A 55792-nucleotide genomic window follows, 5' to 3' on the forward strand; every position below is an offset into this window, starting at 1 on the left:
CAACAAGATTGATCGGGAGGCGAAGCGGCGCGGCCTGTGCCGATGCGAGAGCCGTAAAAAGGCGAGAAAAACCAAGTCCCCCCTCCCCTTGCGGGAGGGGGTTAGGGGGAGGGGGTTCGCGCCGCGAGAGCCGGCCTTCACTTCACGCTCCCCTCGGTCAGCCCCGCCACCAGCCACCGCTGGGCCAGGAGGGCAATGAGGTAGATCGGCGCGATCCCGGCCAGCGAGGCCGCGGCCATCTGGCCGAAATTCACTAGCCGGTCGCCCTGGAACAGCGAGATGCCGACGGTCAGCGTCCGAGTCTCGTCGGCGAAGGTGAAGACCGAGGCGAACAGGAACTCGTTGTAGCCGAGGATGACGACGATGATCGCCGTCGCCGCGATGCCGGGGGCGACCAGCGGCGCGATCACCCGGACGAGGGTCAGGAGCGGCCCGGCGCCGTCGATCGCCGCCGCGTCCTCGATCTCGCGCGGGATGCGGCGCAGGAACGGGATCAAGAGCCACAGCGCCACCGGCACGTTGGTCAGGCCGTAGACCAGCGCAAGGCCGATCACGCTGTTCAGCAGGCCCGTCGCCTTCAGCAGGAAGAAGAACGGAATCGCGGCCACGATCGGGGGCGCCACGAAGCTGCCGAAGGCGATCGAGATCAGCCGCTCCCCCGCCTTGTCCAGGCGCAGGCAGGCATACGCCGCCGGCAGGGCGATCAGGATGGTGACGGCGCCGCCCAGCACCGCGGTCAGCACCGAATTGACGATGAAGCGGGTCAGCGCCGTGGCGCCGAAGGCGGCCGGCCAGTTGGCCAGCGTCGGCGCCTCCGGCAGGAAGCTTCCGGACAGCACCTGGTCCGGCGACTTGAACGAGACCGACAGCAGATAGGCCAGCGGCAGCAGGAACGCGGCCGCGACCAGCACGGCGACCAGGTCGATCCAGGACCAGCGATGCGGCGCCTGCGGCCGCGCGGGGTTAGCCCGCATTTCCCACCCCCCTTGTGCCCTGCGCCGTCACCAGAGGCCGGCAGGGAAGGAGAGCGGCGCAGCGCGATGCGGCGCATCGGGCAAGCCGCTCGACGCACCCTGCCGGCCTCTGGTGACGGCCCGGAGGGTCGCCTTGCGGCGGCCGCCTGCGGGGGCGGGCCGCTCGATCGTATGGCCCGATACGCTCTTCGCGGCCCGCCCCCGCATCCGACTCGCCGGAAGGCGACGCAGGGCGCAAGGAGGGTGGGAAATGCGGGCTGACGGCGATGGTCATGAGTAGCGCGCCTCCAGCCGCTTCGCCGCGCGCGAGGCCGGCCAGATCACCAGGCTGACGAAGCCGACGAACACCAACGTCGCGGCGGCGGCGCGGCCGACATCGAACTGCTCGAAGGCCAGGCGCCAGATCTGGAAGCCGCTGGTCGTGGTGTCGAAGCCCGGGCCCCCGAAGGTCAGCACATAGACCAGGTCGAACAGCTTGAACGCCATCACCAGGCGCAGCAGGAACACGGCGGCCAGGGTTGGCACCAACAACGGCAGGGTGATGTGACGGAAGCGCTGCCAGGCCGTGGCGCCGTCCAGCCGCGCCGCTTCCATCACCTCCTCCGACAGCCCCTTGATCGCGGCAAAGCACAGCAGCGCCACGAAGGGCGTCCACTGCCAGGCGTCCGCGACGACGATGGCGACGGCGGCCCAGCCGGAGGAGCCGAGGAAGCTCATCGGCGCATCGGTCAGCCCGGCGGCGCGCAGCCAGCCGTTCAAGAGGCCACCATCGGCGGCGAAGATCAGCTTCCAGGCGACGCCGACCATCACCGGCGGGGTCATCAGCGGCAGGAGGGTCAGGCTGGTGAGCACCCTGCCGGCCTTCACCAGCCGGTGGAACAGCAGGGCAAGCGCCAGGCCCAGAACCAGCTCGATCCCGGCCATCGGGAAGGCGAAGGCGGCGCTGCGCCACAGCGAGGCGAGGAAGGCCGGGTCGCCGAGCATCCGGGTGAAATTGGCGATCCCGGCCCAGTCGCGCAGCGGCTTGCCAAGCGTGCTCTTGCTGAGCGAGAGGGCCACCAGCGCCATCAGCGGGTACAACGTCGTCAGCACCAGCGTCACCACCAGCGGCGAGGCCAGGGACGCGGTCCCCAGCCGCCATCGCCGGCGCCGCGCCGGCGCCTCCACCGTGTCGATGCTCTCCGCCAGGGCCATCACGAACCGATGATCGAGGTCCACTGCTCATGCGCGGCCGCGATCGCCTCCTCGGGCGACTTCCGGTCGGCCAGCACCAGCGCCAGCTCGTCGGCCAGCACCTGCATCAGCTGTGGCGATTCCGGGCCGTTCGGCCAGGGCAGGCCGTTCTCCAGCGCCCCGGCCAGCGCGGTCTGCACCTTCGGCGCGAAGGCCTTGTATTCCGGCGCGTTCAGGGTCGAGGTGCGATCCGGGTCGATGCCGCTGCCAGTGGTCAACAGCAGCCCCAGCCCGGTCTTGGCGCTGGTGGCGAACTTGATGAACTCCCAGGCGTGCTCCTGCTTCTCGGAGCCCGAGGAGATGGCGAAGGCGAAGCCGGAGTTCAGCGCCAGCCGGCTGGTCTTGTTGGCGCCGCCGACCGGGATGCGCACGGCGTCCCATCTGTCGACGATCTTCGATCCCTTCGGGTCCTGGGCGTAGACGCCGAGGTCACTCCAGAACTCGATCATCGCGACCTTGCCGGACAGGAAGGCCGGGAGGCCTTCCTCGAACCGGGTCTCCAGCGGCGTCGGCAGGGCCGAAGGCGCGGCGTCCTTCAGCGCCTTGGCCGCCTCGACCGCCGCGCTCTCGTCGAGGGCGGAGGAGCCGTCCTCCTTCAGGTAGCGGCCGCCGAACCCGGCCAGGCGGTTGGTGTAGGACGCGCCGATGATGATCGGCGCCTTGCCGCCCAGCACCGCGGCGCCGTAGATGCCGTTGGCTTTCTCGGCCTCGGTGATCGCCTTCGACCGCTCCAGATACTCGTCCCAGGTGGTCGGCGCCTTCAGCCCGTGCCGGCCGAAGATCTCGGTGTTGTAGAACAGCAGGTGGCTGTCGCCGTCATAGGGCAGGCCCCAGCGCTTGCCGTCGGCCAGCGTGTAGGGATCGTAGATCGAGCGCAGATAGTCGTCCGGCTGGATCTCGGCCTTATCGCGCTCGATCCATTCGGTGACGTCGACGATGATGCCGTCATTCGCCAGCGCGCCGACGCCGGTGTACCAGTAGTCGATCACGTCGAAATTGTTGGTGCCGGACTGCACGTCCAGCGTCGCCTTGGCCTGCAGCTGGTCGTAGGGCACGGCGGTGACGTTGATCTTGCCGCCGGTCGCCTTCTCCCAGGCCTCGGCCAGGTAGCGCCCGGCAACGACATGCGGCTGGATGATCATCAGGTTCAGGCTCTGCCCGTCGAAGCGCTTCGCCTGGGCGAAGGCCCGGCTGAAGGGCGTAAGGCCGAGCCCGAGCGCGCCGGCGGATGCCCCGGCCAGGAAGCGGCGGCGGCCGATCGGAAATGCGGACAGGCTGCCGCGGTTCTGCGGTGAGGTCATGGCGGGGATCCTGGGTGGACGGGCCGGCGCGGGGCCGGCCGGTCGTTGCTCAGCCGGCGTAGAGCGGGAAGCGGCGGGCGATGGTGTCGCCGGTGAACTTCGCAATCCAGCCGTCGCTGTTCTCGAACAGGCGGATGGCGGTGAAGCGTGGCGCCGGGCCCATGTCGAACCAATGGGTGGTGCCGGCCGGTACGCTGATCAGGTCGTCCTTGGTGCACACCACCTTGAACACCCGGCCGGCCTTGCGCAGGTAGAAGGCGCCGGAGCCCTCGACGAAGAACCGGACCTCGTCCTCGCTGTGGGTGTGCTCGTCCAGGAACTTCTCGCGGAAGGCCTCGCGCTGCGGGTGGTCCGGCTGCATCCGCACCACGTCGACCGATCTGTAGCCGCACTCGGCCTGCAGCCGGTCGATCTCCGGCTTGTAGGCCGCAATCACCGCGTCCTGGTCGGCGTCGGCCGCCAGTGGCGCGCTCGCCTCCCAGCGCTCGAACCGCACGCCGATGGCGTTCAGCTCGCGCGCGATCGCAGTGCCGTCCTCGGTGTCGACCAGCAGCGCCGCGGGGTTGGTCTCGTCATAGACATAGAGCCGGGTCATGGCTGCAGCCTCCGTCGCTCGAATTCGAATCCCAGCAGGACTTCCAGCGCCTCGGCCGGGGTGCGGCCCCAGGCATAGAGCCCGTGGCCGGCCAGGAGATAGCCGGGGATGGCGGGGGCGCCGCCCAGGCGCGCCAGCACCTGCGGCCCCAGCACCGCCATGTCCTGAGAATTGGCGAAGATCGGGATGTCGAGCGCGACCTCATGGGTCTTCACGCCTGCCAGCGCCTTCTGCAGCTCGAAGCCCTGGATCCGCACCGCGCCCTTGGGCGCATCGACCAGCGACAGCAGCGTCGCCGCCGGGCTGTGCACGTGGTAGATCGCGCCGATCTCCGGGAACGCCCGGTACAAATCGACATGCAGCGGCGCCTCGGCCGAGGCGCGCGGATGCGCCGGGTCGGAAAGCGACACGGTGATGATGTCGTCGCGCGTCAGCCGCGCCTTGTCGGTGCCGGTGGCGGTGATGGCGATGCCGTCGGCGTCGATCCGGGCCGAGAAGTTGCCGCTGGTGGCGGGCACCCAGCCGCGGCCGCCGGCGAAGGCGGCGCCGTCGAGCACGGCCTGGATCGCCGCCTCCTGCTCCGCCGGCTTCTGCGGCAGGCGGGCGACGGGCGAGATGGGAAGGATGTCGGGTGTCGGGGCCATGATCGATCCGGGGCGAGGCGGCGGTCGTGTATTTCGCGATGCCGCTTGAGGAATTTTCGTTAAATCCCCCTTGCCGCAAGCGTCCAGACCTTATATGCGCGCCGACCGGTGTCAATTTCAATTTGAATAACATAATTTCGAGTTGAATGAACGGCCCTGAACTCGGGTCCGGCCGGTGCGGTTGACCTTCCATCTGCTGGAAGCCCCATCTCGCTGGGACGGAGCAGAGGGAGCAGGGAATGGCGCACGCCCACCACGACCATTCGGCGCATCACCATCACGGGGCCATGCCAACGGCGCCGGCCGGCACCATCTACACCTGCCCGATGCACCCGCAGATCCGGCAGCAGGGGCCGGGCACCTGCCCGATCTGCGGTATGGCGCTGGAGCCGGAGCGGGTGACGGCCGAGGCCGGCGCGAACCCGGAGCTCGCCGACATGCGGCGGCGCTTCTGGATCGGCCTCGCCCTGACCATCCCGGTCGTGCTGCTGGAGATGGGCGACCATTGGTTCGGCATCGGCCATGCGATCGGCGCCCGCACCGCGGTCTGGATCCAGCTGGTCCTGGCGACGCCGGTGGTGCTCTGGGCCGGCTGGCCGTTCCTGGTCCGCGGCTGGCAGTCGGTGGTCCGGCGCAGCCTCAACATGTTCACGCTGATCGCGCTTGGCACCGGCGCCGCCTGGCTCTACAGCCTGGTCGCGGCCCTCGTCCCCGGGGTGTTCCCGGGAGGTTTCCGCGGCATGGATGGCGCCGTGGCGGTCTATTTCGAGCCGGCGGCGGTGATCACCGTGCTGGTGCTGCTGGGCCAGGTGCTGGAGCTGCGGGCGCGCGAGCGCACCGGCGGCGCCATCCGCGCCCTGCTCGACCTGGCGCCCAAGCTGGCCCGCCGTGTGCGAGACAACGGATCGGACGAGGAGATCCCGCTCGAGCACGTCCATGTCGGCGACCGGCTGCGCGTCCGGCCCGGCGACAAGGTGCCGGTCGACGGGACGGTCGAGGAAGGCCGCAGTTCGGTCGACGAGAGCATGATCACCGGCGAGCCGATCCCGGTGGAGAAGGGTTCGGGCGACACCGTGATCGGCGGCACCATCAACGGCACCGGCGGCTTCGTGCTGCGGGCCCAGCGGGTGGGCAGCGAGACGGTGCTGGCCCGCATCGTCGAGATGGTCGGCCAGGCCCAGCGCAGCCGGGCGCCGATCCAGCGCCTGGCGGACCGGGTCTCCGGCTGGTTCGTACCGCTGGTGGTGGCGGTCGCGGTGCTGGCTTTCGCCGCCTGGGCGGCCTGGGGACCGTCGCCGGCTTTGGCCTACGGCCTGGTCGCCGCGGTCTCGGTCGTGATCATCGCCTGCCCCTGTGCCCTCGGCCTGGCCACGCCGATGTCGATCATGGTCGGGGTCGGCCGCGGCGCCCGGCTCGGCGTGCTGATCAAGGACGCCGAGGCCCTGGAGCGGTTCGAGACGGTCGACACGCTGGTGGTCGACAAGACCGGCACTCTGACCGAAGGCAAGCCGCGCCTGGTCCGGATCGTCCCGGCGCCGGGCCAGGACGAGGCCGGGCTGCTGCGCCTGGCCGCGGGGCTGGAGCGCGGCAGCGAGCATCCGTTGGCCGCCGCCATCCTGGCCGGCGCCGCCGAGCGCGGGCTGGAGGTGCCGGCGGCCGGGGAGTTCCGCTCGCTGACCGGCAAGGGTGTCGCCGCGCGGATCGAGGAACGGGAGGTCGCGCTCGGCAACGCCGCCCTGCTGGAAGAGCTCGGCGTCGCGGCCGGTCCGCTGGCGGACGAGGCGGAGGCGCTGCGGCGCGACGGCGCCACCGTCATGCATCTGGTCGTGGAGGGCGCGGTCGCCGGGCTGATCGCCGTGGCCGACCCGGTCAAGGAGACGACGCCGGCCGCCATCGCGGCGCTGCGCGCGGCCGGGCTGCGCGTCGTCATGCTGACGGGCGACAACCGGACCACGGCCGCGGCGGTGGCCGGCCGGCTCGGCATCGAGGAGGTCGAGGCCGAGGTGCTGCCGGAGGACAAGGGCGCGGTCATCCGCCGGCTGAAAGGCGAGGGCCGGGTGGTGGCCATGGCCGGCGACGGGGTGAACGACGCCCCGGCCCTGGCCGAGGCCGATGTCGGCATCGCCATGGGCACCGGCACCGACGTGGCGATCCAGAGCGCGCATGTCACCCTGGTGAAGGGCGACCTCGCCGCCATCGCCCGGGCGCGGTCGCTCAGCGCCGCGACCATGCGCAACATCCGCCAGAACCTGTTCTTCGCCTTCGTCTACAACGCGGTCGGCGTGCCGGTCGCGGCCGGGGTGCTGTTCCCGGCTCTCGGACTGCTGCTGAGCCCGGAGATCGCGGCCGCGGCCATGGCGCTCAGCTCCGTTTCGGTGATCGCCAACGCGCTGCGGCTGCGCGCGGTGCGGCTCGACGGCTGAGTTGGAGCGACAGCACCGGCGTGCAAGACCGGCCCGGCCCCGACCGGTAGCGTCCCGGCATGGACACCGCCGTCGCCGATCTGCCGGGGCTGTGGCGGCCGCTGGCGGCGCTGCTGCTGGCGTCCGCGATGGTGATGGGCAGCCCGGGCCCGTCGACGATCAGCCTCACCGCGGTCGGCGCCTCCTTCGGCATCCGCCGGTCGCTGCCCTATGCCGCGGGGCTGATCGCCGGGACGGTCGTGGTGCTGCTGGCGGTGGCGGCCGGGGTGGTGGCGCTCGTGACCTCGATCCCGCATGGCGCTCTCGCGCTCGGCCTGCTGTCCGCCGCCTACATCCTGTACCTGGCCTACAAGATCGCCACAGCCCCGCCGCTCGACGCCCGAAGCGGGGCGGTGGCCGCGCCCGGTTTCCTCGGCGGCTTTCTCCTCGCCGTCGCCAATCCCAAGGCCTATGTCGCGATCGCCGCGGTCTTCGCCGGCACGACCGTTGCCCGGGACCCGGGCCTGGACGCCGCGGTGAAGACGGCGCTGCTCGGCGGCATGATCGTGCTGATCCACCTGTGCTGGCTGCTGGCGGGCGTGTCGCTGTCCCGTTGGCTGCGTGATCCGGTCAGCGCACGCATCATCAACCTGGCCATGGCCGCCGCCTTGGTGGCGGTGACGGCGGCTGCCTTCGTCTAACGACGCGGGTCCAGCAGGTCCCGCAGCCCGTCGCCGAACAGGTTGAAGCCCAGCACCGAGAAAGTGATGGCGAGGCCGGGGAACAGCGACAGCCAGATGTTGACGCCCAGGAAGTTGCGGCCGTCGCTCATCATCGCGCCCCATTCCGGCGTCGGCGGCTGGGCGCCGAGGCCGAGGAAGCTGAGGCTGGCGGCCGTCAGCACCACGGTGCCGGCGGTCAGCGTCGCCTGCACGATGATCGGCCCCAGCGCGTTGCGCAGGATGTGCTGGAACAGGATGCGCCACAGCCCGGCGCCCAGCGCCCGCGCAGCCTCGGTATACTCCACCTGCTTCAGCCCCAGGGCCAGGTTGCGGGACAGGCGGCCATAGACCGGGATCGAGAAGATGGCGATGCCGATCATCAGGTTGACCAGGCTGGTGCCGAGAATGCTGACGATCAGGATCGACAGCACGATGCCCGGGAAGGCGAACAGGATGTCCATGAACCAGATGATCGCCTGGTCGACCCGCCCGCCCGAATAGCCGGCCAGCAGGCCGAGCGGCACGCCGACCGCCAGCGCGATGCCGACGCCCAGCACGATCTCCAGCAGCGACAGCCGGGCGCCGTAGACGATGCGGGAATAGAGGTCGCGGCCGTACTGGTCGGTGCCGAAGAAATGCTCGGCCGAGGGCGGCCGCAAGGCCATGGCCAGCGACTGCTGGGTCGGATCATGGGTGGCCAGCAGCGGCGCCAGCAGGCCGGCCAGCACCAGCAGCAGCACCATGGCGCCGCCGATCGTCAGGCTGCGGTGCCGGCGCAGGATGCGGCCCAGGCGCCTGGCCCGGGAAATCGGCGCTGGAAGATCGTCGCTGTCGGCGAGGCTGGTCATGGTCCTAGTCGAAGCGGATGCGGGGATTGATGGCGGCGATCAGCAGGTCGGCCAGGAAGTTCACCACCACCACCGAGGTCACGGTCAGCAGGGTGACGCCCTGGATGATCGGATAGTCGCGGTAGCGCACGGCGTCGACCAGCAGGCGGCCGATGCCGGGCCAGTTGAACACGGATTCGGTGACCACCGCGCCGCCCAGCAGGCCGCCGAAATTCAGCCCGACGATGGTGACGATCGGGATCAGCGCGTTGCGCAGCGCGTGCTTGCGGTAGATCACCCGCGGCCCCAGCCCCTTGGCGCGGGCGGTGCGGATGTAGTCCTGGCCGATCACCTCCAGCATGCTCGACCGGGTCATCCGCGCGATCAGCGCGGCCGGCAGCAGGCCGAGGGCGACGGCCGGCATGACGTAGTTCAGCCAGCCGCCGGCGCCCAGCAGCGGCAGCCAGCGCAGCTGCACCGCGAACAGGTTCATCATCATCAGCGCCAGCCAGAAATTGGCCACCGAGGCGCCGCCGATCGCCGCGATCATCACCGCCTGGTCGGGCCAGGCGTTGCGGTAGACCGCGGCCAGCATCCCCGCGGCCACCCCGATCAGGATGGCGGCGGCGTAGCTGACCACGGCCAGCGACAGGGTGTAGGGGAAGCGCTCGCCGACCTCGTCGATCACCGGCTTCTTCGACTTGATCGACTCGCCGAAATCGCCCTGCGCGGCGCGGCTCAGGAACAGCCCGTATTGCAGCAGGAAGGGTTGGTCGAGGCCCAGCCGGGTGCGCATGCCGTCGACCGCGTCCTGCGTCGCCTGCGGTCCGGCCATGATCCGCGCCGGGTCGCCCGGCAGCATTCGCACCGCGCCGAAGATCAGGAACGACACGCCGAGCAGGATCAGCGGCAGCGCGATCAGCTTGCGGGTCAGGTAGGCCTTCATCGTGCGACCGCGTTGGAAGGCAAAAGCAAATGAGTCCCCCCTCCCCTAGCCCCCTCCCGCAAGGGGAGGGAGGACTCGAAGGGAGCGAGGGAGGGGGGCAGCTTCATCCTTTGACTCAAGCCTTCGTCGCCCGCTCCGGGACGATCGCGCCGCCGGGCTGCAGCCAGACGCCCTTGACCTCGGCACGGGCGGCGGCGAGGTCGTTCGGGTAGTACAGCAGCACATGCGCCGCATCCTGGACGATGAGGCGCTGCGCCTTGGCGTAGAGCGTCTTGCGCTCGGAATCGTCGGTCGACGATCCGGCCTTGTCGAGCAGGCCGTCCAGTTCGGTATTGCTGTAGAAGCCGAGATTGGCGCTCTTCGGCGACCAGCTGTCGGTGTGGTACAGCGGCTTCAGCTGCAGGTCGGCGTCGAAGGTGCCGGTCGACCAGGAGGCGATGACCGCGTGCACGCCCTGCGCCGCCTTCTCCTCCGGCGTGCCGAAAGCGGCGGCGGTCCACACCCCGCTCTCCATCCGCTGGATGTTCAGCGTGATCCCAGCCTGGGCCCACATGCCCTGCAGGATCTCGGCGATGTTCGCCTCCGGCTCCTGCACCGCGACGTTGATGGTGATGCCGTCGGAATGGCCGGCCTCGGCCAGCAGCGCCTTGGCCTTGGCGACGTCGAGGCCATAGCCCTCGACCGTCGGGTCATAGCCGAACACGGCCGGCGACAGCGGCGAGGTCGCCGGCAGGCCGAAGCCGTACAGCAGGTTGCTGACCAGCCCGGCCCGGTCGGTGGCCAGGTTCAGCGCTTGGCGGACGCGAACGTCGTCCAAGGGCGCCAGCTTGACGTTCAGCGACACCCAGAACACCGAGGTCGGGTTGCCCTGGAGCAGAGTCAGCTCCGGGTTCGCCTTGATCGGCGCGGCGAAGACCGGCGGCAGCGGCACGACGACATCGGCGTCGCCGGTCTGCACCGCCATGTTCATGACCGCGGCTTCCTGGGTCCAGATCCACTTCAGGGTCTTGGTCGGCGCCTTCTCGCCCCAGTAGTCGGCATTGGCCTCTTCCAGCACGTACTCGCCCGACTTGTACTCGGCCAGCCTGTACGGCCCGGTACCGACCGCGGCGCGGCCCAGCGTCCCGGCCTTGTCGGCCTTCGGGCTGACGATCGAGGCCGAGGCCACGGCCATCAGCTTGAGGAAGGCGGGGTAGGGACGCTTCAGGGTGAAGCGGATGGTTTCGGCGCCGGTCGCCTTGACCTCGGCCAGGATGGCGCGGAAGCGACCGCTGGCGGCCAGGCCGCGCTTCTCGTCCATGTGCCGGGCGAAGCTGGCGATCACGGCATCGGCGTTGCAGGGTTCGCCGTCGTGGAACTTGACGCCCTGGCGGAGGGTGAAGGTCCAGACCGTGCCGGTCGCGTCGCCTTCCCACTTGGTCGCCAGGACGGGCACCAGCTCCATCTTGTCGTTGTAGCCGGTCAGGCCCTCATACATCGGCTCCAGCAGCGCCGAGGTGTAGGTCGCGGTCTGGTCCGCCGGATCCATGCTGCGCGGCGCCTCGCTCTGCAGGATCACGATCTGCGAGGCGTCGGCGGCGAAGGCGCCGCGGCCGCGCAGCAGCGCCAGGACGCCGAGCGACCCACCCAGGGCCAGCGCGCCGCGCCGGTCGATCATAAGGGTCATGTCCGTCTCCCATTGGTGGAATCGATCCGGATGTCCCGGTGACTTTGTTAGATAAGTGAAGCCTTCGGCTTGATTAAATTAAATTTCTAAACTAACTGTCAAGTCGAACTCACCGGACGCCGAGGCAGATGGCCAACCCGTCGAAACGCTCCCTGCTCGAAGCCGTGGCCGACCACGGACCGCTCAGCCGGTCCGAGCTCGCGCTCCGCACCGGGCTCAGCAAGGCGGCGATCACGGGGCTGAGCCGGGAGCTGATCCGGGACGGGGCGCTGGAGGAGAGCGAGACGACGCCGTCGCGCCAGGGCCGGCCGTCGATCCTGCTGCGGCTGAACCCGACCCATGGCTACTTCATCGGCGCCTCGATCGTGGAGGAGCCGGTGACGCTGGTGCTGACCGACTTCCATGGCGCGGTGCTGGGCCAGTGCACGGCCCCCTGGTCGAACGACCCGCAGGCGATCGCCGGCACCATCCGCGACTCGATCCCGCATCTCCTGGATGGGGCCGGCATCCCGGCCGACCGGCTGCGCGGCATCGGTGTCGCCCTGTCCGGCCTGGTCAACCACGACCAGGACCGCTGCCTGCACTCCGCCAATCTCGGGTGGATCGACCTGCCGGTGGCGGCAGTGGTGGAGCAGGCGACTGGCGTGCCGGCTTTCCTGGAGAACGACGCCAACGCCGTCGCCACCGGCGAGCGGCTGTACGGGCTGGCGCGCGACTACCGCACCTTCGCCACCGTCACCTTCGGCGACAGCATCGGCTGCGCCCACTATGTCGACGGCGCGCTCTATCGCGGCCATGGCGGCGGCGCCGGCGAGATCGCGCATTGCACGATCGAACCCGGCGGCCTGCCGTGCCGCTGCGGCAAGCGTGGCTGCCTCGACACCGTGGCGCCGCGCCAGGCGATCCTGGCCCAGGCGCGCGGCCTCGGCGTCTCGACGATGGCAGAGGTCGAGGCGCTGGCGGCGCAGGGCCATGCCGACGCCATCGCCATCCTGCACCGGGCCGGCGCGGCCCTGGGCTTGGCCATCGCCCATGTGATCCAGGTCAACGACCCGGAATTCGTGCTGATCGTCGATGTCGAAGGCGCGATGGGCCCGCTGTTCCGCACCGTCACCCGGCAGGCGATCGAGGCCAATGTCCTGCCGCGCCTCGCCGCCTCGACCACCATCCGCTTCCACCACGCGACCCGCGCCCTGTGGGCCCGCGGCGCCGCCAGCATCGCCGCCCACCGCTTCCTGACCCGCGCCGAAGAAGGCTGAAGACATGGCATCTCCCCCGCGCGTCGCCCCCCTTCGCATCGCGGTGGGCGGCATCCACACCGAATGCAGCACCTACAGCCCGGTCCTGGCGACCGAGGCGGATTTCCGGGTGGTGCGCGGTGACGCCCTGCTCGCCGACCCGTCCTTCGCGATGCTGCGCGACTACGACGCCGCCTTCCTGCCGACCCTGCACGCCCGGGCCATTCCCGGCGGCCCGGTCGCCCGCGCCACCTATGAATCGTTCAAGGCCGAGTTCCTCGACCGGCTGAAGGCGCTCGGCCCGATCGACGGCCTGTACCTCGCCATGCACGGCGCCATGAATGTCGAGGGCATGGAGGATGCGGAGGGCGACTGGATCACCGCCGCCCGCGCCGCGGTGGGGCCGGACTGCCCGATCACCGCCAGCTACGACCTGCACGGCAATGTCAGCCAGCGCATCATCGACGCGCTCGACATGTTCTCGACCTACCGCACCGCGCCCCACATCGACGTGGAGGAGACCAAGCGCCGCGCCTGCAGCATGCTGATGCGCCGCCTGACCGAGGGCGTGCGCCCGCTGCTGCTGTGGGTCCCGGTGCCGGTGCTGTGGCCGGGCGAGCGCACCAGCACGGTGGACGAGCCGGCGAAGTCGCTCTACGCGCAGCTGCCCGTGGTGGACGCCGTCGACGGCATCCTCGATGCCTCGATGATGGTCGGCTATGTCTGGGCCGACGAGCCGCGGGCGACTGCCGCGATCATCATGACCGGCACCGACCCGGCGGCGATGGAGCGCGAGGGCACGCGCCTGGCCCAGGCCTATTGGGATGCGCGCGACGACTTCGTCTTCGGCAGCCGCACCGGCACGGTGGATGAGTGCGTCGGCTGGGCCGTCGGCTCGGCGACCCGGCCGGTGATCCTGGCCGATTCCGGCGACAACCCGACCGGCGGCGGCGTCGGCGACCGGGCCGACCTGCTGCGGGCGCTGCTGGCGCGGGACGCGCGGGACGTGCTGATCGCCGGCATCGCCGACCGCCCGGCCACCGAGTCCTGCTTCGCTGCGGGGGTCGGTGCCCGGCTGCGCCTGAGCATCGGCGCGACCCTCGATACCAAGGGCAGCACGCCTGTCGAGGCGGAGGCTGAAGTGCTGGTCCTCGACGCCGGTGACAATCCCGCCGACCGGCAGGCGCTGGTCCGCATCGGCGGCATCCGGGTGGTGCTGACCGCTCGCCGCCGGCCGTTCCACAATATCGCCGACTTCACCCGCCTGGGCGTGCATCCGGCCGAGGTGGCGATCCTGGTGGTCAAGTCCGGCTACCTGTCGCCGGAGCTGGCGCCGATCGCCAACCCGAATCTGATGGCGCTGTCGCCCGGCGTGGTCGACCAGGATGTCGAGCACCTGCCGCGCCACCGCACCACCCGCCCGACCTTCCCCTTCGACCGCGACTTCGACTGGCGCCCCCGCCCCGTCTGGTCCGCCCGCTCCCTCAAGGCCCTCGGCCAGTGAATCCCGCAGCGAAAGACCCGTCCATGACCACCCCCCTGATCGAGATCTGCGTTGAAGGCCTGGACGGGTTTCTGGCGGCCCAGGAGGGCGAGGCCGACCGGGTCGAGCTCTGCGCCAGCCTGATCGAGGGCGGGCTGACCCCCAGCATCGGCACCATCCTGGAGGTGAAGGCCCGCGCCCGCATCCCGTTCCACGTCATCATCCGGCCGCGCGGCGGCGACTTCCTGTACAGCGACACCGAATTCGCCAGCATGCTGGCCGATGTGAAGGCGCTGCGGGAGCTCGGCGTGCCCGGCATCGTCGTCGGCTGCCTGACCCCGGACGGCCGGATCGACGAAGACCGGACGGCGCAGCTGGTGCGCGCGGCGCGGCCGATGAAGGTCACCTGCCACCGCGCCTTCGACATGACCCGCGATCCGGAAGAGGCGCTGGAGGCGCTGATCCGCTGCGGCGTCGACCGGGTGCTGACCTCGGGCCAGCGGCCGGACGCCATGGCCGGCCTTGCCATCCTGAAGCGGGCGGTCGAGCAGGCCGGCGACCGCATCGTCATCATGGGCTGCGGCGACCTGGACGAGGCCAACATCGCCGAGATCCGGCGCGCCACCGGCTTGACGGAGCTGCATTTCGCGGCGCCGCGCAGCGAGCCGAGCGGCATGGTCTACCGCAACCCGGAGATCGGCATGGGCGGCACCGAGCTGGAGCGCGAATACACCAACACCGTCACCGATCCGGAGCGGGTGCGCGCCACCATCCGCGCCGCGCGCGCCTGATGGCGGCGACCGGGCCAGACGCCGACACGATCCTGTCGGTGACCGACCTCAGGACCTGGTTCGACACCGAGGACGGGCCGATCCGCTCGGTCGACGGGGTGACCTTCCACATCCGCCGCGGCGAGACCCTGGCGCTGGTCGGCGAATCCGGCTCGGGCAAGAGCGTCACCAGCCTGTCGCTGATGCGGCTGATCCCGACCCCGCCCGGCCGCATCGCCGGCGGCGAGATGCTGTTCACCGACGGCCAGGGCCGCCGGCACGACCTTACCCGCCTGTCGGAAGCCGAGATGCGCCGCATCCGCGGCAACGACATCGCCATGGTGTTCCAGGAGCCGATGACGTCGCTGAACCCGGTCTACCCGGTCGGCGACCAGATCGCCGAGGCGGTGGCGCTGCACCAGGGCCTGGGCCGGCGCGCGGCGATGGACACCGCGGCGCAGATGCTGGAGCTGGTCGGCATCCCCGCCGCCCGCCGGCGCCTCAAGGACTATCCGCACCAGATGTCGGGCGGCATGCGCCAGCGGGTGATGATCGCCATGGCGCTGTGCTGCCGCCCGGCGCTGCTGATCGCCGATGAGCCGACCACGGCGCTCGACGTCACCATCCAGGCCCAGATCCTGGATCTGATGCGCCGGCTGCAGGCCGAGATCGGCATGTCGATCCTGTTCATCACTCACAATCTCGGCGTGGTGGCCGAGATGGCCGACCGCGTCGCCGTGATGTATGGCGGAAGGGTGGTCGAGGAGGCCGGCGTGGTCGAGATCTTCAAGTCGCCGCGCCACCCCTACACCATCGGCCTCCTGAACAGCGTGCCGCACACCGACTACGCGGCGCTGGATCGCGGCGAGGCGCGGCGGCTGGAGGCGATCCCCGGCAACGTGCCGAGCCCGCGCAAGCTGCCGCCCGGCTGCACCTTCGCGCCGCGCTGCCGCCACGCGGTCGAGGCCTGCGCCGCCGCCGTGCCGCCGCTGGCCGACACCGGCGGCGGGCACATGTCGCGCTGCCTCCGCTGGAGCGAGCTGGCATGAGCGCCGTCGTGGCTGATCGCCTCAGCACCATCGCCCTGCCGACGCCGGGCGAGACGCTGCTCGAGGTCGACGGGCTGCGCACCTGGTTCCCGGTCGGCGGCGGGCTGTTCGGCGGCAAGAGCCAGCATGTCCGCGCGGTCGAGGATGTGTCCTTCAGCCTGAGGCGGGGCGAGGTGGTCGGGCTGGTCGGCGAATCCGGCTCGGGCAAGACCACGGTCGGCCGGTCGATCCTGCGCCTGGCCGAGCCGACGGCGGGGGCGGTGCGCTTCGCCGGCACCGACATCCTCAAGCTCTCACGCGCGGCCTTCCAGGCCTATCGGCGCGAGATGCAGATCGTCTTCCAGGACCCCTATGCCAGCCTGAATCCGCGGATGACCGTGGGCGAGATCGTCGGCGAGGCGCTGACCATCCACGGCCTGTCCCGCGGCCGGCAACGGCCGGAGCGGATCGCCGAACTGCTGCGCCGGGTGGGCCTGCGGCCGGACGCGATCGCCCGCTACCCGCACGAATTCTCCGGCGGCCAGCGCCAGCGCATCGGCATCGCCCGGGCGCTCGCGGTCGAGCCCAGCTTCATCGTGGCGGACGAGCCGGTCTCGGCCCTCGACGTCTCGATCCAGGCCCAGGTGGTGAACCTTATCCAGGACCTGCAGCGCGACCTGGGCCTGACCATGCTGTTCATCGCCCACGACCTGTCGGTGGTCGAGTATCTCTGCGACCGCGTGATCGTGATGTATCTCGGACGGATCATGGAATCGGCGCCGGCCCGGTCGCTCTACACCGCGCCGCGCCACCCCTACACAAGGGCGCTGCTCTCCGCCGCGCCGGTACCGGACCCGACGGTGCGGCGCGAACGCATCCTGCTGCAGGGCGACATCCCCAGCCCGATCAGCCCGCCCGGCGGCTGCGTCTTCCGCACCCGCTGCCCGCATGCTCTGCCGGACTGCGCGACTGCGGTGCCGCCGCTGCGCGAGGTCGCGCCGGGACACGTCAAGGCCTGCATCCGGGACGATCTGTAGCCCGCGCCATTTGAACACGGTCCGCACCGTACTAGATTCGCCTCAGCGAAGCGGCGAAAGGGCGGTTGATGAACCGCAACACGGCGGAGCGTTGGGGTCGGGTCAGCATTGCCCTGCACTGGACGATCGCGGCCCTGATCCTGCTGGTGCAGGTTCCGGCCGGCCTGACGATGAACCGGGTCGGGCCGGGTCTGCTGCAGAACATCCTCTACGACACGCACAAGATGACCGGGCTGACCATGTTCGCGCTGGCGGTCGTCCGGCTTCTCTGGCGCTGGGCCAATCCGGTCCCCGTGCTGCCCGCGGACCTGCCGCCCTGGCAGGCCGCGGTGGCGCGCCTGACGCATGGGCTGCTGTACCTGCTGATCCTGGCGATGCCGGTCAGCGGCTTCCTCTACACGGCCATGGACGGGTTTCCGGTGCCGCTGTTCTACCTGGCCAATCTCGCGGAGCTGGTGCCGGTGAACAAGCCGGCCGCGGCGGTGGCCAAGGCGGTGCACCTCAACCTGATCTGGGTCCTGCTCGCCGTCGTCGTGCTGCATGTCGCCGCGGCGCTGCACCACCACCTGGTCCGCCGCGACGGAATCCTGCGGCGCATGCTGTCCTCGAAGGCGCGCCTGCCGGCCGGCGAGGCGCGATCCTGAACGGCCGTCGTCCTCTCCGTCTCGCCACCTGGATGTGCCTCCTGGGCGTTGGGGCGGCCCTGGCCGCCGCAGCCGCAGCCCTGGCTGGGGCCAGCCCGGTCGCCGTGCCCTTCCTGGTCGCGACGGTCCTGGCCTATGCCGGCGTCTCGGCCGTGATCGTCCTGACGATCGAAGGCCGGCACCCCCATCCGCGGTTCGGCGCGGCCAATCTGACGACGCTGATGCGACTGGGCATCGCGGCGATCTTCGCCGGCGTCGTCGTGGAAGGGCTGCTCGACCGCAGCCGGATCTCGGCCGGTGTCGCCTGGACCTGTGCCGCCCTGCTGCTGGTCGCGCTGGTGCTGGATGGGGTCGACGGCCTGCTGGCCCGCCGGCAGGCCCTGGCGTCGCGGTTCGGGGCGCGGTTCGACATGGAGGTCGACGCGCTGACGATCCTGCTCCTCTCGATCCTGGCGATCCTGCTGGGAAAGGCGGGCGGCTGGGTCGCGCTGATCGGCCTGATGCGCTACGCCTTCGTGGCCGCGGCCCTCATCCGGCCGGCCCTGGCCGCGCCGCTGCCGCCGTCGCTGCGCCGGAAGGCCGTCTGCGTCGTCCAATACGCCGCGCTGCTGGTCATGCTGCTGCCGATTGCGCACCCCCCGGCGACGACAGCCGTCGCAGCGGTCGCGCTCGCGGCCCTGGCCTGGTCCTTCGCCGTCGACATCGGATGGCTATTGCGGCGCGGCGTGCGGCCGGCGACCTGATCAGAGGGTCGCCAGAAGATCCACATGCCCGACCAGACAGCGCCCGTCCGCCGCCCGGGCTTGGCGGAAGGCCAGCCAGTCTTCGACCTCCGCCCTGGCGATGCCGCCCCATCCGGCGGCCACTTCGGCAATCCCGGGCAGGAGCGCGGCGACCAGTTCGGCGTCGCCCGGGCCGAGGCGCCACGGGCTCTCTTCGACCCGGACCCTGAAGCCCTGGGACTGCAAGGCCGCGGCCAGGGCCTTCGCCCCATCGGGACCCAGCGCCGGACCGAACCCTTTGTCGGTCCGCTGGTGGGCGTTCAGGGCCGCGACCATCGCCCCGTCGCCGGGATGCGCCGGATCGAAGGACAGCCGCCCGTCATAGGACAGCGTGGCATAGAGCGGGCATCGGTGGGCCGCCAGCGCATCCGCCAGGCGCTCGATCCACGCCTCGGACACCAGATCCAGCAGCGCCGACGCGGTGACCAGCGAGGCCCCCTCGACCGGCGGGTCCTCGCGGGCCAGCTCGCAAAGGGTCGTCTCACCGCCGGTTCTCCGTCCGCCCTCGCGCAGCACCGCCGCGTCATGATCGACCAGCCGCCAACGGACGGAGGGGAAGAGATGGGGCTGCAGCGCCCGGACCGTCGATCCGGTGCCGCAGCCCAGATCGACGATCAGCCCGCCGGCCCCGACGAGGGCCGCGGCGGCGCTGCGCAGTGCGGGGTTTCGGGCGGCGTGGTCCGCAGGCTCGCGCAGGTCGAGCCAGGCGATCGGGAAGGACAAGGGGCGGCGGCCCTCGCCGTGCTCAGCCCCCGCTCTGGCTCCACGGCCCATGATGCTGGCCCTCGGCGTCGATGCGGCCGAAGCCGTGGGCGCCGAAGAAGTCGCGCTGGCCCTGGGTCAGGTCGGCGGTCGAGCGCGGCTGGCGCAGCGCCAGCCAGCGCGAGGTCGCGGCCGACAGGGCCGGCACCGCATGGCCGTGGCGGAAGGCCTCGGCCACCACCTCCGGCAGCGCACCGGCGGCGCCCTCGAACAGCGGCGTCAGGCCCGGGGCCAGCACCAGGGATTCGATGTCCGGCGTCTGGTCGTAGGCCGAGGCGATGCGGTCCAAGAGGGTCGAGCGGATGATGCAGCCGGCGCGCCAGATCCGGGCGACCTCGGCCAGCGGCAGCTTCCAGCCATATTCGCGCGAGGCCGCCGACATGATGGCGAAGCCCTCGGTGTAGGCCAGGATCTTGCCGGCCAAGAGGGCCTTCTCCAGCAGGTCGATCGCCGCCTCGCGGCTGCCGCCCAGCGTCAGCTTCTGCGCCGCGCCCGGAAAGCGCTCCGACAGGGTCTTGCGCAGGGCGCGCTCGGCCGAGACGCCGCGCGCCTCCACAGCCGCGGTGATCGAGGAGGCGGGGGCGCCGAGCGCCAGCGCCTCGATCGCCGACCAGCGGCCGGTGCCCTTCTGGCCGGCGCTGTCGACGATGACGTCGACCAGCGGCTTGCCGGTCTTGGGATCGGTGGTCTTCAGCACCGTGGCGGTGATGTCAACGAGGTAGGAGGACAGCGGGCCCTTCGACCAGCGCCCGAACACGTCGCCGATCTCGGCCGGGGTCAGGCCCAGGCCGCGGCGCAGCAGGCCGTAGACCTCGCCGATCATCTGCATGTCGGCATATTCGATGCCGTTGTGGATGGTCTTGACGAAATGGCCGGCGCCGTCGGTGCCCAGCAAGGCGCAGCACGGCGTGCCCTCGAACTTGGCGGCGATGGCGTCGAAGATCTTCTCGACCCGGCCGTAGACCTCGGGCTTGCCGCCGACCATGATCGACGGGCCGTGGCGCGCCCCTTCCTCGCCGCCCGACACGCCGACGCCGAGATAGGCGAGGCCCGCCTTGTCCATGGCGCTCTCGCGCCGCACCGTGTCGTGGAAATTGGCGTTGCCGGCGTCGATCAGGGCGTCGCCCTTGTCCAGCAGCGGCTGCAGCCGGGCGGCGGTCTCGTCGACGGCGGCGCCGGCCTGCACCATCAGCAGGATGGCGCGGGGTTTACGCACCGCCGCCACCAGCTCCTCCGGCGTATGACAGGGGACCAGGCGGTCGGCCAGCGGGCCGGCCAGGGCCATCGCCTCGTCGGTCCTCTCGGTGCTGCGGTTGTAGAGCGCGACCCGGAAGCCCTTCTCCGCCATGTTGAAGGCGAGGTTCCGGCCCATGACGGCCAAGCCGACGACTGCGATATCCGCGCCGCTCATCTGATGCCTCTTCTCTGTCCGCTGATGACCAGACGGCCGATCGATGAGGCTATCGATAGTAGCCGATGACGTGCTTGTCCATGCCGGCGGCTAGGTTGTCAGACAAGATGCCGGCGCAGCGCCGTGACCACGTCGTCGCGGGCCTCGCGGGCGCGGGACAGCAGGCGGGTCTGGGCCAGGAAGCCGTGCGGCATGTCGGGATAGACCTTGAGGCTGTGCGGCGCGTCGATCCGGGTCAGCCGCTGGTCCAGGGCGAGCGTGTCGTCGAGCAGCGGGTCCAGCGCGGCGGCGAGCAGCAGCAGCGGCGGCAGCCCGCCGAGATCGGCGGTCAGCGGCGCCGCCTGGGGATCGTTGCGCAGCGCCGGGTCGGGCAGGTACTGGGCCCAGAACCAGTCCAGCTTGGCGGTCGACAGGCCATAGCGGCCGTCGCCGAAATCGCGGTGCGACGGCGTGCCGTGGTCGGCCGACAGCATGCCGTAGACGATCGCGCCGAAGCGCGGCAGCGGCTCGCCCAGGTCGCGCAGCCGCAGCAGCGTGGCCAGCGCCAAGTTGCCGCCGGCGGAATCGCCGCCGATGCCGATCCGCCCGGCATCGATGCCCAGCGCCGCCGCGTTGGCGCGCAGCCAGCGCAACACGCCGACCGTCTGGTCGCGTGCGGTCGGGAACTTGTGCTCGGGCGCCAGGGCGTAGTCGAGGCCGACCACCACCACCCGGGCGTCGCGCGCCACCTCGCGTTTCCAGCGGTCCAGCGAGTCGATGCCGCCCAGGGCGAAGCCGCCGCCATGGGCGTGCAGATAGGCCGGCAGCGGCCCGGCTGCGTTGTCCGGATAGTACAGCCGCACCCGCACCGGCACCGGCAGGTCGAGGACATGCTCCTCGACCCGGGCCAGCGGCGGGGCGTCCTGGTTCAGGAAGGCCTGCAGGGTCAGGGCGTGGCCGCGGGCCACCACCACCGGCGTCGCCAGCACATCGGCCTGGACGATGCCGCTCTCGCGCAGCAGCGCCTGGGCGGCGATGAATTCGGGGGCGAGGCCCGGCGGGGTCAGGGCATCCGGCATGTCGTGACCTCGATCGTCAGCGGGGCAGGGGGCGCCGGACGAAGGCCCGGACCCGATCCAGCAGGCGTGGCCCGGCCGGCCGCGTCCGGCGCGGCGGCTCGGCTCGCTCTTCGGGCCCTTCGGGCAACCTGCTCTCCAGCGTGTGGATCAGCCAACCGATCGTGTCCATGGGCCCTCCGCTCCGAAAGAGGTCAGAAATTCTCGACCCAGGGCCGCAGCTCGATCTCCCAGCTCCAGGCGCTGCGCGGCTGGCGCAGCAGGTCGAGATAGCTCTGGGCGATGGCGTCGGGGTCGAGAGTGCTGTCCGGCTTGGCGGGCGGGTCCTCGCGCCCGGCCTCGCGGATCTGGCCGTCGATCACGACATGGGCGACATGGATGCCCTGCGGCGCCAGCTCCCGCGCCATGCTCTGGGCCAGGCCGCGCAGCGCGAACTTGCCCATGGCGAAGGGGGCGGAGCGGGCATAGCCCTTGACGCTGGCCGAGGCGCCGGTGAACAGGATGGCGCCGCGGCCCTTCGCCAGCATCCGCCGGGCCGCCTGCTGCCCGACCAGGAAGCCGCCGAAGGCCGACACCGCCAGCACCCGCTGCACCTCGGCCGGGTTCAAATCGGCCAGAGGGCCGCGCAGCCGGGCGCTGGCGTTGTAGACCACCACGTCCGGATCGCCGCCGAAGCGCTGCTGCACCGCGTCGAACAGCCCGGCCACCGCCTGGGCGTCCGACGCGTCGGCGGCGAAGGCAGCGGCGCCGGTCTCCTCCAGCAGCGGCTTCAGCTTGTCGGTATTGCGCGCGGCGACGGCGACGCGCATGCCCTGGCGGCTCAGCAGCCGGGTCAGCGAGGCGCTGAGCCCGCTGCCGGTGCCGACGATCAGGGCGGTCTTGTAGCTCTCGCGGCTCATGGCTGTCCTCAGGACCGGGTTGGCTGCGCCGGGTGCGCCCCTGTCCTATCATGTCGTCGGCAGGTTCCCCAGCCGCAAGGCGTGCGTCAGCCCGGCCGGCGGATCGCGCCATAGGCGCCGCGCCAGTACAGCAGCGGATCGGTGCCGGGTGCGCCCCGGGCGTCGCCGGCTCCGTGCAGCGCCTGCACCCGGCCGATCAGGATATCGTGGGAGTGGCGCTGGATCCGTTCCTCCAGCGTGCAGTCGAAGGCGACCAGCGCATCGGCCAGGATCGGCGCGCCGCTGGCCAGCCGGATCCAGCGGGCGCCGGCGAAGCGCGCCTCGCCCTTCTCGCCGTTGCGGCCGGCGAAGCGGTCGGCGATCGGCTGCTGCGACGCCGCCAGCACGTTGATGCCGAAATGCGCGTGCCGCACCAAAAGCGGCCAGGCCGAGGCCGAGCGGTTGACGCAGACCAGAACGGTCGGCGGGTCGGCCGACAGCGACACCACCGAGGTCGCGGTCAGGCCGTTGCGCTCCGCCCCCAGCCCGGCGGTGACGATGCTGACCGCCCCGGCCAGGTGGCGCATGGCGCCGCGGAAGGCGTCGTTGGTCACCGGCGGCCGCGGCTCCTCCAGCGGCTCCAGGCCGGCGGCGGCGAAGGCGAGAAGGCTGTCGAGGCTCATTTCTTCGCCAGCTCCGCCAGCACCGGGTCGTTGAACGAGCGGTCGAGCACGGTGCCTGCGTCCAGCTGGGTCTGGATCAGCCCGGCGCGGAGATAGAGGTCGATGGTCTTCTGCTCGTCCGCCACCACGGCGCCGTCGATCGCCACCGGCCGCACGGCCTGGCGCGACAGGTACTGCAGCGCCACCTCCTGCGGCAGGCCGACCAGCTTGCTCCAGATCTCGGCATAGGCCGGATAGTTGCTGGTGCCCCAGTTGCGGGCCTTCGCCAGCCGGCCGACGAAATCCTGCAGCGCCGCGCGCTTGGCCTCGATCGCATCCGGCCGGGCGACCAGGAAGCTCAGGCCCGGCGTGATGCCGATGCCGGTGACGACGCGACGGGCGCCCTCCTGCAGCTCCAACTGCGAGGTATAGGGCTCCCAGGTCGACCAGCCGTCGATGGCGCCGCTTGACAGGGCGGCCTTGGCCTCGGCCGGCAGCAGGAAGACGATGGTGACCGCGTCCGGCTGCAGCCCGGCCTGCTCCAGCGCCGCCAGGATCAGCTGGTGGCCGATCGAGCCGCGGCCGGTGCCGACGGTCTTGCCGACCAGGTCCTGCAGGCCCTGCACCGGCGAGTCCTTGGGCACGACGATGGCCAGGCCGTCCTGCTTCGACCGGATCGCCGCGATCGCCTTCACCGGCACCCCCGCGGCGGCGGCGAAGGTGAAGGGCGCGTCGCCGACGCTGCCGGCATCGATGGCGTCGGCGTTCAGCGCCTCCAGCAGCGGGGCTGCGGCCGGGAACTCGCTCCATTCGACCCGATAGGGCAGGTCGGACAGCACGCCGGCCGCCTCCATCACCGACCGGGCGTTGCCCTTCTGGTCGCCGACCCGCAGCACGGTCTCGGCGCTGGCCGCGCCGGTGACCGCCAGGGCCAGGGCGAGCCCGGCCAGGATGCTCTTCATCATGGAGCCTCGTCTCACTCGGCCGCCGTCGCATTGGCCCGGGCACGCTCGGCGACCAGCTTGCGGGTCAGCGGGATCAGCTCGCGGCCATAGTCGATGGCGTCGTCCAGCGGGTCGAAGCCGCGGATCAGGAAGGTGGTGACGCCGAGGTCGTAATAGTCCAGCAGCGCGTCGGCCACCTGCTCCGGCGTGCCGACCAGGGCGGTCGAGTTGCCCTTGGCGCCGGTCAGGGCGGCGATGCCGGTCCACAGCCGCTTGTCCAGCCGCGGGCCCTGTGCGGCCGCGGCCAGCAGGCGTTGCGACCCGGAATTGGCGGGCTCGGCGGTGCGTTTGTAGCCGGTCTTGTCCTGCACCGCGCGCGCCTGCTCCAGGATCGCATCGGCGCGGGCCCAGGCCTTTTCCTCGGTCTCGGCCAGGATCGGCCGCAGCGACAGGCTGAAGCGCGGCTGCCGCCCGTGCTTCGCCGCCGCGGCCCGCACCCGTCCGGTCAGCTCGCGCACCTGGGCGTGGGTCTCGCCCCACAGCGCATAGATGTCGGCATGCCGGCCGGCCACCGCGATGGCGGCGTCCGAGGCGCCGCCGAAATAGACCGGGATGTGCGGCGGCCGCACCGACTTGACGGTCGAGAAGCCGCGCTCGAAGCGGTAATGCGGGCCCTCATGGTCGAAGGGCGTGTCGCTGGTCCAGATCCTGCGCAGGATGCCGAGATACTCGTCGGTGCGGGCGTAGCGCTCGTCCTTGGTCAGGAAGTCGCCGTCCTGGCGCAGCTCGGCGTCGTCGCCGCCGGTGATGATGTGCACGGCGACGCGGCCGCCGGTCAGCTGGTCCAGCGTCGCGAACTGCCGCGCCGCCAGCGTCGGGGCGGTGAAGCCGGGCCGGTGGGCGATCATCACGCCCAGCGTCTCGGTCACCGACGCGGCATGGCCGGCGATCAGGATGCTTTCCGGCGAGGTCGAGTGAAAGGCGACCAGGGCGCGGTCGAAGCCGGCGGCCTCGTGCGCCCGGGCGACGGTCTCGATATAGGGCACGTCGATCACCGGCCCGCTGGCGGGGCGGGTCTCGGAGAAGTCGCGGGTGCCGATGTAACCGATGAATTCGACGCTCATGGCGAAATCCTCGAAGCGATGTCAAAGACCCAGGGCGAGGCGCCCCGCGGCGAGGCGAATGGAGTCGTCCTGCGGCGTGTGGATGCGGGCGCACAGCACGTCGCGGTAATGCCGCTCCAGCGGGTTGGCGCGGGCCAGGCCGGGATTGCCGGTCAGCCGCACCGCGGCCTCGACCGCGGCGATGGCGTTGCCGGTGACGGTCAGCTTGACGATGCCGCTCTCATTCGGCGTCGGGGGCCGGCCGTCGTCGACGTCGCGGGCGGCGCTGGCGAGCAGGCGGGCGTTGACGGCCAGCCGGGCCTCGATCTCGCCAACCGCGTCCTGCATCCGCGGCAGGGTGGACAAGGGCGCGCCGAGATTGGCCGGGGCCCGGGTCTTCAGGAAGCTCACGAACCAGTCGCGGGCGGCCCGGGCGATGCCGTCATAGAGCGCGCCGATCAGCACCGCGCCCCAGGCCGACTTCACCGGCTCCGGCATGCGCCAGGTCTCGGGCGGGCGCAGGTCGACCGAGTGATCCAGCGGCACCGCCACGTCCTGCAGGATCACGTCGTGGCTGTTGGTGGCGCGCATGCCGAGCTGGTCCCAGCTCTCGACAACCTGGATTCCGGGCGCCGATGCGGGCACCAGGATGGTGCCGATGCGCGGCTCGGCCTCGTCGGTCACGGCCCAGACCGCCAGCCAGGACAGGACCGGGATGCCGGTCGAGAAGATCTTGTGGCCGGAGACGCGCCAGCCCTCCGGTGTGCGCCGTGCCACCGTCGCCGGCAGCCCACCGCGGGCCGGGGTGCCCAACTCCGGCTCGACCCGCAGCGCGTTGATCAGCGACACGCCGGCGGCGGCCTCGCGGCCCAGCCGCTCGGCCAGATGCGCCGGCCAGCCGCGCTCCTCCATCGAGGCGTGCTGCAGATACTGCATCGACAGCACCAGCGCGGTGGACGGCTCGCCCCGGGCGACGCCGCCGATCACCGTGGCCGCGTCCTGCAGCCCGCCGCCCAGCCCGCCGAAGCGCCGCGGCGTGACCAGGGCCAGCAGCCCGGCCTCGGCCAGCCGGTCGAAATTGGCGAAGGGGAAGGCGCCGCTGCGGTCGTGCTCCGCCGCCGTCCGGGCGAACTCCGCGGCCAGGACGGCCACGGTCTCCGCCAGGGTCGGCGGCGCCCCGGCACTATGCAGGGGGACGCTGCGCAGCGGCTGGTCGGACCGGGCCAAGACCATGGCCTCAGGCCCCGGCCGGGGCGGGAACCGCATGGCCGGCAGGCACGGGCCGGCCGGCGGGGCGATGGGCGGCCGGGGCAGCCTCGCCCTCGAACTCGTCGACGCCGAGATCGGCCAGCAGCTTGGCCCGCAGGCGGATGAAGCCGGGGTCGCCGTGGCGGCGCGGCCGGTCCAGCGCGACCGGGATGTCGGTGGCGATCCGGCCCTCGGCCAGCACCAGAACCCGGTCGGCCAGCAAGAGGGCCTCGTCGACGTCGTGGGTGACCAGCAGCACCGCCGGGCGGTGCGCCTGCCACAGCGACCCGACCAGCCCCTGCATCTTCATCCGGGTCAGGGCGTCCAGCGCCGCGAAGGGCTCGTCCAGCAGCAAGAGGCGCGGCTCGCGCACCAGCGCCCGGGCCAGGGCCGTGCGCTGGGCCTCGCCGCCCGACAGGGTCAGCGGCCAGGCGTCGATCCGGTGCGACAGCCCGACCTCCTGCAGCGCCGCGACGGCACGGTCGCGCGCATCCGATCCCTTCAGGCCCAGCGCGACGTTGCGCCAGACGCTCTTCCACGGCAGCAGCCGCGGCTCCTGGAACACCACGGTGCGCTCCGACGGCACGGTGACGGTGCCGGCCGGGGCGGGGTCCAGCCCCGCCAGGGTGCGCAGCAGCGTCGACTTGCCGGAGCCGCTGCGGCCCAAGAGAGCGACGAAGGCGCCGTCGGCGATGTCGAGGTCGAGATGGTCGAGGATGTTCGGGCCGCCGAAGGACCGGGTCAGGCCGCGGATGCGGACCACGTCGGGACGAACGGCGGCGTCTTCGGTGTCGGCCCGGTGGCGGGCGGCGGAGAGGGGCACGGGGCGCATCCTTTACGAAGCTCAGGCCTTCACGAAGCTGGGGCGCCAGCGCAGCACGCTGCGCTCGATCCCGCGGACGAGCTGGTCGGCGCCGAGGCCGAGCAGGGCGTAGACGATCAGGCCGACGAAGATGATGTCGGTGCGCAGGAAGTCGCGCGCGGTCATCACCAGGTAGCCGATGCCGCTGGAGGCGTTGATCTGCTCGCCGATCACCAGGCTGAGCCAGGCGGAGCCGAGCGAGTAGCGCAGGCCGACCAGGGCGGAGGGCAGGGCGCCCGGCAGGATCACCTGCCGGATCAGCTCGCGCTGCGACAGGCCGAACACGCTGGCGGCCTCGACCAGCTTGGCGTCGACGCCGCGGATGCCGGCGAACAGCGTCAGGTAGATCGGGAAGGCGGAGCCGAGCGCGACCAGCGCGATCTTCGGCGTCTCGCCGATGCCGAACCACAGGATGAACAGCGGCACCAGCGCCAGGAAGGGCAGGGTGCGCAGCATCTGCATGGTGGCGTCGACCAGATCCTCGCCGCGCCGCGACAGCCCGGCGACCAGCGCCAGCGCGGCGCCGGTGGTGACGCCGATGGCGAGGCCGGCGCTGACCCGGCCAAGCGAGACCAGCAGGTGCTGCAGCAGCTCGCCCGAGGCCAGCAGCGTCCAGAAGGTGGCGATGATGGTCGCCGGCGAGGCGATCGACCGGGCCGGGATCAGCCCGGCGGAGGAGCCGGCCTGCCACAGCAGGATGATCACCAGCGGCGGGATGAACCGGCGGAACCGCTCGATCCGGAAGCCGCCGGCAGGCTGGGTCAGCGAAAGGATGGCCAAGACGATGTCCTGTTGCCGGATGCGGAAGGGGCGACAGCGGGTGCCGCTGGTCTGTAGATCATGACCGACGATAATTCTGAGTCAATGTGATTCTGAAATTAATAGCTTAATAAACATGTAATTCTTCAAGAAGCTGATCCGACTGGATTCTCCGGCGGATCCTCACGGCGCAGCCGGCCGGCCGAGCCGCAGCCGCATGGCAGCGATGCCGGATAATTGCACATCGGTAATTTGTTTTGACGTTGCTTTGGCCGGTATGACAATGGCCTTCCACGATCAGCCGCAGCCTGCCGATCAGGGATCGGCCCCGGAGTCGACATGACCAGCCTCAACGGCCGCGTGGCCGAGCACGACATCGATACCCTGTTCCTGCGGCGCTGGTCGCCGCGCGCCTTCACCGAGGAGGCGATTCCGGAATCGGAGCTGCTGCGCTTCTTCGAGGCGGCGCGCTGGGCGCCTTCGGCCTACAACTCACAGCCCTGGCACTTCATCTACGCCCGCCGCGGCACGGCGCGCTGGCCGGTCTTCCTCGACATCCTGAACGAATGGAACCGTGGCTGGGCGCAGCATGCTGCGGCGCTGGTCATCGTCACGTCGAAGACGAAATTCGACCAGCCCGGCAAGGGCGAGACCCCGCTTCTCACCCACTCCTTCGACGCCGGCGCCGCCTGGTCGAACTTCGCGCTGCAGGCCCTGCTGTCCGGCTGGCACACCCACGGCATGTCCGGCTTCGATCGCGACAAGGCGCACAGCCTGCTGGGCCTGCCGGCGGAGTATGGGGCCGACGCGGCCATCGCCATCGGCCGGCTCGGCGACAAGGCGGTCCTGCCGGAGAAGCTGCAGGAGCGTGAAGTGCCCAGCGGCCGCAAGCCCCTGGGCAGCATCGTCTCGGAAGGAGCGTTCCGGGGCGAGTAAGGGTTGGCCGCTGCGCCGGCCCGTCCCCGTTCCTGTCATTGCCGGGCCTGGCCCGGCAATCCAGTCTTTGTCGACAGTCTCTGGATGCCCGGGTCAAGCCCGGGCATGACAAAACCAAATTAACGTAATAATAATGTTCAAAATTTCAGTTTGACTCATATAGATTTGTATATTCACCTGATCCACATCGAAGTTCGGCATTGCCGCGTCCCACGCCCACCGCAAGGATCGCCCGTGCCCATCATCCTGTCGCGCCGCTCGCTGCTGGCCGGCGGCGCCGGTGTCCTGGCGCTCGCCGTGCCCGGCCTCTCCCGTGCCGAGGCCGGCGTCACCCTGCGCGCCGCCAAGTACAAGGGCCGTGAGGACAACCTGCTGCGCGCCGCCGGCCAGCTCGAAACGCCCTACACGCTGACCTTTGGCGAATTCGCCTCCGGCAACGTCATCGTCGAGGCGATGAATGCCGGCGCCATCGATGTCGGGTCGATGAGCGAGATCCCGCCGGTCTTCGCCGCCGCCTCCGGCGCCCGGATCAAAGCGGTCGCGATCATCGCCGACGACGTCAACAACCAGGTCGTCCTGGTGCCGAAGGACAGCCCGATCCGCACGCCTTCCGATCTCGCCGGCAAGCGCGTCGGCTATGTCCGCGCCACCACCACCCAATACTATCTGGCCCGGATCCTGAAGGCGGCCGGCCTGTCCTTTGCCGACGTCACCGGCGTGCCGCTGACCCCGGCCGACGGCCGCGCCGCCTTCGACCAGGGCGCCATCGACGCCTGGGCGATCTACGGCTATTCCGTGCCGATCACCATCGCCGCCTCCGGCGCCCGGGTGCTGGTCACCGCCAACGGCTATCTCTCCGGCAACTACGTCTACGCCGCCCGGGCCGAGGCGCTGGACGACCCGGCACTGTCGGCCGCGATCGGCGACTACCTGCTGCGCATCAAGCGGGCCTGGGCCTGGCAGCAGGCCCATCTCGAGGATTGGGCGACGGTCTTCAGCGAGGCGATCGGCGTGCCGCGCGACATCGTGCTGGGCCAGCTGCGCAACGCCAGCCAGCCCAACGACCTGAAGCCGGTGACTGACGACGCCGTCGCCTCGGTCCAGGCCGTCGCCGACACCTTCATCGAGCTCGGCCTGGTGCCTGGTCCGATCGATGTCGGCCCTTTGTTCGACCGCCGCTACGGCGACCTGCTGGCCAAGAGCGCCTGACCCCTCGCGAGGACCGATCCCATGAGCCAAGCCACCGTCGCCACCCGGGCCCGGGACTTCTTCACCCTGCCGCAGCACGGCTCGCTGGAGGCGGAGCGGCTGCACCGCAAGCAGCGCCTGGCCGCCGCCTTTCGCATCTTTGCTCGCCGAGGCTTCGACCAGGGCCTGGCCGGCCACATCACGGCGCGGGATCCGAAGCTGACCGACCATTTCTGGGTCAACCCGCTGGGCAAGCATTTCGGCCGGATCCGCGTCTCCGACCTGCAACTGGTCAATGAGCACGGCGAGATCGTCGAGGGCAGTCAGCCGATCAACGAGGCCGCCTTCGTCATCCACGCCGCGATCCACAAGGCACGGCCGGACGTGGTGGCCGCCGCCCACACCCATTCGACCTACGGCAAGGCCTGGTCGACGCTCGGCCGGCTGCTCGACCCGATCACCCAGGATTCCTGCAGCTTCTACGGCGACCACGGGCTCTATGGCGAGTTCCACGGCGTGGTGCTGGAGGCGGAGGAGGGCGAGCGCATCGTCCGGGCGCTGGGCAACAGGAAGGCCGTGATCCTGCAGAATCACGGCTTCCTCACCGCCGGCCCGTCGGTCGAAGCGGCCGTGTGGTGGTACATCGCCATGGACAATGCAGCCCACGCCCAGCTGCTGGCCGAGGCCGCGGGCAAGCCGATCGTGCTGGACCCCGAGACCGCGAAGCTCACCTACGACCGGGTCGGCGGCCCGACCGGCGGGGCGCTCAGCTTCAAGCCGCTGTGGGACTGGATCGTCGCGGCCGAGCCCGACCTGCTGGATTGATGCCGATGCGAAAGACCATAGGCCGCCGCGACGTGTCGCGCCTCGCCCTTGCCCTGCCGCTGGCGGCGCTGGCCCGCCCGGGCCGGGCCCAGACAACGGCGCTGCAGGTCGGCGACCAGCTGTTCGGCAATCGCTCGGTGGTCGAGGTCTCGGGCCAGGCCGAGGGCCTGCCCTATGCCATCGACTGGAAGCAGTTCCCGGCCGCCCAGCCGCTGCTGGAGGCGCTGAACGCCGGGGCGCTCGATGTCGGCATGATGGGCGACCTGTCCTTCTTCACGGTCTTCGCCGCCGGGGCGCCGCTGCGCGCCATCGGCGCCTACCGTTCCGACCCGGCGACCCAGGCGATCCTGGTGCGCGAGGACTCGCCGATCCGGGGCGTGCAGGACCTGAAGGGCCGGCGGCTGGCCGGCACCCGCGCCGGCTGGGGCCAGTTCCTGATCCTGGCGACGCTGCAGCGGGCCGGCATCGACCCGTCGGAGGTCGAGATCGTGCTGCTGCCGCCGCCGGAGGCGCGCTCGGCGCTGGCGGCCGGGGCGATCGACGCCTGGGCGGTGTGGGAGCCCTATGTCTCGACCGAGATCCTGGAGCGCGGCGCCCGGGTGGTGGCGGACGGGCGCGGCCTGTCGCCGACCGTCACCTTCGTCGCCGCCCATGTCGACGCGATCGCAGCCAAGCGCGCGGCGCTGCAGGACTTCCTCGGCCGCCTCGCCGCCGGCCGCGCCTGGGTCCGCGCCCATCCGGCCGAATACGCCCGCTACTATGCCGGGCTGTCGAAGATCCCGGAACCGGTGGTGCAGCGCTCGACCGAGCAGCAGCAGGCCGGTTTCATCGCCCTCGACGATGCGGTGGTGGCGGAGCTGCAGCGCGCCGCCGACCTGACGGTGGAGTTCGGCATCCTGCGCGACCGGGTCGACGTCGCGTCCACCATCGACCGCAGCTTCACCGCGGTCTGATCCTCTCCGTCGGGGGGCGGGGGAGGGGAGAAGGGCCCGGCCGGGGGGAACCGGCCGGGCCCTTCCATGCGTTTCTCACCCCTGTGATGCGGTCCAGACGTTGTCCCGCACCGTGATCGCCTCGGGGATCAGGCCAAGCCGGTGGAAGCGGTCGGCGGAAGACTGCTGATTGGCGACGATGGTGTCGTCCAGCGGCAGCACGCCGAAGGCGCCGCGCTGGGCCGCGACCGTCTGGGCGGCGAGGTCGACGCCGGTGACCGCCGCCATCGCCTTGGCCAGCTCGTCGCGGTGGCCGTTGGCCCAGGACGCCGCCTCGGCCAGCGCGTCCAGGACCAGCCGGATGGTCTTCGGATGCGCGTCGGCATAATCGCGATGGGCCAGCAGGAACGGCGCCGCCCGCAGCACCTCGCCGGTCCAGGCGACGACGCGGACGCCGGTGCGCTGCTGTGCCAGCGCCAGGAACGGGTCCCAGATCGTCCAGGCGTCGAACTGGTCGGTGTCGAAGGCGGCGGCGGCGTCGGCCGGGCCCAGATAGACCGGGGTGATGTCGCCGAAGGCGATGCCCGCCTTCTCCAGCGCCGCCGCGGTCAGGTTGTGCGAGCTGGTGCCCTTGGCCAGGCCGATGCGCTTGCCCTTCAGGTCGGCGACGCTGCGGATCGGCGACGCCTCTTTGACGATGATCGCCTCGGCCTGCGGCGACGGCGGGATCGCGGCGACATAGACGAAGGGGATGCCGGCGGCCTGGGCGAAGATCGGCGGGCCGTCGCCGGTGTAGCCGAAATCGAGGCTGCCGGCGTTCAGCGCCTCCAGCAGCGCCGGGCCGGTCGCGAACTCGACCCAGCTGACCTTGACCCCGAGCGGCTCCAGCCTGGCCTCGACCAGCTTCTGCTCCCGGGCGACGACCAGCAGGCCGACCTTCTGGAAGCCGATCCGCAGCTCCTTCGGCGTGTCGTCGGCGAGGGCGGCGGAGGGCAGGGCCGCGAGGGCTCCCGCCCCGGCCAGCAGGGCCGCGAAATCGCGGCGCGACAGCAGCGTCATCGGTTCATCCAATTTTGTGGCGTATATTTACGGCGACAAAACACATACATGAACGGAATGACAAATTTATATACTAAAATTAACTGCTGTTCATCAGCATGCAAATCCCAGGACCGAAGATGCCTTCCCACCGTCATTGCAAGGAGGCGAGGCCGGCGAAGCAATGACGATGGAAAGGCTCAGCCGCGTTGGTCGATTCCGGCGGCCTCGGCGGCCAGGCCGATGGCCAGCAGCCGGGCGTCGTCGCCGGCGGGGGCGGACAGCAGCAGGCTGGTCGGCAGGCCGCGCTGGTCCAGCCCGGTCGGCAGGGCCAGGCCGCAGGTGGTCAGGACGTTGCCGATCATGGTGTTGCGCAGGCTGCGCAGGTTGACCTGGTGGTACAGCTCGACATCGGCCTCCAGCGGCGCGATCTCCGGCGCCGCATGCGGCACGGTGGGGAAGGCCAGCAGGGCGCCGTCCAGCTCGGCCGCCAGCGCCGGGCTCAGCCGCCGCCGCATGGCCTGGATCGCCAGCAGGTCGAGGGCCGTCATCCGCTTGCCGTTGACGATGCGCGAGGTGATGCGCGGGTCGACGCGCGCCGCGTCCGGCCCCTCCATCAGCTCGCGGTGGAAGGCATAGGCCTCCGCGGCGGTCAGCGAGCCATGGGCGGCGCCGACCGCCGCCATCTCGTCGATGATGGCGATGCGCCGCCGCTCGACCTTGGCCCCCGCGGCGGCCAGGGCGGACAGGGCCCGCTCGAAATTCGCGACCACGCCGTCCTCGGCCTGGTCGAACACGCTATTCTCCGGCACCACCAGGTGCAGGCCGGACAGCTCGGCCCGGCGGATGTCGGTGGCGACGGCGCCGCGCAGCGCGGCATCCAGCAGGATGCAGTCCTCCACCGTCCGGGCCAGCGGGCCGACCGAATCCAGGGTCTGCGACAGCGGGAACACGCAGGTCTTGTCGATCCGGCCCTCGGAGGTCTTCAGGCCGACCAGCCCGTTGAAGGCGGCGGGGATGCGCACCGACCCACCGGTGTCGGTGCCGATGGCGCAGGGGGCCAGGCCGCGCGCCACCGCGACGGCGGACCCGGAGGAGGAGCCGCCGGGCGCCCGCGGCGTCGCCGCGTCGAACGGGTTCAGCGGCGTGCCGTAATGCGGGTTGATGCCGAGGCCGGAATAGGCGAATTCGCTGAGATTGACCTTGCCCAGGCTGACCATGCCGGCGGCGGCCAGGTGGCGCGCGATCGGCGCGTCCGCCGCGGCCGGCGTGGCGTGGCGCCGCACCTCGGCCCCGGCGGTGGTGACGGTGCCTTCCAGGTCGACCAGGTCCTTCCAGGCTACCGGCACGCCGTCCAGCGGCCCGCGCGGCCGGCCGGCGCGGTAGCGCTTCAGGCTCGCCTCCGCCTCGCCCCGCGCCCGCGCCTCGGTCAGGGTCAGGAACACCGCCTGGTCCGGGCAGGCGCGGATGCGGTCGAGGAAGAACTCGGTCGCGGCCACCGGGTCGGCCGCGCCGGCGAGGTACAGGCGGCCGAGGGCGGCGGCGGAGATCTGGGACAGGTCGGTCACAGGCGATGGTTCCACGGCCCCGGATACCATCGCCCCGGCGGGCCGCCGGCCGGGCGCGATCCGCTACTCGACCAGCCGGCGCCGCGTTTGTCGAGTGCGGTGTTCCGCGCCTACACCGTCAGCGCGAACACGCGCAACCGATGGCCGTCGGGGTCGAGGGCGACGAAGGTGTGGCCGAAATCCAGCGTGGTCGGCGGCTGCGGGATCGGCAGGCCGCGGCCGCGCCACTCGTCATGCAGCGCATCGACCGTCGCGGCATCGGCGACGCTGAAGCCGATCTCGCCGCCGCCGCCGGCCGCCGTCGCCGCCGGCTCGACCGTATGCCGCGACCACAATCCCAGCTTCGCTCCGCCGTCGAGCAGGAACAGGGCGAAGGTGGGCGAGGATTCGACTGGCTCGCGGCCCAGCAGCCCGGCATAGAAGGCGGCGCTGGCCGGCGGGTTGTCGACATAGAGCAGGGTGTAGCTCGGGATGGGCATCGGGTTCTCCTGGGTGACGACGGCCCCAGGATGCGCACCCCATGCTGTCAGTTTCCGGCAGCAGTCAATCGCGAGCCGAAATCCCCTGGATCTCCCGCCACTCCTTCAGCAGCGCCTGGCGCCGGCGCGGGTAGCGCGCCTCGATCGCCGCCAGCTCGAGGATCCGGTCGGTGCGGAAGTGGCGGAAGCCCTGGCGCAGCTCGCACCACGCCACCACCATGCGGACCTGGTCGAAGAAGCCGAGGGCGAAGGGCCAGATCACACGCCGGGTCTCCGCCCCCTCCGGGCCGCGATAGGCGATGGCCAGCTTGCGCTCTGCCCGGATCGCCCGGCGCACGGCGGCAAGGTCGATGCTGCCGCCGGCGATCGCCTGGCCGGGGCCGACCAGCAGCGCGGTGGCATCGAGGCCCTGGCGCAGGTCGTCCGGCAGCACCGCGGCGATCTTGGCCAGCGCGTTGCGGGCGGCGGCGCCCAGCCGGTCGTCGGCACGCTGGCCGACCCAGCGCGAGCCCAGCACCAGCGCCTCGATCTCGTCCTCCGAGAACATCAGCGGCGGCAGCATGAAGCCGGGCCGCAGCACATATCCCAGCCCCGGCTCGCCCTCGATGTCGGCGCCCTGGGCCTGCAGCGTGGCGATGTCGCGGTAGAGGGTGCGCAGGCTGATCCCGGTCTCCGCCGCCAGCATGCGGCCGCTGACCGGCCGGCGGTGGCGGCGCAGCACCTGGATCAGATTCAGCAGGCGTTCGGATCGCGACACGGCCCCTCCCCTCGGAGAGGCGATGCTGCCAGAAGATGGCAGCAGCGTCAGGGCCTGATCACCTGCCCTTGCGCGGTCCCTTCCACAGCGTCGACATAGGCGCGGGCGACCTCGGCCGCGGGCGTGCCGCCGCCCCGGTCCATCGCCTGCAGCGTCTCGCGCACCCAGCCGGGGCTGACGGCGTTGACCCGAAGGCCGCGCGGCAGCTCCAGCGCCGCGGCGCGGACGAAGGCCTCCAGCCCGGCATTGACCAGCGCGCCGAAGGCGGCGCCGGCCATCGCCGGATCGATGGTTCCCGCGGTCAGGGTCAAGGACCCGCCGTCGCGCAGATGCGGCAGGGCCAGCCGCAGCAGCGCCACCTGGCCCAGCAGCTTGCCGCGCAGCCCCTGCAGGAACGCCTCGTCCGGCGCGTCCAGCGGCGCCATCCGGGCGCTGGCGGCGCAGCAGAGCACCGCGTCGACCGGGCCGGTCGATTCCAGCAGCGCCGCGATCGAGGCCGGCTTCTCCATGTCGACCGAAGGCGACTCGCCGCGCGACGCCCGCACCACCTCATGCCGCCCCTCCAGCGCTGCCGCGACCGCCGAACCGATCGTGCCGCCGGCGCCGATGACGATGATCTTCATGGCGTCTCCTTCCGTGTCGGCCCCGAGGATGCGGCCCCGCCTCTCCGAGGAGAATGGCCCATCATCTTCAATGGCTGTGAAGCAGACGATGCACAGTATGCGGCAGCGACTTCACCGGCGCCTCAAGCCCCTCGACGCCGGTTGGCCGAGGAGGCGATGGCGATCCCGCCCAGCACCACGAGGCCGCCGGCGATCTCGCGCAGCCCGACCGTCTCGTGCAGGATCACGACGCCCAACAGCACGGTCCAGACCGGAGTCAGATAAGCGTTCATCGATCCCAGCGTCGGCCCGGCCAGGCGCAGGATCTGCATGTACAGCGCGATCGGCAGGGCGGTGGAGAACGCGCCGAAGGCCAGCAGCTCCAGCCCGTGCGCCGGCACCGCGGCGAAGGCGGCGGGGCCGGTGACGGCCAGCACCCAGACCATGGTCGGCAGGCCGGAGAACACCTGCTGGCCCAGCGCCAGCCGGACCGGCTGCGGCGCGGGAATGCCGCGGACATAGATCACGCCGACGGCATAGCTGGCGGCCGTCGCCAGCATGGCCAGCGGCCCGAACAGCCCGCTGTCGGCGACCGCGGCGGGGCCGATCAGGATGGCCATGCCGGCGAAGCCGGCCAGGACGCCGCCGGCGCGCCGGCCGGTCAATCGCTGATCAGCGAAAAGCACGTGCGCCAGCACCGCCACCATCAGCGGGCTCGACGCCGCGATCAGCGCCGCCAGCCCGGCCTCGGTGTCGGCCAGGGCATAGGCGGTCAGCGTGTTCGGCACGATGCCCTGCAGGATGCCCAGCACGATCCAGTCGCGCCATTCCCGGCCGCGCGGCAGGATGTTCTGGCCACGGGCCAGCAGCCACAGCGCCAGCAGGCCGCCGCCCAGCACGCCGCGGATCGCCGTCAGCGGCATCGGCGCGATGTCCGTCCCCAGCACCTTCATCAGCAGATAGGCGGTGGCCCACAGGAAGGAGCACAGCAGCAGCAGGCCCAGCAGCGGCGCACTGCCGGGACGGGCGACGGTGTCGGCGGACGGGCTCATGCGCGCCCGTCTGGCCTGGTGTCGAGTTGAATCATCCGCCGCTTCCTCCCGTCGGGCCGGCAGGATGGCGGAACTCCGGCTGGGCGGGAAGGGCTCTCAGCCCTCCAGCAGCGGCGCCACGGCGACGCTGCGGCCGCTGTCGATGCTGTCCAGCGCGGCGACGCCGCACAGCACCGCCAGCGCCCCGGCGCGGGCATCGGCGCGCAAGCCCAGCGGATCCGGCAGGCTGGGGCGGAACAGCATCGCCTGCATCTTCGGGTCGCCGCCCCAATGGCCGCCTTCCTCCTGCGGCACCCAGATGTGCTCGACCGCGCCGAAGTTGCGCATCAGCAGGATCTCGTCGGCCGGCGGCGTGGTCCAGGCCTGGCGCTCGTACTGCCGCACCTCGATCCGCCCCTTGGTGCCGTTGAAGGCCAGATGGTGACCCTCGATCGGCATGAAGGTGTTGAGCGAGTAGGAGACCTGGACGCCGTTCCGGTAGCGCAGTGCCGCGCTCATCGTGTCCGGGATGTCGATGTCCTCGCGGAACACGCAGGCGTCGCGGACATAGCCGTCCTCGCGCGACGGGTCCTCGTACAGCATGGTCAGCCAGGCATCGGACGAGATGTCGACGTGGAAGTCGCACTCTCCGGCCCGGGCGCAGCCCTTGCAGCGCGTGCCGCGGAACGGGCCCTTGCGGCCGTAATGGCGCAGCTCGCCACGGGCGAACACCTCCTCGGGCTCGGAGGCGAGGTACCAGTTCAAGAGGTCGAAATGATGGGTCGCCTTGTGCACGAACAGGCTGCCGGAATTGGCCCGGTAGGCGTGCCAGCGGCGGAAATAGTCGGCGCCGTGCTTGGTGTCGAGATACCAGTGGAAGTCGACCGACACGACGTCGCCGATGGCGCCGTCCAGCAGCAGCTGCTTGATGCGCTGGGAGGTCGGGGCATAGCGGTAGTTGAAGGTGACGTCGACCCGGCGTCCGGTCCGCTTCTCGGCGGCCAGGATGCGGCGGCACTTCTCCGCCGTGGTCGTCATCGGCTTCTCGGTGATGGCGTCGACCCCGGCCTCCAGCGCCTGGACGATGTGGTCGTCATGGGCGCTGTCCCGGCTGCACACCATCAGCCGGTCCGGCCGGGTCTCGCGCAGCATGGCGCCGAGATCGGTGAACACCGGCGCGTCGACGCCGATCGCCGCCCGCGCCCGCTCCAGCCGCAGCGGGTTCTGGTCGCACAAGCCCACCATCTCGACCACGTCGCCGACCTGGGCCAGCAGTTCCCGGCCCCAGGTCCCGGCGCCGCGATGGCCGGTTCCGACCAGCGCGACCTTCGTCTTGCCCATTTCCGCCTCCAAACCCCGTTACAGGGTGCAATGCGAGTGATAACGCTCGACGCAGGTCCGCAAGACCTCGTCGCCCGGGCGCTTCCACCAGGTCTCGGCCGAGAAGATCTCGACCTCCTGCGGCCCGGCGAAGCCGGCGGCCTCGATCGCGGCGCGGATGCCGCGCAGGTCGATCACCCCGTCGCCCATCATGCCGCGGTCCAGCAGCAGGTCCATGGTCGGCACCAGCCAGTCGCAGATGTGATGCGCCAGGATGCGCCCCCCGGCGCCGGCCCGGGCGATCTGCGGCATCAGCTCCGGGTCCCACCAGACGTGGTAGACGTCGATGGCGACGCCGATGCCCTCGCCCAGCAGGTCGCAGATGTCCAGCGCCTGCTTCAGCGTGTTCACGCAGGCGCGGTCGGCCGCGTACATCGGGTGCAGCGGCTCGATCGCCAGCGGGACGCCGCTGGCCCGGGCATGCGGCAGGATGGCGGCGATGCCGTCGGCCACCATCTGCCGGGCGGCGCCGATGTCGCGCGACCCGGCCGGCAGCCCGCCGACCACCAGCACCAGGCAGTCGGCGCCCAGCTCTGCCGCCTCGTCGACCGCGCGCCTGTTGTCGTCGATCGCGGCCTGGCGTGCCTCCGGGTCGCCGGCCGGGAACATGCCGCCGCGGCACAGGCCGGTGACCTTGAAGCCGTTGTCGCGCACGATCCGCGCCGCCTCGTCGAGGCCGATCTTCTGCACCTGGTCGCGCCAGGGGGCGATGGCGGTGATGCCGTGGCCCAGGCAAGCCTCGGCGGCCTGGCGCATGTCCCATTGCTGGCGGACGGTGGCGAGGTTGATCGACAGACCCTCGGTGGGCATCAGTCAGGTCTCCAGGGATCCGTCGGCCATGGCCGACCAGTCGGGGGTGAGGGCGGTGCCCAGGCCGCGTGCGGCCAGCACCGAGCCGATCGACAAGCGCCCGCCGCGGATGCTCAGGCGGGCGCGGCGGCCTGCGTCGGCGTAGAGGTCGGGATGGGCGGCCAGGAAGGCTTGCTGCTCCGTCACCGGCGCGCCGGCCATGCCGTCGACATAGTGGTGGCCGTTGCGCTCGACATGGCCGGCGCCGCCCAGCGCCGCCAGCACCAGGTCCTGCTGCAGGGCGACGCCGCCCTGGGTGGTCAGGTCCTCGGCCGACAGGAAGTAGCGGACACCGTCCTCGGCGCTCCATTTGGCGATCCGGGCGCGGTTCAGCAGCGCCCGGTGGAAGCCCTTGCAGGATTTCGACGAGATGCCGCGATAGCCCAGGGTTCTGGCGCGCGGGAACACGCCGATATCCGCATCGGACTCGTCGATCTCGACCGGCACCCGCTCGGCCAAGGCGTGGATCGGCTCGGCCAGCGCCCGGGCGCGGGCGATCGGCTGCTCCAGGAACAGCACCGCGGAATGGAGACGGGCCAAGGCGGGGTCGGCGGTGAGGCGGTCCCAGAACTCCGCCACCGGCCCGGCCTCGGCGAACTGCTCGTTGCCGTCCAGGGTGACGCGATAGTCGGGCAGCCGGTCCAGCACAGCGGCGATCCGGCGCAGCCGGTCCAGGTCGGACTCGGCCTGGCCGCTCAGCTTCAGCTTGAAATGGCTGTGGCCATAGGCGGCGACCGCCTGCTCCAGGCTCTGCGGCAGCCCGTCGTCCAGGGGCTCGGCGATCTCGGCGGTGGTGATCGGATCCGCCAGCCCGACCGTATGCCGGGCGTGCAGGGTGCCGGAAGGCGCCAGCCCGGCCAGGAACAGGCCGAGGTCGAAATCGCCCAGGTCTGGCGTGGTGGCCGTGGTCAGCCCGATCCGGTTGGTGCGAACCGCGGTGACAGCGTCGATATCCTCGATCCGGCACAGCGCGTCGATCACGGCGCGGTCGAACAGGGCCAGGCCGAAGGAGGCGATCAGCCCGCCCAGCCCCTCCGCCGCGCAGGCGGCGTGCTGGCGCGGCTCGATCGCGGTGCTCAGGGCGAAGGCCGGGGCAGGGCGCTCCTCGAGGTAGAGCGGGCGGGCGAGGGCGAGCGACCGGCGCAGCTGGTCGAAGTTCTGCTGCTCGGTCAGGGCCCGGTCCTTGTCGAACCATTTCGGCACCATCAGCTCGGCGGCCTGCCCCTCGGCCCGGCGGCCGTCCGCGGCCTCGACCATCAGCCGCAGGAAGGCCTGGGGCGCGCCGGTGACGGTGGCGGCGCCGAAGCGGAACGGCAGCCGGAACCGCACCGGCCGCTCGTACAGCCGGGCCTCGACGACGCGCAGGCGGGGAGCGGTCACGATCGGCTATTCCACCCCACCCACCGCCAAGACCTTGCGCATGCGTTGCGCCGCCAGCTCCGGGTCGCGCAGCACGCGGGCGGCGTCGGCCAGGCGGAACAGCTCGGCCAGGTGCGGCAGCGACCGGGTGCTCTGCTGGCCGCCGATCATCAGGAAATGGTCCTGCAGCCCGTTGAGATAGGCCAGGAACACGACCCCGGTCTTGTAGAAGCGGGTCGGCGCCTTGAAGATGTGCCGGCTCAACGGCACGGTCGGCGCCAGGATCTCATGGAACCCGGCCTCGTCGCCGGCGGTCAGCCGCGCCAGACCGGCCGAGGCGGCGGGGGCGATGGCGTCGAAGATGCCGAGCAGCGCGTCGGAATAGCCCTGCTCGTCGCCGGCGATCAGCTCGGCGTAGTTGAAGTCGTCGCCGGTGTACATGCGCACGCCCGCCGGCAGCCGGCGGCGCATCGCGATCTCCTTCTCCTTGGACAGGAGAGAGATCTTGATGCCGTCGACCTTGGCGGCGCTGTCGCGGATCACGGCCAAGCAGGTGTCCATCGCCCGGTCGTGGTCGGCGTCGCCCCAATAGCCGGCCAGGGCCGGGTCGAACATCTCGCCCAGCCAGTGCAGGATCACCGGCTGTTTCACCTGGGATAGGATCCGGCCATAGACCCGGACATAGTCGTCCGGCCCGCGGGCCACGGCGGCCAGCGCCCGGCTGGCCATCAGGATCACCCGGCCGCCCAGGCCTTCCACCGCCTCGATCTGCTGCTCATAGGCGGCGATCACGTCGGCGATGGTGACGCCGGGGCCGGGCGGCAGGTGGTCGGTGCCGGCGCCGCAGGCGATCACCGCGCCCGGCCGCTCCTTCGCCCCGGCCAGGGCCCGGCCGATCAGCGCCTTGGCGGTCGGCCAGTCCAGACCCATGCCGCGCTGGGCGGTGTCCATCGCCTCGGCGACGCCGAGGCCGAGGTCCCAGAGATAGTGGCGGAAGGCGATGGTGCGGTCCCAGTCGACCGCGGCGTCCAGCCAAGGGTCGTTGTCGGCCAGCGGGTCGGCCACGACATGCGCCGCGGCATAGGCAATGCGATTGAAGGGGGGCCGGTTGAAGGCCGGGGCGCTGCCCGGCGCCGGCATCGGCAAGGGCGCGTTGCGGATGCTGTAGCTCTCGAGGCCGCCGCCGTTGCGAGGAAGGGTGAGGGCGACCATGGCTCAGCGCTCCAGCGCCGGCAGGTCGACCCAGCGCCGCTCGGCCCAGCTCTGCAGCCCGGCCTCGGCCAGCTGCACGCCCTTCACGCCCTCCCACAGGGTGTACTTCCAGGGCGTGCCGGCGACGACGTGGCGGATGAAATCCTCCCACTGCGCCTTGAAGCCGTTGTCGTAGACGGTGTTGTCCGGCACCTCTTCCCACTGGTCGAGGAAGTTCATGGTCTGCGGCTGGTCCGGGTTCCACACCGGGCGCGGTGTGTTCACCCGGTGCTGGGTGTAGCAGCGGGTCAGCCCGGCCACGGCCGAGCCATGCGTGCCGTCGACCTGGAAGGTCACCAGGTCGTCGCGCCGCACCCGCACGGCCCAGGAGGAGTTGATGTGGGCGACCACGCCGCCCTCGAGCTGGAAGGTCGCATAGGCCGCGTCGTCGGCGTCGGCGGCGTAGCGCTTGCCGGCCTCGTCCACCCGCTCCGGGATATGGGTGGCGCCGAGGCAGCTGACCGACTTGACCTCGCCGAACAGGTTGTCCAGCACGTAGCGCCAGTGGCACAGCATGTCGAGGATGATGCCGCCGCCGTCGCCCTTGCGGTAGTTCCAGCTGGGCCGCTGCGCCGCCTGCCAGTCGCCCTCGAACACCCAGTAGCCGAACTCGCCGCGCACCGCGAAGATCCGGCCGAAGAAGCCGGCATCCCGCAGCATGCGGATCTTCTGCAGCCCGGGAAGGTACAGCTTGTCCTGGACCACGCCGTGGCGGATGCCGCGGGCGTCGGCGTGGCGGGCCAGCCTGGTCGCGACGTCCAGCGTCTCGGAGATCGGCTTCTCGCAATAGACATGCTTGCCGGCGTCGATGGCGCGGGTCAGCAGCTCGGCCCGCATCTGGGTCGACCCGGCATCGAAGAACAGGGTGTCGTCGCGGTTGGCCAGGGCCTTGTCGAGGTCGCTGCCCCAGCGGGCGATGCCGTGGCGCTTGGCCAACTCCTCGACCTTCTCGGCGTTGCGGCCGACCAGGATCGGGTCGGGCATCACCTTGTCGCCATTGGGCAGCACCACGCCGCCCTGGTCGCGGATGGCGCAGATCGAGCGCACCAGGTGCTGGTTGTAGCCCATGCGGCCGGTGACGCCGTGCATGATGATGCCGAGGCGCTGGGTGGCCATTCTTCCCTCCCGTTGCGGCACGGGCGTCGATCCCGGCCTTGTTGTAACCAACTGGTTACTAGCGGACCACGGATCGGGCCCGCGCGTCAAGGGGTCGGCGCAGGGGTCAGGGCCGCAGCGAGGCCAGGATCATATGGGCGATATGGTCGCCCCATTCGGCCAGCGCGCGCGTCTCGGTCAGCTCGCGCCGGAAGATGGTCGACAGGGTGTAGCGGTTCGACAGGTAGAAGGCGCCCAGCGAGGCGATGCTGACATAGACCTTGACCGGGTCGGCATCGGCCCGGAACACGCCCTTGGCCGCGCCGCGCTCGAGCAGGTCGGAGATCACGGCGACCAGCGGCGAATGCAGGTCGAAGATGCGGGCGGACCGCTTCAGGTGCCGCGCCTTCATCAGGTTCTCGGTCTGCAGCAGGCTCAGGAACTCCGGGTGCTCGATGAAGTAGCGCCAGGTGAACAGCGCCAGCTCGCGGATGCCCTCGACCGGGTCGTGATCGGCCAGGTGCAGCTTGCTCTCGGCCGAGCGTATGGCGACATAGGCGCCTTCCAGCACCGCCAGGTACAGGGCCTCCTTGTCGCCGAAATAGTGGTACAGCATGCGCTTGTTGGCGCCGGCGCGCTTGGCGATCTCGTTGATCCGCGCGCCGCTGTAGCCCTTCTCCATGAACTCCTTCACCGCCGCCGCCAGGATCGCGGCGCTGGTGCGTTCCGGGTCGCGCACGGCCTTGGTGGCAGGGGGTTTCGGCTTATCTTTCGTCGGGGCGTCGGTGGTCTCGTCGCTGATGCTCACGGTTGGGCGGGCCTCGATTGTGGTCGGACGGCAACGCCGCACCGCCGGTGTTCGTGTTGACAGCCATCATCGCATCGATCTAGCTTGTAACCAACTGGTTATAAGATCGTCTCGCCGGCCTTCGGTCGAAGGCCTGCCTCAGGCACCAACCGACCACCGCTTGCAACGCCGCGCCGATCGACGGGGCGGGGCATCAGGAGGAACGCGATGACGCCGCTGCGGCCGACCCGCAGGCACGCCCTGGGACGCAGGATCAGCGCCGCCGGTCTCGCCGGTACTCGCGCGACATCGGACAGTATCGACTTCACCGCCGACAGGATCATGCCGCTGCCGCCGGCCAAGGGCGCCGGCGGGACGATCATCCCTGGCCGCAGCTGACCCCGACACCACCAGCGCCTTCGGAGAGAAGAGGCGCGAACGACAGGAGGAACACGAGATGGCGACGCTGATCACCGACCGCAGACAGGTGCTGAAGCTGGGCGCCGCCCTGGGCGGGCTGGCCGCCTCCGGGCTGCCGATGCCGGCGCTGGCCCAGGACAAGCGCGTGCGCATGTTCTGGTGGGGCTCGAAGGAGCGGGCGGATCGTACCGCCAAGGTCAACAAGCTGTACGAGGCCGCGCATCCGGGCACGGCGATCAACGGCGAGACGCTGGGCTGGCCCGACTACTGGCCGCGCCTGGCCACCCAGACCGCCGGCCGCAACGCGCCCGACGTGATCCAGATGGACTACCGCTACATCGTCGAATACGCCCGGCGCGGGGCGCTGCTGCCGCTCGACGAATACCTGCCGTCGGTGCTGAAGATCGAGGATTTCGGCAAGCCGGCGATCGATTGCGGCCGGGTCGAGGGCAAGCTCTACGGCGTCAATCTCGGCAACAACTCGACCGCCATCGTCTACGACGCCGAGACGCTGCAGCAGATCGGGGTCGAGGAGCCGGGCTGGGAGTGGAGCTGGGCGCAATGGGGCGACTGGTCGCTCAAGGTCGCCCAGGCCTCCAAGCGTGACGGGTTCTGGGGCATCGGCGACTGCGGCGGCATCGAGCCGGCGCTCGATTGCTGGCTGCGGCAGAAGGGCAAGGCGCTGTACACCGCCGAGGGCCGGCCCGGCTTCGACGCCGAGGTCATGGCCGAGTGGTTCGGTTTCTGGCACGAGCTGCGCCAGAAGAAGGCGATCCCGCCGGCCGACATCCAGGCGCTGGACAAGCAGTCGCCGGAGACCAGCATGCTGGCCCTCCTCCATTCCGCTGCGATCATCACCAACTCGAACCAGCTGGTGGCGCATCAGGTGCTGAGCAAGACCAAGCTGAAGATGACGATGCAGCCGAGCGGCGGCCCCGGTGCCAAGCCCGGCCAGTATCTGAAGCCCTCGATGCTGTTCAGCATCGCCGCGCGCAGCCAGGTCGCGGAAGAGGCGGTGCGCGTGGCCAATTTCTACGTCACCGATGTCGAAGCCGGGAAGGTGCTCGGCGTCGAGCGCGGCGTGCCGGCGTCGAAGACGCTGCGCGAGGCGGTGGCGCCGACGCTCGACGAGCTCAGCCGGGCGATGCTCGACTACGTCTCCTTCATCACCGACAAGGTCGGCGACCTGCCGCCGTCGCCGCCGAAGGGCGCCGGCGAGATCAACTTCCTGCTGAAGCGGGTCAACGAGCAGGTCGGCTTCGACCAGGCGTCGCCGGCCGACGGCGCCAAGCAGTTCGTCGACGAAGCCAACAGCATCCTCGATCGCGGGTGACGTCATGACCGTTGCGGTGCAGGCCTCAGGCAAGGTGGAACGGGCGCGAGGGAGGCGGCGGATCACATCCCGCACCCTCTCGGGCTACATGTTCCTGACGCCGTGGCTGATCGGATTCATCGGCCTGACCGCCGGGCCGATCCTGGTCTCGCTCTACCTGTCCTTCACCGATTTCGACCTGCTGCAGAGTCCGAACTGGGTCGGGGCGGCGAACTACGTCCGGATCGCCACCGCCGATCCGAAGTTCCTGTCCTCGATGCAGGTCACCTTCCTGTTCGTGCTGTTCGCGGTGCCCTTGAAGCTGGCCTTCGCCCTCGGCGTGGCGATGCTGCTGAACAAGGGCATCGCCGGGTTGCCAGTGTACCGCGCCCTGTTCTACCTGCCGTCGCTGCTGGGCGCGAGCGTCGCCATCGCGGTGCTGTGGCGGCAGCTCTTCGCCGGCAGCGGCCTGGTCAACCAGTTCCTGGCCCTGTTCGGCATCCAGGGGCCGAGCTGGATCTCCAATCCGAACTACGCGCTGTCGACGCTGGTCGTCCTCAGCATCTGGCAGTTCGGCTCGCCGATGATCATCTTCCTCGCCGGCCTGCGGCAGATCCCGCGCGACCTGTACGAGGCGGCGGCGATCGACGGCGCCACGCCCTGGAGCCGGTTCTGGCGCATCACCCTGCCGCTGCTGACCCCGGTGGTGTTCTTCAACGCCGTGATCCAGACGATCGAGGCGTTCAAGGCCTTCACCCCGGCCTTCATCATCAGCGAGGGCACGGGCGGGCCGATCGACTCCACCCTGTTCTACACCCTGTACCTGTACCAGGAAGCCTTCAGCAATTTCCGCATGGGCTACGCCTCGGCGCTGGCCTGGGTGCTGGTGGTGATCATCGCGCTGTTCACCGCCTTCTCCTTCCTCTCGGCGCGCTACTGGGTGCATTACGATGAGTGATATCACCCTCGAAAGCCCGGCCCGCCGCCCGCTGTCGCGGTCGCTGCTGATCCACATCGCGCTGTGCGCCTGCTCCCTGGCGATGCTGTATCCGCTGCTGTGGATGCTCGCCAGCTCGTTCAAGGACGACAGCCAGATCTTCTCCTCGGCCTCGCTGTGGCCGGAGAGCTTCAGCCTCGACGCCTATGTCCGGGGCTGGAGCGGGCTCGACATCAGCTTCGGCCAGTTCTTCTGGAACTCGGCGGTGATCTCGGTCCTGTCGGTGATCGGCAACGTCTTCGCCTGCTCGCTGACCGCCTTCGCCTTCGCCCGTCTGCGTTTCCCGGGCCGCAGCTTCTGGTTCGCGCTGATGCTGGGCACGCTGATGCTGCCCTATCACGTGACCCTGATCCCGCAATACGTGCTGTTCCTTCAGCTCGACTGGGTCGACACCTTCCTGCCGCTGGTGGTGCCGAAATACCTGGCCTCGGACGCCTTCTTCATCTTCCTGATGGTGCAGTTCTTCCGCGGCCTCCCGCGCGAGCTGGACGAGGCGGCGATGATGGACGGCTGCAGCCCGTGGAAGATCTACTGGAAGATCATCATGCCGCTGTCGAAGCCGGTCCTGGCCACGGCGGCGATCTTCTCCTTCATCTGGACCTGGGACGACTTCTTCGCGCCCTTGATCTACCTGAACGACATGGGTTCCTACACGGTCCAGCTCGGCCTCAGGAACTTCGTCGATTCCACCGGCAAGTCGGATTGGAGCGCGCTGTTCGCCATGTCCATCCTGACCCTGCTGCCGGTGTTCGTCTTCTTCCTGTTCTTCCAGCGCCTTCTGATCGAGGGCGTCGCCACCACCGGCCTCAAACGCTGAACCGGGACCCCCGAATGACCATCCGCTTCGCCGCCATCGGCATCAACCACAACCACATCTTCGGGCAGGTCGACGCGCTGCTCGGCGCGGGGGGCGAGTTCGTCGCCTTCCACGCGCCGGAGGACGACCTCGCCGGCCCGTTCCAGACCCGCTACCCGCAGGCGAAGCGCGTCTCCGACCCGCGCGCCATCCTGGACGACCCCTCTATCAAGCTGGTCACCTCGGCCGGCATCCCGGCCGACCGGGCGCCGCTCGGCATCGCCGTGATGAAGGCCGGCAAGGACTACCTCTCCGACAAGCCGGGCATGACCACGCTGGAGCAGCTGGCCGAGGTGCGGCGGGTGCAGGCCGAGACCGGCCGGATCTACTCGATCTGCTACTCCGAGCATTTCCAGACCCGGTCGACCGTGAAGGCGGGCGAGCTGGTCCAGGCCGGGGCGATCGGCCGCGTGATCAACACCGTCGGGCTCGGGCCGCACCGCCTCAACGCGCCGTCGCGACCGGACTGGTTCTTCCAGCGCGCCCGCTACGGCGGCATCCTGACCGACATCGCCTCGCACCAGTTCGAGCAGTTCCTGTTCTTCGCCGGCACGCTCGATGTCGAGGTCGCCTCGGCCGCGGTTGCCAACCGCGGCAACCCGGGAACGCCGGAGCTGCAGGATTTCGGCGAGGCGCTGCTGCGCAGCCCCGGCGCCACCGGCTACATCCGGATCGACTGGTTCACGCCGGACGGGCTGCCGACCTGGGGCGACGGGCGGCTGACCATCCTCGGCACCGAGGGCTATATCGAGCTGCGGAAGTATGTCGACCCGACCGGCCAGCCCGGCACCGACCACCTGATCCTGGTCGACGGCAAGGGCCTGCAGCGGATCGACTGCAGCAATGTCGAGCTGCCCTTCGGCCGGCAGCTGGTCGCCGACGTGCTGGAGCGGACGGAGACGGCGATGAGCCAGGAGCATTGTTTCAAGGCGATGGAGCTGGCGCTGACGGCGCAGGAGCTGGCCGAATCTCGCGAGGGGAGGGCCTGACCATGGCGATCCGCAACGTTGCCGTGATCGGCCTCGGCGTCGGCCGCGGCCATATCGCCGAAGGCTACGCCGCCCATCCGGACAAGTTCCGGGTCGAGGCGATCTGCGACCTGAATCCGGACCGCCTGACCGAGATCGGCGACGAGTTCGCCATCCCGGTGCGGACCACCCGCTTCGACGAGATCCTGCGCATGCGGGAGATCGAGGTGATCGACATCTGCACCCCGCCGACAGTGCATATCGGCCAGGTCCTGGCGGCGCTGGAAGCCGGCAAGCAGGTGATCTGCGAGAAGCCGCTGGTCGGGTCGCTGGCCGATCTCGACCGGGTGGTGAAGGCCGAGGCCGCGGCGCCGGGCCGGGTGATGCCGATCTTCCAGTACCGCTACGGCGACGGGCTGCAGCAGGCCAAGCGGATCGTCGAGGCCGGCATCGCCGGCAAGCCCTATCTGGCGACGGTGGAGACGCACTGGAACCGTGGCGCGAAGTACTATTCGGTGCCCTGGCGCGGCCGGCTGGACACCGAGCTGGGCGGCGTGCTGCTGACCCATGCCATCCATTCGCACGACATCATGACCTGGCTGATGGGGCCGGTGGCCTCGGTCTATTGCCAGACCGCGACCCGGGTGAACCCGATCGAGGTCGAGGACTGCGCCGTCGCCAGCGTGGTGATGCAGAGCGGCGCCCTGGTCTCGCTGGCCGCCACCCTCGGCTCGCAGGTCGAGATCAGCCGGCTGCGCTTCTGCTTCGAGAACGTCACCTTCGAAAGCGGGCTGAAGCCCTATGCCCCGGGGGACGGCCCCTGGCAGATCACCCCGGCCTCGCCTGAGATCGCGCAGCGGATCGAAGGGGCGCTGGCGGATTGGGAGCCAGTGCCGTCGCGCTTCGCCGGCCAGCTCGGCCGCTACCACAAGGCGCTGGAAACCGATGGCCCGCTGCCGGTGACCCTCGACGACGCGCGGCGGTCGCTGGAATTGGCGACGGCCTTGTTCCATTCTGCGGAGACCGGCCGGCCGGTCGAGCTGCCGATCGGCCGGGATCACCCGAAATACGCCGACTGGCGCCCGCAACCCAAGGCCGTGGCATGAGCCTGCATCCAGACCGCCTGTTCTCACCGGACCCGACCCAGCGCGGCATCGCCCGGCGCCTCTATGCCGAGGTCGCCGGGCTGCCGCTGATCAGCCCGCACGGCCACACCGACCCGGCCTGGTACGCGAAGAACGAGGCGTTCCCGGACCCGGCCTCGCTGCTGATCATCCCGGACCACTATATCTTCCGCATGCTCTACAGCCAGGGCGTGCGGCTGGAGGATCTCGGCGTGCCGCGGCGCGACGGCGGCCCAGTGGAGACCGATCCGCGGGCGATCTGGCGCCGTTTCGCCGAGCATTGGCACCTGTTCCGCGGCACCCCGACCCGGATGTGGCTCGACCACACCTTCGAGACCCTGTTCGGGGTGGAGGAGCGGCTGACGCCGGCCAGCGCCGACCGGATCTACGACCGCATCGCCGAGCGGCTGGCCCGGCCGGACTACCGGCCGCGGGCGCTGTTCGAGCGGTTCAACCTCGAGGTCATCGCCACCACGGAATCGCCGCTCGACCCGCTCGACCACCACCGCACCATCCGCGACAGCGGCTGGAAGGGCAGGGTGGTCACCGCCTTCCGCCCCGACCCGGTGGTGGACCCGGAGTTCGACGGCTTCCGCGAGGGGCTGCAGCGGCTCGGCGAGATCACCGGCGAGGACACGCAGTCCTGGCGCGGCTACCTCACCGCCCTGGCGCAGCGCCGTGCCTATTTCAAAGAGATGGGCGCGACCTCGACCGACCACGGCCACCCGACCGCGGCGACGGCCGATCTCGACCCGGTGCCGGCGGTGACGCTGTTCGAAAAGGTCGTCTCCGGCCGGTTCGAGCCGCAGGATGCCGAGCTGTTCCGCGCCCAGATGCTGACCGAGATGGCGCGGATGAGCCTCGAAGACGGCCTCGTGATGCAGATCCACCCGGGCTCCTTCCGCAACCACAACCCGACGCTGCAGCGCGAGTTCGGCCGCGACAAGGGCGCCGACATCCCGACCCGGACCGACTATGTCCACGCGCTGAAGCCGCTGCTCGACCGCTTCGGCAACGAGCGCGACCTGTCGGTGATCCTGTTCACGCTGGATGAGAGCACCTATGCGCGCGAGCTGGCGCCGCTGGCCGGGCACTACCCGACCCTGCGGCTCGGCCCGCCCTGGTGGTTCTTCGACAGCCCGGAGGGGATGCTGCGCTTCCGCGAGCTGGCGACCGAGACGGCCGGCTTCTACAACACCGTCGGCTTCAACGACGACACCCGCGCCTTCCCCTCGATCCCGGCCCGGCACGACGTGGCCCGCCGCATCGACTGCCGCTACCTCGCCCAGCTGGTGGCCGAGCACCGGCTGGACGAGGACGAGGCGGCGGAGGTCGCGGTCGACCTCGCCTACCGGCTGCCGAAGGCGGCGTACAAGCTGTAAGATCCGGCTTTGCAGGAGATCAGCGGGCTTCGGCCCAGGTCTCCTGCAGGTGGCGCCACAGCACCGCCTCCTCCCGGACTTCCAGCAGGGCGGTCGACCGCCGCAGGCTCTCGACGCCACGGACGCTCTGCCATTCGTCATAGGTGCACAGGCGGAAGCCGCCGGGCAAAGGGAGGCGCACGGCGGCGTCGCGGATCTCGATCCGGAACGGCGCGGCCGGGTCGGCATGCGTCCCGCGCGCCCGGCGCAGCCAGCCGGTCACCGCGGCCCGGTCCAGCACCGCGCCATCCGGGGTGATCAGCGTGAAGTCGGAGGGCCAGGCCGGCTCGATCCGGGCGAATTCCGCCGGATCGGTTGCCGCGTCGCCCAGCCAGCGCTCGAAGAACCGGTGCAGCCGTTCGATCTCATGGAGGCAGCGGTCGCCGATCGGGTCGCTCATGTCGGGGCCTGGTCCACAGCGTCTGATTGACTTTTGTCCGGTAAAGGTCCGGAGTCGGGGAACGATCCCCTTGCGCGTACTCCGTCGAGAACAGGTTTTCCCCCATCATGAATTTCCAGCCCGGCCGAAGCGAGGATGTTGCGGCCGTGGTCCCCGCGGCCGTGCACCCCGCCCCCCGGGATCGTCGCATCGAGATTTCGGCCCAGATCCTGGCCGGGCTTGCGCTGCTCGGCAGCCTGTGGTTCGGCCTGCTCGCCGCCCTGCTGGCGGGCCTGCTGATCCACGAGCTGGTGCACGCCGTGGCGCCGGCGTTCCGGCGCTTCGGCTTCCTGCCCAATATCGGACGCATCATCGCCCTCGGCCTGCTGACGGCGGTGCTGAGCCTGGCCGTGATCTTCGGCGTGGTCGAGCTGATCTCGGTCCTCACCGACCGGCCGGAGGGGCTGGTCGCCGTGATGCGCAAGATGGCCGAGGCGGTGGAGCGGGCGAGCCAGCAGCTGCCGCCCTGGATCGTCGCCTACATCCCGAACAGCGGCCAGGACCTCGACACCATGCTGGCGCAGTCCCTGCGCGACCATGCGCGGGACCTGCTGCGGCTCACCACCGATGTCGGGCGTGTCCTGGTGCATATCGTCATCGGCCTCGTGATCGGCGGCATGATCGCCATCGCCGACCTGACGGAGAAGCCCGGCCGCGGGCCGCTGGTCAGGGCACTGGCGGAGCGGGCCCGGCTGCTGGCCCTGTCGTTCCGCCGCGTGGTCTTCGCCCAGGTGCGGATCTCCGCCCTCAACACGGCGCTGACGGCGATCTACCTGGTCGTGGTCCTGCCGCTGTTCGGCGTCCATCTGCCGCTGACCAAGACCATGATCGTGGTCACCTTCGTCTGCGGGCTGCTGCCGGTGATCGGCAACCTGATCTCGAACACCGTCATCTCGATCATCAGCCTGAGCCTGTCGATCTATGTGATGTTCGGGTCCCTGGCGTTCCTGGTCCTGATCCATAAGCTGGAATACTTCATCAACGCCAAGATCGTCGGCACCCAGATCCATGCCAAGGCCTGGGAGATCCTGATCTCCATGCTGCTGATGGAGGCGGCTTTCGGCGTGCCGGGCGTGATCGCGGCGCCGGTCTTCTATGCCTATCTCAAGGTCGAGCTGGGGCGGAGCAAGCTGATCTGACGCTCCGCCCGAAGCCGGGCCTTACATCGGCGGCACCAGCCCGTCCTTGCCGACCTGGACCGCGTGCGAGACCAGCGACCCGTCGGCGCCCTTGACTGCGCTGACGATGACATGGGCGCCCTTGGTCAGCTGGTCGCGGCTGCCCGGCTCATAGGTGATCACCGGCACGTCGGGCGGCACCGTCAGCTTCGTCTCGACGCCCTGGTAGCGCAGCGTCACCACCCGGCCGTCGGTGCCCTCGACCGCGCCGGCGGTGGCGTTGGTCATGGTGCTGCCGGGCTTCAGGTCGAAGGGGTGCTGGCCTTCGCCGATGCCGCGCATGCTCTCCGGGAACACCTGCACCTCCAGGGCGCGCAGGCTGCCGTCGGGCTGCGGCATGGCGGCGCTGCCGACATAGCTGCCGGGCTTGATGTCGCGGATGTCGGCCGGGGCGATCGTCCGTACCGTGGCGTCGTCGGCCAGGGTGACGGTCGCGGTGCCGCCGCCGCGGGCGGCGATGGTCATCACCGGCCCGTTCACCGCCTCGATGGTGCCGCGGATGCGCTGCTGGGGCTGGCTCTGAGCCATGGCCGGCAGGGCCGACAGGGCTGCGAACAGGGCCAGGCCCAGGGTCGCGCTGCGCTTCATGATGCTGTCCTCGCTCGGGCGTCGACATCCCCTCGGAAGATCGATACGCCCCGAACCGGCGGGCGGTTACATGAATTCGCTCTCAGGACCCATGGCCGGAGCTCCGCGCCTTCCGCGCCAGGGCGATCAGCAGGGCGTCGTCGACGTCGTCGGACATCGGCAGCCCCTCGGCCTGGCGGAAGGCCGCGGCGGCATCGTCGGAGGCATAGCCCAGCGCCGCCAGCAGCCGCAGCGCCGCCGCGACCTTGGCCGTCGGCGACCGGGCGCCCAGCAGGGCGGCCGCGTATCGGGGCGCATCGTCCTGCTCCGCCAGCGAACGGGCGAACCAGATCACCGCCTCGATCTCGTCGCGCAGCACGCCCCGGCCCGTCTCGTAGGCGATGCCCAGCTCGTTCTGCGCCTCCGCATCCCCCTTCTCGGCGGCGATCCGGAACCAGCGCAGCGCCTCGGCATCGTCCTGGGCGACGCCGCGCCCGGTCTTGAAGTGGCGCCCCAGATGATAGGCGCCCCGCGCATCGTCCTGGTCGGCGGCGAGGCGATAGAGGCGCAGCGCCTTGACGTCGTTTTGCGCCGTGCCACGGCCCTCCTCGTACATCCGGCCGAGATTGACCTGGGAATAGGCATAGCCCCGGTCGGCCGAGCGGCGGTACCAGCGCAGCGCCTCGGCATCATCCTCGGCCACGCCGCGGCCATGCTCGTGCATCCAGCCGAGATTGGCCTCGGCGCGGGCGTAGCCCTGCTCCGCGGCCAGGCGATACCAGCGCACCGCCTCGGCGTCGTCCCTGGGCACGCCCCGGCCGTCGCGATAGAGGTCGCCGAGATCGGTCCGGGCCCGCGCCAGGCCCTGATCGGCGGCGAGGCGGTACAGGCGGGCGGCCTCGGCCTCGTCCTTCGCCACGCCGCGGCCGTGCTCGTACATCCAGGCGAGGTTGCTCCGGGCATGGTCGTAGCCCTGATCGGCGGCCAGCCGGTACCAGCGCACGGCCTCGGCGTCGTCCTCCGCCACGCCCTGTCCCGTGTCGTAGAGGATGCCGACGGCGTTCTGGGCCTCGGCATAGCCCTGCTTCGCGGCCAGGCGGTACCAGCGCATCGCCTTGGCGTCGTCCTCGGCCACGCCGCGGCCGTCATTGTACATGGCGCCGAGCTCGGCCTCCGCGCGCGCATAGCCCTGGGCCGCCGCCCGCCGGTACCAGCGCACCGCCTCGGCCGCATCCTGGGCCACGCCGTGGCCGCTGTCATACATGAAGGCCAGGTTGGTCTGCGCCCGGGCCAGCCCCTGCTCGGCGGCAAGGCGATACTGGCGGACGGCCTCGGCCTGGTCCTCGGCCACGCCGCGCCCGACCTCGTACATCCAGCCGAGATTGGTCCGGGCCTCGGCATTGCCCTGCTCCGCGGCCAGCCGGTAGAGGCGCACCGCCTCGGCATCGTTGCGCGGCACCCCGCGGCCGGACGTGTACAGGTTGCCCAGCAGGCGCCGGCCGGCGGCGGATCCGGCCTCGGCGGCGCGGCCGTACCAATAGGCCGCGGCGGCGGTGTCCGGGGGCGTGCCGCGGCCGTTCTCGGACATGTAGCCGAGGCTGACCTGGGCCGGGGCATAGCCCTGCTCGGCGGCCAGGCGGTAGAGGCGCACCGCCGCGGCCTCGCTCCGCTCCACGCCGCGCCCGTCCTGATACATGTAGCCGAGATAGGTCTGGCCGCGGTCGTAGCCCTGGGCCGCCGACAGCCGGTACCAGCGCACGGCCTCGATGTCGTCCCGGGCGACCCCGGCGCCGTCCCGGTACATGTCGCCGAGATAGGCCTGGCCCTGGGCGCTGCCCTGCTCGGCGGCCATCCGGTACCAGCGGACCGCCTCGGCGAGGTCCCGGTCGACGCCGTCACCGGCCTCGTAGCGATAGCCGAGCCGCAGCTGCGCCTCGGCATCCCCGGACTCGGCGGCCAGGCGCAGGCCTCGCTGCACCGCCTCGGGGCCCGTCGCGGTGATGGCCAGGATGTCGTCGGAAGGATCCGGCCCCGCGGATACGAAGGGCGACGGGGAGGCCAGGGCCGCCGGCGATGCCAGCAGGAGCCCCAGCACGAAACCATGAATGCGCATCTGAAATGACGGTTCGAGAAATCCCCCTTGGTCGCACCATCCTCATCGAAACCGGCCCCGCTGTCGATGCCGATCGTTCCGGGGTCGGTCGATTCCGGCTACGCCTTCCGGTCCGGCGCGCTGTCCGCCCAGCGGGCCATCAGGGTGTTGGACGGCAGGCTCTCGTCGACCAGCTTCTTCGCCGTCTCGATTCCGGCGACCGGCAGGCCCTTCGGATCCAGCAGGCCGATCTGGACCAGCACCGAGGCCTGGTCCCAGTAGATGTGCTCGTTGTACAGCCTGTCGCCGCGGAAGCGGACGATTGCGACCAGCGGAATCTCGACATAACGGCCGGTGGGCGGGAT

At 70.8% G+C, this 55792-nt stretch carries 56 protein-coding genes (1 of these 56 cut by a window edge); 21 read left to right on the top strand and 35 right to left on the bottom strand.

The window, feature by feature from the left end; translation table 11 throughout:
• Positions 1 to 137: 137 nt before the first annotated feature.
• The 5 genes from ACFW16_RS23955 to mtnB all read right to left on the bottom strand — a co-directional run bounded on the left by ACFW16_RS23955 (position 138) and on the right by mtnB (position 4747).
• Complete coding sequence (locus ACFW16_RS23955; RefSeq protein ID WP_380309743.1) at positions 138 to 974, bottom strand: carbohydrate ABC transporter permease; 837 nt, start codon at positions 972 to 974, stop codon at positions 138 to 140.
• A gap of 270 nt (positions 975 to 1244) precedes the next feature.
• Positions 1245 to 2192: a carbohydrate ABC transporter permease gene (locus ACFW16_RS23960; protein WP_380309745.1), complete on the bottom strand. Its 948-nt coding sequence runs from the start codon at positions 2190 to 2192 to the stop codon at positions 1245 to 1247.
• Positions 2168 to 3508: an ABC transporter substrate-binding protein gene (locus ACFW16_RS23965; protein ID WP_380309747.1), complete on the bottom strand. Its 1341-nt coding sequence runs from the start codon at positions 3506 to 3508 to the stop codon at positions 2168 to 2170. Before ACFW16_RS23965 ends, ACFW16_RS23960 begins: the two co-directional genes overlap by 25 nt.
• A 49-nt stretch (positions 3509 to 3557) precedes the next feature.
• Positions 3558 to 4103, bottom strand: coding sequence for an acireductone dioxygenase (locus ACFW16_RS23970; RefSeq protein ID WP_380309749.1), 546 nt, complete (start codon positions 4101 to 4103; stop codon positions 3558 to 3560).
• Positions 4100 to 4747, bottom strand: a complete 648-nt coding sequence (gene mtnB / locus ACFW16_RS23975) for a methylthioribulose 1-phosphate dehydratase (protein ID WP_380309751.1) — start codon at positions 4745 to 4747, stop codon at positions 4100 to 4102. Before mtnB ends, ACFW16_RS23970 begins: the two co-directional genes overlap by 4 nt.
• 239 nt (positions 4748 to 4986) lie before the next feature.
• On the opposite strand from mtnB, the gene ACFW16_RS23980 reads away from it, so the two are divergent.
• Positions 4987 to 7170, top strand: coding sequence for a copper-transporting P-type ATPase (locus ACFW16_RS23980; protein ID WP_380309753.1), 2184 nt, complete (start codon positions 4987 to 4989; stop codon positions 7168 to 7170).
• Between the two features lie 59 nt (positions 7171 to 7229).
• Positions 7230 to 7850: a LysE family translocator gene (locus ACFW16_RS23985; protein ID WP_380309755.1), complete on the top strand. Its 621-nt coding sequence runs from the start codon at positions 7230 to 7232 to the stop codon at positions 7848 to 7850.
• Here the strand turns inward: ACFW16_RS23985 and ACFW16_RS23990 are convergent.
• The 3 genes from ACFW16_RS23990 to ACFW16_RS24000 form a co-directional block, all read right to left on the bottom strand.
• Positions 7847 to 8719 carry an ABC transporter permease gene (locus ACFW16_RS23990; RefSeq protein ID WP_380309757.1) on the bottom strand — a complete coding sequence of 291 codons (873 nt, stop codon included), beginning with the start codon at positions 8717 to 8719 and terminating at the stop codon, positions 7847 to 7849. The two genes, ACFW16_RS23985 and ACFW16_RS23990, sit on opposite strands and share 4 nt — an antisense overlap.
• A 4-nt stretch (positions 8720 to 8723) precedes the next feature.
• Positions 8724 to 9644: an ABC transporter permease gene (locus tag ACFW16_RS23995; RefSeq protein WP_380309759.1), complete on the bottom strand. Its 921-nt coding sequence runs from the start codon at positions 9642 to 9644 to the stop codon at positions 8724 to 8726.
• 115 nt (positions 9645 to 9759) lie between these two features.
• Positions 9760 to 11310 carry an ABC transporter substrate-binding protein gene (locus tag ACFW16_RS24000; protein WP_380309761.1) on the bottom strand — a complete coding sequence of 517 codons (1551 nt, stop codon included), beginning with the start codon at positions 11308 to 11310 and terminating at the stop codon, positions 9760 to 9762.
• A gap of 128 nt (positions 11311 to 11438) precedes the next feature.
• Between ACFW16_RS24000 and ACFW16_RS24005 the strand changes: the two genes are divergently transcribed.
• The 7 genes from ACFW16_RS24005 (at position 11439) to ACFW16_RS24035 (ending at position 18253) form a co-directional block, all read left to right on the top strand.
• On the top strand, positions 11439 to 12569 hold the full coding sequence (locus tag ACFW16_RS24005) for an ROK family protein (RefSeq protein WP_380309763.1): 1131 nt from the start codon (positions 11439 to 11441) through the stop codon (positions 12567 to 12569).
• Between the two features lie 4 nt (positions 12570 to 12573).
• A complete protein-coding gene (locus ACFW16_RS24010; RefSeq protein WP_380309765.1) occupies positions 12574 to 14052 on the top strand; it encodes a M81 family metallopeptidase in 1479 nt (492 codons plus the stop codon).
• Positions 14053 to 14075: 23 nt separating this feature from the next.
• The gene (locus ACFW16_RS24015) at positions 14076 to 14822 is read left to right on the top strand and encodes a copper homeostasis protein CutC (protein ID WP_380309767.1); all 747 of its coding nucleotides are present in this window, start codon (positions 14076 to 14078) and stop codon (positions 14820 to 14822) included.
• Complete coding sequence (locus ACFW16_RS24020) at positions 14822 to 15850, top strand: ABC transporter ATP-binding protein (RefSeq protein WP_380309769.1); 1029 nt, start codon at positions 14822 to 14824, stop codon at positions 15848 to 15850. Before ACFW16_RS24015 ends, ACFW16_RS24020 begins: the two co-directional genes overlap by 1 nt.
• Entirely contained in the window at positions 15847 to 16866 is a 1020-nt protein-coding gene (locus ACFW16_RS24025) for an ABC transporter ATP-binding protein (RefSeq protein ID WP_380309771.1), read from the top strand. Before ACFW16_RS24020 ends, ACFW16_RS24025 begins: the two co-directional genes overlap by 4 nt.
• A gap of 68 nt (positions 16867 to 16934) precedes the next feature.
• Complete coding sequence (locus ACFW16_RS24030) at positions 16935 to 17510, top strand: cytochrome b (protein ID WP_380309773.1); 576 nt, start codon at positions 16935 to 16937, stop codon at positions 17508 to 17510.
• 32 nt (positions 17511 to 17542) lie between these two features.
• The gene (locus tag ACFW16_RS24035) at positions 17543 to 18253 is read left to right on the top strand and encodes a CDP-alcohol phosphatidyltransferase family protein (RefSeq protein WP_380309775.1); all 711 of its coding nucleotides are present in this window, start codon (positions 17543 to 17545) and stop codon (positions 18251 to 18253) included.
• Here ACFW16_RS24035 and ACFW16_RS24040 read toward each other — a convergent pair whose 3' ends face one another.
• From ACFW16_RS24040 to ACFW16_RS24090, 11 genes are all read right to left on the bottom strand, one after another.
• Positions 18254 to 19015, bottom strand: coding sequence for a hypothetical protein (locus tag ACFW16_RS24040; RefSeq protein ID WP_380309777.1), 762 nt, complete (start codon positions 19013 to 19015; stop codon positions 18254 to 18256).
• A gap of 22 nt (positions 19016 to 19037) precedes the next feature.
• On the bottom strand, positions 19038 to 20465 hold the full coding sequence (gndA, locus tag ACFW16_RS24045) for an NADP-dependent phosphogluconate dehydrogenase (protein WP_380309779.1): 1428 nt from the start codon (positions 20463 to 20465) through the stop codon (positions 19038 to 19040).
• 98 nt (positions 20466 to 20563) lie between these two features.
• Positions 20564 to 21523, bottom strand: a complete 960-nt coding sequence (locus ACFW16_RS24050) for an alpha/beta hydrolase fold domain-containing protein (protein ID WP_380309781.1) — start codon at positions 21521 to 21523, stop codon at positions 20564 to 20566.
• Between the two features lie 16 nt (positions 21524 to 21539).
• The gene (locus ACFW16_RS24055; protein WP_380309782.1) at positions 21540 to 21692 is read right to left on the bottom strand and encodes a hypothetical protein; all 153 of its coding nucleotides are present in this window, start codon (positions 21690 to 21692) and stop codon (positions 21540 to 21542) included.
• Between the two features lie 22 nt (positions 21693 to 21714).
• Complete coding sequence (locus tag ACFW16_RS24060) at positions 21715 to 22419, bottom strand: SDR family NAD(P)-dependent oxidoreductase (RefSeq protein ID WP_380309784.1); 705 nt, start codon at positions 22417 to 22419, stop codon at positions 21715 to 21717.
• An 86-nt stretch (positions 22420 to 22505) separates the two neighbouring features.
• On the bottom strand, positions 22506 to 23081 hold the full coding sequence (locus ACFW16_RS24065) for a flavin reductase family protein (RefSeq protein WP_380309786.1): 576 nt from the start codon (positions 23079 to 23081) through the stop codon (positions 22506 to 22508).
• On the bottom strand, positions 23078 to 24025 hold the full coding sequence (locus ACFW16_RS24070) for an ABC transporter substrate-binding protein (RefSeq protein WP_380309788.1): 948 nt from the start codon (positions 24023 to 24025) through the stop codon (positions 23078 to 23080). The genes ACFW16_RS24065 and ACFW16_RS24070 overlap by 4 nt, the downstream gene beginning before the upstream one ends.
• Before the next feature lie 11 nt (positions 24026 to 24036).
• Positions 24037 to 25128 (bottom strand): LLM class flavin-dependent oxidoreductase, encoded by a 1092-nt coding sequence (locus ACFW16_RS24075; RefSeq protein ID WP_380309790.1) that lies wholly within the window; start codon positions 25126 to 25128, stop codon positions 24037 to 24039.
• Between the two features lie 21 nt (positions 25129 to 25149).
• Complete coding sequence (locus ACFW16_RS24080; protein WP_380309792.1) at positions 25150 to 26340, bottom strand: acyl-CoA dehydrogenase family protein; 1191 nt, start codon at positions 26338 to 26340, stop codon at positions 25150 to 25152.
• 4 nt (positions 26341 to 26344) lie between these two features.
• Positions 26345 to 27118: an ABC transporter ATP-binding protein gene (locus tag ACFW16_RS24085; protein WP_380309885.1), complete on the bottom strand. Its 774-nt coding sequence runs from the start codon at positions 27116 to 27118 to the stop codon at positions 26345 to 26347.
• Between the two features lie 81 nt (positions 27119 to 27199).
• Positions 27200 to 27997, bottom strand: coding sequence for an ABC transporter permease subunit (locus ACFW16_RS24090; protein WP_380309794.1), 798 nt, complete (start codon positions 27995 to 27997; stop codon positions 27200 to 27202).
• 318 nt (positions 27998 to 28315) lie between these two features.
• On the opposite strand from ACFW16_RS24090, the gene ACFW16_RS24095 reads away from it, so the two are divergent.
• The 4 genes from ACFW16_RS24095 to ACFW16_RS24110 all read left to right on the top strand — a co-directional run bounded on the left by ACFW16_RS24095 (position 28316) and on the right by ACFW16_RS24110 (position 31878).
• On the top strand, positions 28316 to 28912 hold the full coding sequence (locus ACFW16_RS24095) for a nitroreductase family protein (protein ID WP_380309796.1): 597 nt from the start codon (positions 28316 to 28318) through the stop codon (positions 28910 to 28912).
• Positions 28913 to 29146: 234 nt separating this feature from the next.
• Positions 29147 to 30121, top strand: a complete 975-nt coding sequence (locus ACFW16_RS24100) for an ABC transporter substrate-binding protein (RefSeq protein WP_380309798.1) — start codon at positions 29147 to 29149, stop codon at positions 30119 to 30121.
• A gap of 21 nt (positions 30122 to 30142) precedes the next feature.
• The gene (locus tag ACFW16_RS24105; protein ID WP_380309800.1) at positions 30143 to 30925 is read left to right on the top strand and encodes a class II aldolase/adducin family protein; all 783 of its coding nucleotides are present in this window, start codon (positions 30143 to 30145) and stop codon (positions 30923 to 30925) included.
• A gap of 5 nt (positions 30926 to 30930) precedes the next feature.
• Positions 30931 to 31878, top strand: a complete 948-nt coding sequence (locus ACFW16_RS24110) for an ABC transporter substrate-binding protein (RefSeq protein WP_380309802.1) — start codon at positions 30931 to 30933, stop codon at positions 31876 to 31878.
• A gap of 75 nt (positions 31879 to 31953) precedes the next feature.
• Here the strand turns inward: ACFW16_RS24110 and ACFW16_RS24115 are convergent, their stop codons facing one another.
• The 12 genes from ACFW16_RS24115 to ACFW16_RS24170 all read right to left on the bottom strand — a co-directional run bounded on the left by ACFW16_RS24115 (position 31954) and on the right by ACFW16_RS24170 (position 44074).
• A complete protein-coding gene (locus tag ACFW16_RS24115) occupies positions 31954 to 32916 on the bottom strand; it encodes an aliphatic sulfonate ABC transporter substrate-binding protein (protein ID WP_380309804.1) in 963 nt (320 codons plus the stop codon).
• Between the two features lie 179 nt (positions 32917 to 33095).
• Entirely contained in the window at positions 33096 to 34463 is a 1368-nt protein-coding gene (locus ACFW16_RS24120; RefSeq protein ID WP_380309806.1) for an amidase, read from the bottom strand.
• A gap of 110 nt (positions 34464 to 34573) precedes the next feature.
• Positions 34574 to 34942 carry a VOC family protein gene (locus ACFW16_RS24125; RefSeq protein WP_380309808.1) on the bottom strand — a complete coding sequence of 123 codons (369 nt, stop codon included), beginning with the start codon at positions 34940 to 34942 and terminating at the stop codon, positions 34574 to 34576.
• A gap of 64 nt (positions 34943 to 35006) precedes the next feature.
• A complete protein-coding gene (locus ACFW16_RS24130; RefSeq protein ID WP_380309810.1) occupies positions 35007 to 35699 on the bottom strand; it encodes a helix-turn-helix transcriptional regulator in 693 nt (230 codons plus the stop codon).
• Positions 35700 to 35746: 47 nt separating this feature from the next.
• Positions 35747 to 36322: a short chain dehydrogenase gene (locus tag ACFW16_RS24135; protein WP_380309812.1), complete on the bottom strand. Its 576-nt coding sequence runs from the start codon at positions 36320 to 36322 to the stop codon at positions 35747 to 35749.
• A 122-nt stretch (positions 36323 to 36444) separates the two neighbouring features.
• Positions 36445 to 37353 carry a DMT family transporter gene (locus tag ACFW16_RS24140; RefSeq protein WP_380309814.1) on the bottom strand — a complete coding sequence of 303 codons (909 nt, stop codon included), beginning with the start codon at positions 37351 to 37353 and terminating at the stop codon, positions 36445 to 36447.
• A gap of 96 nt (positions 37354 to 37449) precedes the next feature.
• The gene (locus tag ACFW16_RS24145) at positions 37450 to 38673 is read right to left on the bottom strand and encodes a Gfo/Idh/MocA family protein (protein WP_380309816.1); all 1224 of its coding nucleotides are present in this window, start codon (positions 38671 to 38673) and stop codon (positions 37450 to 37452) included.
• Positions 38674 to 38691: 18 nt separating this feature from the next.
• The gene (locus ACFW16_RS24150) at positions 38692 to 39522 is read right to left on the bottom strand and encodes a sugar phosphate isomerase/epimerase family protein (RefSeq protein WP_380309818.1); all 831 of its coding nucleotides are present in this window, start codon (positions 39520 to 39522) and stop codon (positions 38692 to 38694) included.
• A gap of 3 nt (positions 39523 to 39525) precedes the next feature.
• Entirely contained in the window at positions 39526 to 40941 is a 1416-nt protein-coding gene (locus tag ACFW16_RS24155) for an enolase C-terminal domain-like protein (RefSeq protein ID WP_380309820.1), read from the bottom strand.
• 6 nt (positions 40942 to 40947) lie between these two features.
• Complete coding sequence (locus tag ACFW16_RS24160; RefSeq protein ID WP_380309822.1) at positions 40948 to 42132, bottom strand: dihydrodipicolinate synthase family protein; 1185 nt, start codon at positions 42130 to 42132, stop codon at positions 40948 to 40950.
• A 3-nt stretch (positions 42133 to 42135) separates the two neighbouring features.
• Positions 42136 to 43287, bottom strand: coding sequence for a Gfo/Idh/MocA family protein (locus tag ACFW16_RS24165; RefSeq protein ID WP_380309824.1), 1152 nt, complete (start codon positions 43285 to 43287; stop codon positions 42136 to 42138).
• 106 nt (positions 43288 to 43393) lie between these two features.
• On the bottom strand, positions 43394 to 44074 hold the full coding sequence (locus tag ACFW16_RS24170) for a TetR/AcrR family transcriptional regulator (RefSeq protein ID WP_380309826.1): 681 nt from the start codon (positions 44072 to 44074) through the stop codon (positions 43394 to 43396).
• Positions 44075 to 44281: 207 nt separating this feature from the next.
• On the opposite strand from ACFW16_RS24170, the gene ACFW16_RS24175 reads away from it, so the two are divergent.
• Genes ACFW16_RS24175 through uxaC form a run of 7 tightly spaced genes read left to right on the top strand, consistent with a single transcriptional unit; the run spans position 44282 to position 51112 of the window.
• Entirely contained in the window at positions 44282 to 44452 is a 171-nt protein-coding gene (locus ACFW16_RS24175; protein WP_380309828.1) for a hypothetical protein, read from the top strand.
• Positions 44453 to 44510: 58 nt separating this feature from the next.
• A complete protein-coding gene (locus ACFW16_RS24180; protein WP_380309830.1) occupies positions 44511 to 45806 on the top strand; it encodes an ABC transporter substrate-binding protein in 1296 nt (431 codons plus the stop codon).
• A 4-nt stretch (positions 45807 to 45810) separates the two neighbouring features.
• Positions 45811 to 46743: a carbohydrate ABC transporter permease gene (locus ACFW16_RS24185; protein WP_380309833.1), complete on the top strand. Its 933-nt coding sequence runs from the start codon at positions 45811 to 45813 to the stop codon at positions 46741 to 46743.
• Entirely contained in the window at positions 46736 to 47599 is an 864-nt protein-coding gene (locus ACFW16_RS24190) for a carbohydrate ABC transporter permease (RefSeq protein WP_380309835.1), read from the top strand. The genes ACFW16_RS24185 and ACFW16_RS24190 overlap by 8 nt, the downstream gene beginning before the upstream one ends.
• Positions 47600 to 47613: 14 nt before the next feature.
• Positions 47614 to 48627, top strand: a complete 1014-nt coding sequence (locus ACFW16_RS24195) for a Gfo/Idh/MocA family protein (RefSeq protein ID WP_380309837.1) — start codon at positions 47614 to 47616, stop codon at positions 48625 to 48627.
• 2 nt (positions 48628 to 48629) lie between these two features.
• Positions 48630 to 49712, top strand: a complete 1083-nt coding sequence (locus tag ACFW16_RS24200; RefSeq protein ID WP_380309839.1) for a Gfo/Idh/MocA family protein — start codon at positions 48630 to 48632, stop codon at positions 49710 to 49712.
• The gene (gene uxaC / locus ACFW16_RS24205) at positions 49709 to 51112 is read left to right on the top strand and encodes a glucuronate isomerase (protein WP_380309841.1); all 1404 of its coding nucleotides are present in this window, start codon (positions 49709 to 49711) and stop codon (positions 51110 to 51112) included. The genes ACFW16_RS24200 and uxaC overlap by 4 nt, the downstream gene beginning before the upstream one ends.
• 19 nt (positions 51113 to 51131) lie before the next feature.
• Here the strand turns inward: uxaC and ACFW16_RS24210 are convergent, their stop codons facing one another.
• Positions 51132 to 51551, bottom strand: coding sequence for a hypothetical protein (locus ACFW16_RS24210; protein WP_380309843.1), 420 nt, complete (start codon positions 51549 to 51551; stop codon positions 51132 to 51134).
• Between the two features lie 146 nt (positions 51552 to 51697).
• On the opposite strand from ACFW16_RS24210, the gene ACFW16_RS24215 reads away from it, so the two are divergent.
• Complete coding sequence (locus ACFW16_RS24215; RefSeq protein ID WP_380309845.1) at positions 51698 to 52729, top strand: AI-2E family transporter; 1032 nt, start codon at positions 51698 to 51700, stop codon at positions 52727 to 52729.
• Positions 52730 to 52750: 21 nt separating this feature from the next.
• Here ACFW16_RS24215 and ACFW16_RS24220 read toward each other — a convergent pair whose 3' ends face one another.
• From ACFW16_RS24220 to ACFW16_RS24230, 3 genes are all read right to left on the bottom strand, one after another.
• Complete coding sequence (locus tag ACFW16_RS24220) at positions 52751 to 53356, bottom strand: DUF5666 domain-containing protein (protein ID WP_380309847.1); 606 nt, start codon at positions 53354 to 53356, stop codon at positions 52751 to 52753.
• Positions 53357 to 53438: 82 nt separating this feature from the next.
• Complete coding sequence (locus ACFW16_RS24225) at positions 53439 to 55448, bottom strand: hypothetical protein (protein WP_380309849.1); 2010 nt, start codon at positions 55446 to 55448, stop codon at positions 53439 to 53441.
• 98 nt (positions 55449 to 55546) lie between these two features.
• Positions 55547 to 55792 carry the final stretch of a dienelactone hydrolase family protein gene (locus ACFW16_RS24230; RefSeq protein WP_380309851.1) on the bottom strand. It continues 996 nt past the right edge of the window, so the window shows 246 of its 1242 coding nt (coding positions 997–1242); the start codon falls outside the window, past its right edge; it ends in the stop codon at positions 55547 to 55549.

Origin of the sequence: Inquilinus sp. NPDC058860, assembly GCF_042743185.1 — a bacterium.
Classification (GTDB): domain Bacteria; phylum Pseudomonadota; class Alphaproteobacteria; order DSM-16000; family Inquilinaceae; genus Inquilinus.

Bases quoted from the DNA above. Each gene is read 5' to 3' on its own strand.
- ACFW16_RS23955 (WP_380309743.1), bottom strand. From the start codon at position 974: ATGCGGGCTAACCCCGCGCGGCCGCAGGCGCCGCATCGCTGGTCCTGG.
- ACFW16_RS23965 (WP_380309747.1), bottom strand. From the start codon at position 3,508: ATGACCTCACCGCAGAACCGCGGCAGCCTGTCCGCATTTCCGATCGGC.
- ACFW16_RS23970 (WP_380309749.1), bottom strand. From the start codon at position 4,103: ATGACCCGGCTCTATGTCTATGACGAGACCAACCCCGCGGCGCTGCTG.
- mtnB (WP_380309751.1), bottom strand. From the start codon at position 4,747: ATGGCCCCGACACCCGACATCCTTCCCATCTCGCCCGTCGCCCGCCTG.
- ACFW16_RS23980 (WP_380309753.1), top strand. From the start codon at position 4,987: ATGGCGCACGCCCACCACGACCATTCGGCGCATCACCATCACGGGGCC.
- ACFW16_RS23985 (WP_380309755.1), top strand. From the start codon at position 7,230: ATGGACACCGCCGTCGCCGATCTGCCGGGGCTGTGGCGGCCGCTGGCG.
- ACFW16_RS23990 (WP_380309757.1), bottom strand. From the start codon at position 8,719: ATGACCAGCCTCGCCGACAGCGACGATCTTCCAGCGCCGATTTCCCGG.
- ACFW16_RS23995 (WP_380309759.1), bottom strand. From the start codon at position 9,644: ATGAAGGCCTACCTGACCCGCAAGCTGATCGCGCTGCCGCTGATCCTG.
- ACFW16_RS24000 (WP_380309761.1), bottom strand. From the start codon at position 11,310: ATGACCCTTATGATCGACCGGCGCGGCGCGCTGGCCCTGGGTGGGTCG.
- ACFW16_RS24005 (WP_380309763.1), top strand. From the start codon at position 11,439: ATGGCCAACCCGTCGAAACGCTCCCTGCTCGAAGCCGTGGCCGACCAC.
- ACFW16_RS24010 (WP_380309765.1), top strand. From the start codon at position 12,574: ATGGCATCTCCCCCGCGCGTCGCCCCCCTTCGCATCGCGGTGGGCGGC.
- ACFW16_RS24015 (WP_380309767.1), top strand. From the start codon at position 14,076: ATGACCACCCCCCTGATCGAGATCTGCGTTGAAGGCCTGGACGGGTTT.
- ACFW16_RS24020 (WP_380309769.1), top strand. From the start codon at position 14,822: ATGGCGGCGACCGGGCCAGACGCCGACACGATCCTGTCGGTGACCGAC.
- ACFW16_RS24025 (WP_380309771.1), top strand. From the start codon at position 15,847: ATGAGCGCCGTCGTGGCTGATCGCCTCAGCACCATCGCCCTGCCGACG.
- ACFW16_RS24030 (WP_380309773.1), top strand. From the start codon at position 16,935: ATGAACCGCAACACGGCGGAGCGTTGGGGTCGGGTCAGCATTGCCCTG.
- ACFW16_RS24035 (WP_380309775.1), top strand. From the start codon at position 17,543: ATGTGCCTCCTGGGCGTTGGGGCGGCCCTGGCCGCCGCAGCCGCAGCC.
- gndA (WP_380309779.1), bottom strand. From the start codon at position 20,465: ATGAGCGGCGCGGATATCGCAGTCGTCGGCTTGGCCGTCATGGGCCGG.
- ACFW16_RS24050 (WP_380309781.1), bottom strand. From the start codon at position 21,523: ATGCCGGATGCCCTGACCCCGCCGGGCCTCGCCCCCGAATTCATCGCC.
- ACFW16_RS24055 (WP_380309782.1), bottom strand. From the start codon at position 21,692: ATGGACACGATCGGTTGGCTGATCCACACGCTGGAGAGCAGGTTGCCC.
- ACFW16_RS24060 (WP_380309784.1), bottom strand. From the start codon at position 22,419: ATGAGCCGCGAGAGCTACAAGACCGCCCTGATCGTCGGCACCGGCAGC.
- ACFW16_RS24065 (WP_380309786.1), bottom strand. From the start codon at position 23,081: ATGAGCCTCGACAGCCTTCTCGCCTTCGCCGCCGCCGGCCTGGAGCCG.
- ACFW16_RS24070 (WP_380309788.1), bottom strand. From the start codon at position 24,025: ATGATGAAGAGCATCCTGGCCGGGCTCGCCCTGGCCCTGGCGGTCACC.
- ACFW16_RS24075 (WP_380309790.1), bottom strand. From the start codon at position 25,128: ATGAGCGTCGAATTCATCGGTTACATCGGCACCCGCGACTTCTCCGAG.
- ACFW16_RS24080 (WP_380309792.1), bottom strand. From the start codon at position 26,340: ATGGTCTTGGCCCGGTCCGACCAGCCGCTGCGCAGCGTCCCCCTGCAT.
- ACFW16_RS24095 (WP_380309796.1), top strand. From the start codon at position 28,316: ATGACCAGCCTCAACGGCCGCGTGGCCGAGCACGACATCGATACCCTG.
- ACFW16_RS24105 (WP_380309800.1), top strand. From the start codon at position 30,143: ATGAGCCAAGCCACCGTCGCCACCCGGGCCCGGGACTTCTTCACCCTG.
- ACFW16_RS24110 (WP_380309802.1), top strand. From the start codon at position 30,931: ATGCGAAAGACCATAGGCCGCCGCGACGTGTCGCGCCTCGCCCTTGCC.
- ACFW16_RS24115 (WP_380309804.1), bottom strand. From the start codon at position 32,916: ATGACGCTGCTGTCGCGCCGCGATTTCGCGGCCCTGCTGGCCGGGGCG.
- ACFW16_RS24125 (WP_380309808.1), bottom strand. From the start codon at position 34,942: ATGCCCATCCCGAGCTACACCCTGCTCTATGTCGACAACCCGCCGGCC.
- ACFW16_RS24135 (WP_380309812.1), bottom strand. From the start codon at position 36,322: ATGAAGATCATCGTCATCGGCGCCGGCGGCACGATCGGTTCGGCGGTC.
- ACFW16_RS24140 (WP_380309814.1), bottom strand. From the start codon at position 37,353: ATGAGCCCGTCCGCCGACACCGTCGCCCGTCCCGGCAGTGCGCCGCTG.
- ACFW16_RS24145 (WP_380309816.1), bottom strand. From the start codon at position 38,673: ATGGGCAAGACGAAGGTCGCGCTGGTCGGAACCGGCCATCGCGGCGCC.
- ACFW16_RS24150 (WP_380309818.1), bottom strand. From the start codon at position 39,522: ATGCCCACCGAGGGTCTGTCGATCAACCTCGCCACCGTCCGCCAGCAA.
- ACFW16_RS24160 (WP_380309822.1), bottom strand. From the start codon at position 42,132: ATGGTCGCCCTCACCCTTCCTCGCAACGGCGGCGGCCTCGAGAGCTAC.
- ACFW16_RS24165 (WP_380309824.1), bottom strand. From the start codon at position 43,287: ATGGCCACCCAGCGCCTCGGCATCATCATGCACGGCGTCACCGGCCGC.
- ACFW16_RS24175 (WP_380309828.1), top strand. From the start codon at position 44,282: ATGACGCCGCTGCGGCCGACCCGCAGGCACGCCCTGGGACGCAGGATC.
- ACFW16_RS24180 (WP_380309830.1), top strand. From the start codon at position 44,511: ATGGCGACGCTGATCACCGACCGCAGACAGGTGCTGAAGCTGGGCGCC.
- ACFW16_RS24185 (WP_380309833.1), top strand. From the start codon at position 45,811: ATGACCGTTGCGGTGCAGGCCTCAGGCAAGGTGGAACGGGCGCGAGGG.
- ACFW16_RS24190 (WP_380309835.1), top strand. From the start codon at position 46,736: ATGAGTGATATCACCCTCGAAAGCCCGGCCCGCCGCCCGCTGTCGCGG.
- ACFW16_RS24195 (WP_380309837.1), top strand. From the start codon at position 47,614: ATGACCATCCGCTTCGCCGCCATCGGCATCAACCACAACCACATCTTC.
- ACFW16_RS24200 (WP_380309839.1), top strand. From the start codon at position 48,630: ATGGCGATCCGCAACGTTGCCGTGATCGGCCTCGGCGTCGGCCGCGGC.
- uxaC (WP_380309841.1), top strand. From the start codon at position 49,709: ATGAGCCTGCATCCAGACCGCCTGTTCTCACCGGACCCGACCCAGCGC.
- ACFW16_RS24210 (WP_380309843.1), bottom strand. From the start codon at position 51,551: ATGAGCGACCCGATCGGCGACCGCTGCCTCCATGAGATCGAACGGCTG.
- ACFW16_RS24220 (WP_380309847.1), bottom strand. From the start codon at position 53,356: ATGAAGCGCAGCGCGACCCTGGGCCTGGCCCTGTTCGCAGCCCTGTCG.
- ACFW16_RS24225 (WP_380309849.1), bottom strand. From the start codon at position 55,448: ATGCGCATTCATGGTTTCGTGCTGGGGCTCCTGCTGGCATCGCCGGCG.